Origin of the sequence: Enterococcus sp. AZ095b (assembly GCF_051714725.1) — a bacterium.
Taxonomy (GTDB): Bacteria; Bacillota; Bacilli; order Lactobacillales; family Enterococcaceae; genus Enterococcus_B; species Enterococcus_B pernyi.
In genome coordinates this window covers 2,118,089-2,175,759 of record NZ_JBIOSL010000001.1, presented here as the reverse complement: position 1 = coordinate 2,175,759, position 57,671 = coordinate 2,118,089, and the positions used below count along the sequence as shown (strand labels likewise).

At 39.5% G+C, this 57,671-nt stretch carries 56 protein-coding genes and 1 other annotated feature (2 of these 57 running past the window's edge); of the genes, 42 read left to right on the top strand and 14 right to left on the bottom strand.

The features are described from left to right. Positions 1-429, bottom strand: partial view of a threonine/serine exporter family protein gene (locus IGJ99_RS10375; protein ID WP_010734803.1) — the 5' portion only. 45 nt of this gene lie to the left of the window's left edge; only the first 429 of its 474 coding nucleotides appear in the window; its start codon is at positions 427-429; its stop codon lies beyond the left edge, outside the window. Between the two features lie 15 nt (positions 430-444). Continuing rightward, positions 445-1,197 (bottom strand): threonine/serine exporter family protein, encoded by a 753-nt coding sequence (locus IGJ99_RS10370; protein ID WP_023520080.1) that lies wholly within the window; start codon positions 1,195-1,197, stop codon positions 445-447. 224 nt (positions 1,198-1,421) lie between these two features. Between IGJ99_RS10370 and IGJ99_RS10365 the strand changes: the two genes are divergently transcribed. The 7 genes from IGJ99_RS10365 (at position 1,422) to IGJ99_RS10335 (ending at position 5,069) form a co-directional block, all read left to right on the top strand. Beyond that, entirely contained in the window at positions 1,422-1,811 is a 390-nt protein-coding gene (locus IGJ99_RS10365; protein WP_010734805.1) for a TetR/AcrR family transcriptional regulator, read from the top strand. Between the two features lie 3 nt (positions 1,812-1,814). Further along, positions 1,815-2,195 carry a hypothetical protein gene (locus tag IGJ99_RS10360; protein ID WP_023520079.1) on the top strand — a complete coding sequence of 127 codons (381 nt, stop codon included), beginning with the start codon at positions 1,815-1,817 and terminating at the stop codon, positions 2,193-2,195. Between the two features lie 283 nt (positions 2,196-2,478). After that, positions 2,479-3,198 (top strand): DNA/RNA non-specific endonuclease, encoded by a 720-nt coding sequence (locus IGJ99_RS10355; RefSeq protein ID WP_023520078.1) that lies wholly within the window; start codon positions 2,479-2,481, stop codon positions 3,196-3,198. 258 nt (positions 3,199-3,456) lie between these two features. Continuing rightward, positions 3,457-3,723: an IreB family regulatory phosphoprotein gene (locus tag IGJ99_RS10350; RefSeq protein WP_002290885.1), complete on the top strand. Its 267-nt coding sequence runs from the start codon at positions 3,457-3,459 to the stop codon at positions 3,721-3,723. Beyond that, on the top strand, positions 3,720-4,151 hold the full coding sequence (gene ruvX / locus IGJ99_RS10345; RefSeq protein WP_010734808.1) for a Holliday junction resolvase RuvX: 432 nt from the start codon (positions 3,720-3,722) through the stop codon (positions 4,149-4,151). Before IGJ99_RS10350 ends, ruvX begins: the two co-directional genes overlap by 4 nt. 21 nt (positions 4,152-4,172) lie before the next feature. Then, the gene (locus tag IGJ99_RS10340; RefSeq protein WP_010734809.1) at positions 4,173-4,478 is read left to right on the top strand and encodes a DUF1292 domain-containing protein; all 306 of its coding nucleotides are present in this window, start codon (positions 4,173-4,175) and stop codon (positions 4,476-4,478) included. A gap of 150 nt (positions 4,479-4,628) precedes the next feature. After that, positions 4,629-5,069, top strand: coding sequence for a GNAT family N-acetyltransferase (locus IGJ99_RS10335; protein ID WP_023520077.1), 441 nt, complete (start codon positions 4,629-4,631; stop codon positions 5,067-5,069). A gap of 67 nt (positions 5,070-5,136) precedes the next feature. Here the strand turns inward: IGJ99_RS10335 and IGJ99_RS10330 are convergent, their stop codons facing one another. The 3 genes from IGJ99_RS10330 to IGJ99_RS10320 form a co-directional block, all read right to left on the bottom strand. Continuing rightward, positions 5,137-6,459 carry a 2-hydroxycarboxylate transporter family protein gene (locus IGJ99_RS10330; protein ID WP_010734811.1) on the bottom strand — a complete coding sequence of 441 codons (1,323 nt, stop codon included), beginning with the start codon at positions 6,457-6,459 and terminating at the stop codon, positions 5,137-5,139. 263 nt (positions 6,460-6,722) lie between these two features. Further along, the gene (locus IGJ99_RS10325; protein WP_224434148.1) at positions 6,723-8,363 is read right to left on the bottom strand and encodes a malolactic enzyme; all 1,641 of its coding nucleotides are present in this window, start codon (positions 8,361-8,363) and stop codon (positions 6,723-6,725) included. 205 nt (positions 8,364-8,568) lie between these two features. Continuing rightward, on the bottom strand, positions 8,569-9,963 hold the full coding sequence (locus IGJ99_RS10320) for a PLP-dependent aminotransferase family protein (RefSeq protein WP_438770923.1): 1,395 nt from the start codon (positions 9,961-9,963) through the stop codon (positions 8,569-8,571). A gap of 92 nt (positions 9,964-10,055) precedes the next feature. On the opposite strand from IGJ99_RS10320, the gene IGJ99_RS10315 reads away from it, so the two are divergent. After that, on the top strand, positions 10,056-11,015 hold the full coding sequence (locus IGJ99_RS10315) for an ornithine cyclodeaminase family protein (protein WP_023520072.1): 960 nt from the start codon (positions 10,056-10,058) through the stop codon (positions 11,013-11,015). 7 nt (positions 11,016-11,022) lie between these two features. Continuing rightward, positions 11,023-11,805, top strand: coding sequence for a PhzF family phenazine biosynthesis protein (locus IGJ99_RS10310; RefSeq protein WP_137072640.1), 783 nt, complete (start codon positions 11,023-11,025; stop codon positions 11,803-11,805). A gap of 202 nt (positions 11,806-12,007) precedes the next feature. Here the strand turns inward: IGJ99_RS10310 and IGJ99_RS10305 are convergent, their stop codons facing one another. Further along, a complete protein-coding gene (locus tag IGJ99_RS10305) occupies positions 12,008-13,111 on the bottom strand; it encodes an alpha-hydroxy-acid oxidizing protein (RefSeq protein WP_224434147.1) in 1,104 nt (367 codons plus the stop codon). Between the two features lie 239 nt (positions 13,112-13,350). Next, entirely contained in the window at positions 13,351-14,118 is a 768-nt protein-coding gene (locus IGJ99_RS10300; protein ID WP_023520069.1) for a DeoR/GlpR family DNA-binding transcription regulator, read from the bottom strand. A gap of 171 nt (positions 14,119-14,289) precedes the next feature. On the opposite strand from IGJ99_RS10300, the gene ulaG reads away from it, so the two are divergent. The 11 genes from ulaG to IGJ99_RS10245 all read left to right on the top strand — a co-directional run bounded on the left by ulaG (position 14,290) and on the right by IGJ99_RS10245 (position 27,739). Next, on the top strand, positions 14,290-15,351 hold the full coding sequence (gene ulaG, locus IGJ99_RS10295; protein ID WP_023520068.1) for an L-ascorbate 6-phosphate lactonase: 1,062 nt from the start codon (positions 14,290-14,292) through the stop codon (positions 15,349-15,351). Positions 15,352-15,521: 170 nt separating this feature from the next. Further along, positions 15,522-15,977, top strand: a complete 456-nt coding sequence (locus IGJ99_RS10290) for a PTS sugar transporter subunit IIA (protein ID WP_438770812.1) — start codon at positions 15,522-15,524, stop codon at positions 15,975-15,977. A gap of 183 nt (positions 15,978-16,160) precedes the next feature. Next, positions 16,161-17,651: a PTS ascorbate transporter subunit IIC gene (locus tag IGJ99_RS10285; RefSeq protein ID WP_438770811.1), complete on the top strand. Its 1,491-nt coding sequence runs from the start codon at positions 16,161-16,163 to the stop codon at positions 17,649-17,651. 15 nt (positions 17,652-17,666) lie between these two features. Continuing rightward, entirely contained in the window at positions 17,667-17,978 is a 312-nt protein-coding gene (locus IGJ99_RS10280) for a PTS sugar transporter subunit IIB (protein WP_438770810.1), read from the top strand. Next, positions 17,979-18,620 carry a 3-keto-L-gulonate-6-phosphate decarboxylase UlaD gene (locus IGJ99_RS10275; protein ID WP_010734823.1) on the top strand — a complete coding sequence of 214 codons (642 nt, stop codon included), beginning with the start codon at positions 17,979-17,981 and terminating at the stop codon, positions 18,618-18,620. It abuts the gene before it with no gap. A gap of 1 nt (position 18,621) precedes the next feature. Then, positions 18,622-19,473, top strand: coding sequence for an L-ribulose-5-phosphate 3-epimerase (locus tag IGJ99_RS10270; RefSeq protein WP_409173516.1), 852 nt, complete (start codon positions 18,622-18,624; stop codon positions 19,471-19,473). A gap of 170 nt (positions 19,474-19,643) precedes the next feature. Further along, positions 19,644-20,714: an ABC transporter permease gene (locus IGJ99_RS10265; protein WP_010734825.1), complete on the top strand. Its 1,071-nt coding sequence runs from the start codon at positions 19,644-19,646 to the stop codon at positions 20,712-20,714. A gap of 15 nt (positions 20,715-20,729) precedes the next feature. Continuing rightward, a complete protein-coding gene (locus IGJ99_RS10260; RefSeq protein WP_019722442.1) occupies positions 20,730-21,398 on the top strand; it encodes an ABC transporter ATP-binding protein in 669 nt (222 codons plus the stop codon). 17 nt (positions 21,399-21,415) lie between these two features. Continuing rightward, entirely contained in the window at positions 21,416-21,991 is a 576-nt protein-coding gene (locus tag IGJ99_RS10255; RefSeq protein WP_010734827.1) for a TetR/AcrR family transcriptional regulator, read from the top strand. 531 nt (positions 21,992-22,522) lie between these two features. Next, positions 22,523-25,111 (top strand): glycosyl hydrolase family 18 protein, encoded by a 2,589-nt coding sequence (locus IGJ99_RS10250; RefSeq protein WP_438770809.1) that lies wholly within the window; start codon positions 22,523-22,525, stop codon positions 25,109-25,111. A 345-nt stretch (positions 25,112-25,456) separates the two neighbouring features. After that, positions 25,457-27,739: a glycosyl hydrolase family 18 protein gene (locus IGJ99_RS10245; protein ID WP_438770808.1), complete on the top strand. Its 2,283-nt coding sequence runs from the start codon at positions 25,457-25,459 to the stop codon at positions 27,737-27,739. 127 nt (positions 27,740-27,866) lie between these two features. Here IGJ99_RS10245 and IGJ99_RS10240 read toward each other — a convergent pair whose 3' ends face one another. After that, on the bottom strand, positions 27,867-28,769 hold the full coding sequence (locus IGJ99_RS10240) for an N-acetylmuramoyl-L-alanine amidase family protein (RefSeq protein ID WP_153830255.1): 903 nt from the start codon (positions 28,767-28,769) through the stop codon (positions 27,867-27,869). An 82-nt stretch (positions 28,770-28,851) separates the two neighbouring features. Continuing rightward, the gene (gene rnhC, locus IGJ99_RS10235; protein WP_438748393.1) at positions 28,852-29,766 is read right to left on the bottom strand and encodes a ribonuclease HIII; all 915 of its coding nucleotides are present in this window, start codon (positions 29,764-29,766) and stop codon (positions 28,852-28,854) included. Between the two features lie 205 nt (positions 29,767-29,971). Between rnhC and zapA the strand changes: the two genes are divergently transcribed. From zapA to IGJ99_RS10195, 8 genes are all read left to right on the top strand, one after another. Then, positions 29,972-30,406, top strand: coding sequence for a cell division protein ZapA (gene zapA / locus IGJ99_RS10230; RefSeq protein WP_010734832.1), 435 nt, complete (start codon positions 29,972-29,974; stop codon positions 30,404-30,406). Positions 30,407-30,435: 29 nt separating this feature from the next. After that, entirely contained in the window at positions 30,436-30,984 is a 549-nt protein-coding gene (locus IGJ99_RS10225; protein WP_010734833.1) for a CvpA family protein, read from the top strand. A gap of 109 nt (positions 30,985-31,093) precedes the next feature. Beyond that, positions 31,094-33,454, top strand: a complete 2,361-nt coding sequence (locus tag IGJ99_RS10220; RefSeq protein WP_438725294.1) for an endonuclease MutS2 — start codon at positions 31,094-31,096, stop codon at positions 33,452-33,454. A gap of 85 nt (positions 33,455-33,539) precedes the next feature. Then, complete coding sequence (gene trxA / locus IGJ99_RS10215) at positions 33,540-33,854, top strand: thioredoxin (protein ID WP_010734835.1); 315 nt, start codon at positions 33,540-33,542, stop codon at positions 33,852-33,854. Positions 33,855-34,120: 266 nt separating this feature from the next. Further along, the gene (gene uvrC, locus IGJ99_RS10210) at positions 34,121-35,899 is read left to right on the top strand and encodes an excinuclease ABC subunit UvrC (RefSeq protein WP_023520060.1); all 1,779 of its coding nucleotides are present in this window, start codon (positions 34,121-34,123) and stop codon (positions 35,897-35,899) included. Positions 35,900-36,041: 142 nt separating this feature from the next. Continuing rightward, positions 36,042-36,941, top strand: a complete 900-nt coding sequence (locus tag IGJ99_RS10205; RefSeq protein ID WP_010734837.1) for an ABC transporter ATP-binding protein — start codon at positions 36,042-36,044, stop codon at positions 36,939-36,941. Then, positions 36,934-38,196, top strand: coding sequence for an ABC transporter permease (locus IGJ99_RS10200; protein WP_010734838.1), 1,263 nt, complete (start codon positions 36,934-36,936; stop codon positions 38,194-38,196). The genes IGJ99_RS10205 and IGJ99_RS10200 overlap by 8 nt, the downstream gene beginning before the upstream one ends. Positions 38,197-38,449: 253 nt before the next feature. Next, positions 38,450-40,348, top strand: a complete 1,899-nt coding sequence (locus tag IGJ99_RS10195; protein ID WP_137072632.1) for a fructose-1,6-bisphosphatase — start codon at positions 38,450-38,452, stop codon at positions 40,346-40,348. Positions 40,349-40,444: 96 nt separating this feature from the next. Here IGJ99_RS10195 and IGJ99_RS10190 read toward each other — a convergent pair whose 3' ends face one another. Beyond that, a complete protein-coding gene (locus IGJ99_RS10190) occupies positions 40,445-41,164 on the bottom strand; it encodes a gamma-glutamyl-gamma-aminobutyrate hydrolase family protein (RefSeq protein ID WP_010734840.1) in 720 nt (239 codons plus the stop codon). 215 nt (positions 41,165-41,379) lie between these two features. Then, positions 41,380-41,427, top strand: a sequence feature (sodium ion sensor (DUF1646 type); this cis-regulatory element may regulate processes involved in with the transportation of sodium ions). Positions 41,428-41,526: 99 nt separating this feature from the next. Between IGJ99_RS10190 and IGJ99_RS10185 the strand changes: the two genes are divergently transcribed. The 10 genes from IGJ99_RS10185 to IGJ99_RS10140 all read left to right on the top strand — a co-directional run bounded on the left by IGJ99_RS10185 (position 41,527) and on the right by IGJ99_RS10140 (position 51,771). After that, positions 41,527-41,859 (top strand): hypothetical protein, encoded by a 333-nt coding sequence (locus tag IGJ99_RS10185; protein WP_438748388.1) that lies wholly within the window; start codon positions 41,527-41,529, stop codon positions 41,857-41,859. Beyond that, on the top strand, positions 41,846-43,840 hold the full coding sequence (locus IGJ99_RS10180; RefSeq protein ID WP_438770807.1) for a V-type ATP synthase subunit I: 1,995 nt from the start codon (positions 41,846-41,848) through the stop codon (positions 43,838-43,840). Before IGJ99_RS10185 ends, IGJ99_RS10180 begins: the two co-directional genes overlap by 14 nt. 23 nt (positions 43,841-43,863) lie before the next feature. Then, entirely contained in the window at positions 43,864-44,334 is a 471-nt protein-coding gene (locus IGJ99_RS10175) for a V-type ATP synthase subunit K (RefSeq protein WP_010734843.1), read from the top strand. A 16-nt stretch (positions 44,335-44,350) separates the two neighbouring features. Further along, the gene (locus IGJ99_RS10170) at positions 44,351-44,935 is read left to right on the top strand and encodes a V-type ATP synthase subunit E (protein ID WP_062804878.1); all 585 of its coding nucleotides are present in this window, start codon (positions 44,351-44,353) and stop codon (positions 44,933-44,935) included. Between the two features lie 14 nt (positions 44,936-44,949). Continuing rightward, positions 44,950-45,936, top strand: coding sequence for a V-type ATPase subunit (locus IGJ99_RS10165; RefSeq protein WP_169058175.1), 987 nt, complete (start codon positions 44,950-44,952; stop codon positions 45,934-45,936). Then, a complete protein-coding gene (locus IGJ99_RS10160) occupies positions 45,926-46,237 on the top strand; it encodes a V-type ATP synthase subunit F (RefSeq protein WP_438770806.1) in 312 nt (103 codons plus the stop codon). The genes IGJ99_RS10165 and IGJ99_RS10160 overlap by 11 nt, the downstream gene beginning before the upstream one ends. A gap of 20 nt (positions 46,238-46,257) precedes the next feature. After that, complete coding sequence (locus IGJ99_RS10155) at positions 46,258-48,039, top strand: V-type ATP synthase subunit A (protein ID WP_438770805.1); 1,782 nt, start codon at positions 46,258-46,260, stop codon at positions 48,037-48,039. Beyond that, entirely contained in the window at positions 48,032-49,408 is a 1,377-nt protein-coding gene (locus IGJ99_RS10150; protein ID WP_010734848.1) for a V-type ATP synthase subunit B, read from the top strand. The genes IGJ99_RS10155 and IGJ99_RS10150 overlap by 8 nt, the downstream gene beginning before the upstream one ends. A 7-nt stretch (positions 49,409-49,415) precedes the next feature. Then, entirely contained in the window at positions 49,416-50,051 is a 636-nt protein-coding gene (locus IGJ99_RS10145; RefSeq protein ID WP_438770804.1) for a V-type ATP synthase subunit D, read from the top strand. A gap of 373 nt (positions 50,052-50,424) precedes the next feature. Next, the gene (locus IGJ99_RS10140) at positions 50,425-51,771 is read left to right on the top strand and encodes a TrkH family potassium uptake protein (RefSeq protein WP_019723165.1); all 1,347 of its coding nucleotides are present in this window, start codon (positions 50,425-50,427) and stop codon (positions 51,769-51,771) included. 83 nt (positions 51,772-51,854) lie between these two features. Here the strand turns inward: IGJ99_RS10140 and gloA are convergent, their stop codons facing one another. Continuing rightward, positions 51,855-52,229 (bottom strand): lactoylglutathione lyase, encoded by a 375-nt coding sequence (gene gloA / locus IGJ99_RS10135; protein ID WP_010734851.1) that lies wholly within the window; start codon positions 52,227-52,229, stop codon positions 51,855-51,857. 133 nt (positions 52,230-52,362) lie between these two features. On the opposite strand from gloA, the gene IGJ99_RS10130 reads away from it, so the two are divergent. Further along, on the top strand, positions 52,363-52,806 hold the full coding sequence (locus IGJ99_RS10130; RefSeq protein ID WP_023520053.1) for an NUDIX hydrolase: 444 nt from the start codon (positions 52,363-52,365) through the stop codon (positions 52,804-52,806). 70 nt (positions 52,807-52,876) lie between these two features. Here the strand turns inward: IGJ99_RS10130 and yidA are convergent, their stop codons facing one another. From yidA to IGJ99_RS10115, 3 genes are read right to left on the bottom strand one after another with little or no spacing between them, the layout of a single operon-like run. Then, a complete protein-coding gene (gene yidA / locus IGJ99_RS10125; protein ID WP_010734853.1) occupies positions 52,877-53,686 on the bottom strand; it encodes a sugar-phosphatase in 810 nt (269 codons plus the stop codon). A gap of 14 nt (positions 53,687-53,700) precedes the next feature. Beyond that, positions 53,701-55,071, bottom strand: coding sequence for an HD domain-containing protein (locus tag IGJ99_RS10120; RefSeq protein ID WP_438770803.1), 1,371 nt, complete (start codon positions 55,069-55,071; stop codon positions 53,701-53,703). Further along, complete coding sequence (locus tag IGJ99_RS10115; protein ID WP_023520051.1) at positions 55,055-55,888, bottom strand: lipoate--protein ligase family protein; 834 nt, start codon at positions 55,886-55,888, stop codon at positions 55,055-55,057. The genes IGJ99_RS10120 and IGJ99_RS10115 overlap by 17 nt, the downstream gene beginning before the upstream one ends. Before the next feature lie 207 nt (positions 55,889-56,095). Here IGJ99_RS10115 and IGJ99_RS10110 point away from each other — a divergent pair, with 207 nt between their 5' ends. The 3 genes from IGJ99_RS10110 to IGJ99_RS10100 all read left to right on the top strand — a co-directional run. After that, on the top strand, positions 56,096-56,527 hold the full coding sequence (locus IGJ99_RS10110) for a DUF1934 domain-containing protein (protein WP_010734856.1): 432 nt from the start codon (positions 56,096-56,098) through the stop codon (positions 56,525-56,527). A gap of 75 nt (positions 56,528-56,602) precedes the next feature. Continuing rightward, positions 56,603-57,214: a DNA-directed RNA polymerase subunit delta gene (rpoE, locus tag IGJ99_RS10105; RefSeq protein ID WP_019723160.1), complete on the top strand. Its 612-nt coding sequence runs from the start codon at positions 56,603-56,605 to the stop codon at positions 57,212-57,214. Between the two features lie 281 nt (positions 57,215-57,495). After that, a protein-coding gene (locus IGJ99_RS10100; protein WP_010734858.1) for a hypothetical protein crosses the window boundary here: on the top strand, positions 57,496-57,671 show its 5' end (the start). The gene runs 223 nt beyond the window's last position; 176 of the gene's 399 nt are visible here — the first part of the coding sequence; it begins with the start codon at positions 57,496-57,498; its stop codon lies beyond the right edge, outside the window.

The following is a 57,671-nucleotide window of genomic DNA, read 5'->3' as shown; positions in this document are numbered from 1 at the left end:
TTTAAAACTACGGATATTGTGGTTGAATACTTCTGATATCACTAGACCTAAGGCAATCGCTCCAGCAATCATGATCGCTTGAACAGTGAAAAATGCCGCATCTTGATAAGCACCTGTAACTAAACTGCGAACAGCTTGATAGGCTAAGCCTCCAGGAACCAGTGGTACCATACCGGGGATATTGAAAATCGTGACGGGCATTTTTAGTTGTTTAGAAAAAAGATCACTAGCAAACGCAACGCCTAATGAACCTAGTAATGAACCTAAAGCTGCACCGCCACCCATAGCTAGACACAACCAATAGATCATCCAACCTACGGCACCAGCTAAACCACACCAAACTAAGGCTTTCCTTGGTACATTAGTGATGATTGCAAAGGCAGCGGTCGCTAAAAAGCTAAAAGAAAATTGAATCAATACATGCCACATGGCTAAAGTCCTTTCTTAGTAGAAGATTTGAAAGATAAAGGCGATTGCAAAACCAATCATCGCCGCAGTCATCATCGCTTCTGCTCCACGAGAAACACCAGAAACGTAGTGCCCCGCTAATAGATCACGAATCGCGTTGGTGATTTGAACACCAGGAACCAACGGCATGACACAACCAATGATGATCAAATCCTGATTGAGACCGATTCCTAAACGCACACTTAAAATAGCGGCAATGCCGATAATCAAAGAGGAAAGGAATTCAGCTAAAAACTTGATTCTAAAAAAACGCAAACTGCAAAGATAAACAATGTAGCCCACTCCACCAATCGACAATGTGATCGGTAAATCTTTCAATTCGCCACCAAATAAAATCATGATCGTCCCGCTAATGATAGCAGCGCTGATGATTTGTAGCCATACTGGGAACATCCGACGATCTTTCTCGACTTCTTGTAATGCGCTATATAGTTCTTCCAAAGTCAATTCATTGGCAACATATTTTCTTGAAAGATTATTGACCTTGACTACTCTTTCTAAATTGATCGTTCGATTGGTGATTTGTTCCATGCGGATCGTCGAAGTCCGATCAAATCCGATAAATAGTCCTGTTTGGGTCACGTAGCTAACTAAGCGATAATTTCCAGAAGCAGAAGCGATCCGACTCATCGTATCTTCTACACGGTACATCTCTGCATTACTTTCCGTCATTATTTTTCCCGCCAATAAACAGGTATTAAGCAATAAATCTAAATCTCTTTCTGGCATGGCATTTTCTCCAATAGTTGTTTTCTTGTATTTATTTTACTACAAACAAATTGGAAAACGTATAAAAAGAAAACTTGAATCAAAAAAATAAGCAGTGAAAGGTAAAATAAGATCCAAGTGAGAGCAATGCAGAAGAGATCCAAGTGTTAAGTCAACAGTTAGGCTAAATCAAGCTTTTTGGTTAATTGTTGACCAATCGTTCAATAATGTGGCATAATTAAGTTATGGGAAGAACGAGAGAATTTAATGAAGAGAAAGTTTTACTAGAATCGGCAAAAATATTTGCCAAAAATGGGTATGCAGGGACGTCGATCAGTCAATTGGTAAAAGCGACTGGCTTGCTTCGAGGAAGTTTATACTCTGCTTATTATAGTAAAGCTGGTTTATTTACGACTTGCTTTAACTATATAGCTGAAGATGGAGTGACCGATAATGGGTTATTGATTGATTTATTGATCATCGCATTATTAGAACGTACGGCAGATGACAACGAAGTAAAGAAAGTCGCACAGAAGGTAATCACCGCTTTGGAAGAGAAAAACGAAGGTTCGATTGAAACGATCATTGCTGATCGAGTCATGCGTCGAGCGGATCTTACGGACAGGGGGAAGTAGAAAATGGCTAAAGTTGAAATCCAAAATGATCGATTGATCATCAGTATGGAGGGCGTACGAAAACTGTGGGCATTGAAAAATGAAATATCCACACCATTATCCAATGTATTAGGCGCAACTGTGGATGCCGATGTCTGGGAAGATACACCGAAATTTGGCGAAAAAAGAATGGGAGTTGATGCCTATGGACATTATTTTGCCGGAACATTCGTCCAAGATTCAAACAAGGTATTTTATGACCTCAAAAGAAAAGAAAACGCAGTCGTTATCACACTAAAAGATGAAGAATTCAATCGTCTCATCATTGGAGTAGAAGACCCAGAAGCAACAGTCGCGATGATTGAACAGGCAATGAACAGAGCAAACTTTGTAAAAGAAACTTGAAATAAGAATCGATGTTGAGCGCCTAATTGTCCTATCGGAAAACGTATTTACTTGGTGATAGAATAGATAAGAAGATCAATCGAATCGAGTGATGAAGTTTTAGTAACAACCTAGATTTCCTTTCACGTGGAAATTTAGGTTGTTTATTTTAGGAAATAGACTAAACATGCGTATATAATTTTTGAAGAAGGAATTGTTGAAAGAATTTAAATACTTCTTTATTTTAAAAAAGGGGAACGTATGTTAAGATTTATGAAGTTCGACTGAATAAAGGAGTAGATACATGAGCAAAAAAACAACCAAAACAATCATAGGAGTCGCAGTTGCTCTTTTAGCTGGTGCATTAGGGATTTCAACGACGCAAAAAGACTCTGATCTCGTTCAACAACTGACAGGTTTATTTGATTCAAAACCTCAAGTCTCACAAGTGGCGAATGTTCCAGAATACGACGGCACGCACCAAGAAATCGAAATCAATCAAAATAAGCCAACTTTTACAAAAGAAGAACTGAGCTTAGATAAAGGAACATGGGAAAGTTATTCCGATATCGATCGACTGAATCGTGTAGGTCAAGCCAATGCCATGTTAGGAAAAGAGATGTTCCCTAAAGAAAAACGTGAGTCTCTTTATATCGATCCTACAGGTTGGAAACAAAAAAAATTGAGTGACGGACAATGGCTTTACAATCGAAGCCACTTGATAGGTTTTCAGCTAACTGGTCAAAACAATAACATCAAAAATTTGATGACAGGGACTCGTTCGTTGAATACCCCTCATATGCTGGCACATGAAAATGATATTGCCGCATACATCAAAGAAACCAATCATCACGTTCGCTATCGGGTAACACCACATTTTGAAGGGGAAGAACTAGTAGCACGAGGTGTTCAGTTAGAAGCCCAAAGCATTGAAGATAACCAAATCTCGTTCAATGTGTTTATCTATAATGTGCAAGACGGTTATACGATCAACTATCAAACGGGGCAAGCTAAGAAAACATGATCCATAGGCGTTCGTTATTTGAATATTTTGTGAATTTTTTGAAAAAACAGAGAAAAGACTTATTTTTGATTAAATATCACGTATACTGTAAGAAAGTGTACTCATAAATGTTGGAATCGATACAATCAAATAAGAAATCATTATTATTTTTATATTTCCAGCGAAGTTGGAATATTTATTTGTAGTTTTACCACATTTCGAGTAAAATAAAGGGTGTAGAGGGTAATTTGACTACCCTGCGGAAAGAGGTGTAGAATCATGGGTTTTACAGATGAAACCGTACGTTTTGGTTTTGATGATAGTCGTAAAAAAGAAGTCAGCGAAACATTAGCGATCGTTTATCGGGCTTTGGAAGAAAAAGGCTACAATCCAATCAACCAGATTGTGGGCTACTTGCTTTCTGGAGACCCGGCCTACATTCCTCGTTATCGTGATGCAAGGAATCTGATCCGTCGTCATGAACGCGATGAAATCATGGAAGTGATCGTCAAAGACTATCTCTCAAATCATGGAGTGAATCTATGAGAGTGATGGGCTTGGATGTCGGCTCAAAGACTGTAGGTGTCGCTGTTAGTGATCCTTTTGGCTGGACTGCACAAGGCGTAGAGATCATTCGTATCGATGAAGATAAAGAAGAATTTGGATTTGAACGATTGGCAGAACTGGTCAAACAGTACGAAGTAGATCGTTTTGTTGTAGGCTTGCCGAAAAACATGAATAATTCAATCGGTCCGAGAGCAGAAAGCTCAATGGTTTACGGAGAAAAGATCAAAGAAATGTTTTCTCTACCAGTCGACTATCAAGATGAACGACTGACTACCGTCCAAGCAGAACGCATGTTGGTCGAACAGGCAAATACGTCAAGAGCAAAAAGAAAAAAAGTCATCGATAAGCTTGCTGCGGTGATGATTTTACAAAATTATTTAGATGGTTCGGGAAAACAACTATTTTAAAAAATGAAAAGAGGGGTTCTAATGGCAGAACACAATCATACACATGATCATGAAGGACATGAACATATCACATTGGTCGATGATCAAGGAAATGAAACATTATACGAAATCTTGTTAACAGTCGATGGACAAGAAGAATTTGGTCGTAACTACGTATTGCTTTATCCAGCCGGCGTACCGGAAGATGAAGATGTAGAATTACAAGCCTATGCCTACGTTGAAAACGAAGACGGAACAGAAGGCGAATTAGAACAAATCGAAACAGATGCTGAATGGGATATGATCGAAGAGGTCTTCAATACATTCATGGCTGAAGAAGAAGAATAGTATTAAAATAGTGGAGAAACCTTGAAATGACAAGGTTTCTCTTTTTTTATCATTCTTTTGATCAAGGAATTGACCATGGTTCATTTCGATAGAAAAATCCATACTATCCTTAGCATAGTATATAACCTTAGAGAAGAAAGGAAGACCAAAATGATCAGAACTGCTCGTGTGGAGGATGCAGAAACCATAAACAAGCTAAATAAGGAAGAATTAGGGTATGAGATGCCACTTTCGGAAACAACGAAGCAATTAAAATACATCTTGGCACAGCCAGAGATCTATGTCATTGATGTTTATGAGGAAGAAGGGACGAGGAAAGTATTAGGATATGTCCATGCCCAAAAGTATGCAACATTGTTAAGTCCAACGTTGTTCAATATTTTAGCATTAGCAGTTTCTTCAAAAGCGCAACATCAAGGAATTGGCAGACGATTGATGGAGAGTGTTGAGAAGCAAGGAAAAGAACGTGGCTACTTTGGTGTTCGACTAAACTCTGGCGAATATCGCAACGAGGCACATCGTTTTTATGAACGTATCGGCTATCATTCAACCAAATGGCAAAAGCAATTTCAAAAAAGATTTTCTAAATGAATGATGAAGGTCATCGCAAAAAAACTTCTCGAATAATGATCGAGAAGTTTTTTTACATTTATTCGAATTAAGAAAATAGTTGCATCAAAAATCCTGAAATGATCAAGACGATCGCTCCACCTAAACGATTGCCCATTTGAGCAAAAGCAATCAATTCCATGCGGTTTGATGCGGATAAGACGGCAACATTTCCTGTACCACCCATTGAATTGTTACATAGTCCTGCTGTAATCGTTGATTCGATCGGATAAAGTCCAAATAGACGACCAACAAATGCAGAGACAAGGGAGATGACGATGACACTTGTTAAGCAGAGTACGACGAATTGCCATGTTAAAGCAGAAGCTAAAACATTCAAATTCAATAAAGCAATCCCGATACCTGCTAAAACAGCTGCCGTTAAGTTTTTAACAATCAAGTTATTGAACATGATTGCTGCATCTTCGTAGTATTCAGGAAGAACATTGGTGATTTTACAGATGACCACAATAATGATCATGAAAGCATAAGCATGAACTTTTGGTACAAAGAAATTACAGATTTGGCCAAGAATAAAGAATGTGATCGAGACCATTAAACCAACACCTAATTGAGGGATAGAAGGTTTCACATTGCGTGGTTTGCCGTCACCTAGATCGCCTTTTTCCATCAGTTTCCCATTACCATTCAATTTTGGCATGGATTGTCCAGCACGAGCCACTAAAGCGGCTCCGATAATGGCTAGCACATTTGTCATTGCAGTTGCAGGGATCAAACGTGAAATAATAGCAGAAGCATCTGTTCCTAAGACGTTTGCATAAATAGTTGATAGTGGAACAGCGCCAGCACCTACACCACCAGCCATGGCAGGTAAAGAGATGTATAATACGGAATTAGCGAAGCCATTTCCAATCAACATTCCCACAAGTCCAACTGCAAAAAATGAAACAACCATAGAAATAAGTGCAACAGGGATAAAACGAACGGAAGCCTTCATCAATAATTTGCGGTTCATTCCTAGAATACTTCCGGTAATCAAAGCAGCGATATAAAAGTCTAAAAAGCCCATATTATTGACAAAGTTTTCAGTTGATTTCACGACATAATCAGGTAAAATACCAAAGGTTGCGATAGCTGCGGAAGCGAAGATCGCAAAAACAGAACCACCACCTAAATAACTTTTGACGATTGGGATTTTTGTCCCAATAAAATGGAATAGATTCCCAAAAATGACGAGCACGGCGATAGGACCGATCATATTTGTTGGTAATTTACCTAATGCCATCGCAACGATCAAAACGAGAACCATGATCAAATAGATAGGTAAACTGACCCCACTGATTTTTGTTTCCCAAAAACCTTCTTTGTTTGTCTTAACGACTGTAGAAGTCGTTTGTTCTTGATGTAACATTCTTACAGATCCTTTCCTTGATTAACGTAAGAGGAGTTCCCTATGAGTTGGAAAATAATCTAAAGCTATTCCTCAACTGGCTCCAGTATTTCTTGGCAAAAAACACCCCTTGGATCAATTCGTTGAAAAATAGTTGGTTTTCCTATTTCTCGGTGAACGAATGATCCAAGGCTTCGATGTTTACCATGCGTATTTTTTACTTTAAGTCTCGTTTTGCTCAGAACTGTTTAGTAACGAATTATTGTGAAAGAGACTAGCGTGAATTAAGCTTCTAAATCTTGATATTCAGGCACCCATTTAGCTGCTTCGACAGCTGCTTTGATGTCAGTGATTTCTTCACGGTTCAATTGTTGATTCACGACTGATTGAGCGACTGTTTCAGCAATCGTTTGTGAGAATTCAGTGATTCTTGCAACTGGTGGTAAAATAGCTGCCCCTGGTTTTGTGACATCAACGATACCACCTAATGCACGACTTGCTTGTGAGATGATCTCAGCGTTGACACGAGTAGCTGTTGAAGCAATCAAACCAAGTCCTAAACCTGGATACATCAATGCGTTGTTTGCTTGTCCGATTTGATAAGTCACGCCATTGTATTCCACATCATCCGCAGGGATACCTGTTCCGACTAATGCTTTTCCATCTGTCCATTCAATCAAATCTTTTGCTTTTGCTTCTGCTAATTTTGTTGGGTTAGACAAAGGCATGATGATTGGTCGTGGTGTATGGCTAGCCATTTCTTTGACGATTTCTTCTGTGAATGCCCCTGGTTGAGTAGATGTACCAATCATGATCGTTGGGTGAATTGCTTTGACAACAGCTTCTAAATTAGTCAATTCTTCACTATTGGTAAATTCTGAACGTTTACGTGCAAAAGGAATTTGTCCAGGTGTCAATCCTTCAGTATCTTCGAATAATAGTCCTTGTTTATCCACTTGATAGAAGTGTTTACGTGCTTCTTCTTCTGGTACACCTTGACGGATCATTTCATCTAATAAGATATTCGCAATGCCGACTCCAGCTGTTCCAGCTCCGAATGTTAGGATCGTTTGATCTTTCAAGGATTCACCAGAAATATTCAATCCGCCGAGTACACCAGCTAGTACGACGATCCCTGTTCCTTGGATGTCATCATTGAATGTCGTGATTTTGTCTTCATATTTTTCTAAGATCGTTGCGGCATTGCCACGACCAAAGTCTTCCCAGTGTAACAATAATTCAGGGAATAGTTCTGTAGCAGATGAAACGAATTGGTCGATGAATTCATAGTAAGAATCACCTTCGACACGCGCATGTTTGTTTCCTAGATATAACGGATTATTCAATAACTCTTCATTGTTTGTACCAGCATCGATCGATACAGGTAATACTTGCGCTGGATTGATACCAGCAGCTGCTGTATAAACCATTAGTTTTCCAATTGCGATGTCAACACCATTAACTCCCCAGTCACCCATTCCAAGGATACCTTCTGCATCTGTAACAACGATCAAACGAATATCACGACCAGCTGCGGCATTTTTCAAACTTTCTTTGATCAATTCTGGTTCATCGATCGAAAGAAATGCAGCATCTTGTGGTTTTAAGAAAATTTCATTGTATTGTTCGATTGCATCTGCAACTACTGGATCATATACTACCGGCATAAATTCTACTAAATGTTGTCCCATCAATTTATAGAAAAGTGTGCGGTTTGTATTGAATAAGTTCATTAAGAAAATACGTTTTTCTAAATCAGTTTGTTTGCTTAGGTATTGGCCATATGCTTGCACAGATTGTTGTTCTAATGTTTGGACTGTGCTAGGAAGCATTCCGGCAATCCCGTATTTTTTACGTTCTTCTTTTGTAAAAGCAGTTCCTTTATTTAAAAATGGATTATTTAATAAGTTTAACCCTGTTAGCATGAATGATTCCTCCTAAGTTTTAATACATACGAAGTATAGGATTCGCTCAAGGCTATAGTCAAAATAGGTAGTTATGATAAATTTTATTTATATGACAATAGAAAAAAGAGGAGCCTATGATTAAAAATAGGCTCCTCCTCGATGGGGATTCGAGCAGTTAAAAACAAAAAGAATGAGTTGGATCATTTTGATTTTATATGATAAGTCATCGTTGAAAGTACACGATTTCTTTCTTGACGATTTCAAGTCCTTTCGTTAATACTTCCAAAGGATTAGAGGATAAAGCAATTCGAATAAAAGGATCATGTTGCGGTTGTGTCGTAAAACGATGTGAATGATAGACACGAATCCCTTTATTTAAAAAAGCTTGTTCGATCGTTTTCGGAGACAGATCATTTCGAACAGGGAGATTTCGATAAAAAGGAAGTGGATTGGTCGGTCGAGGCAAGTTGAAAAGTGTATCGAATCGTTCATTTGCTTGTTTTGTATAGCTGGATTTTGTTTCGAGTATGTCCTGTGCGGTTTCTGAACATAGGATTTGCGTGACAATCTCAGCATCTAAACTTGAGGTTTTGACATTGATATTGAAAATCGCCTGTTGGATGTTTTGTTTGTACTTATCGGGAAATACTAGAAAGGCAACACGCATGCCTGCACAGATAAACTTGGTCATTCCGGCAAGATAAATGGTTTGTTCAGGAAGTAACTGCTGGAATGAGGGAATGGGTGTTTTTTGATTATAGGTAGTCAAAAAAGAATGGATGTCGTCTTCGATCACGATCAATTGTTGCTTTGTAATGACTTCTTTTAGCTGTTGCCTCCGTTTTGCAGATAGTTGAAACCCAATAGGATTGTTACATGAAGGCATCAGAAAAATACCGTGGATTGCTTTTTTCCGACATTCTTGTTCAAGTAATTCTGGAAGCATACCCTCCGCATCAAAATCAATCGGCACGATTTCCATATGGTAAAGGTGAGCAAGCTCAATGAAATTCGAATAAGTATAGCGATCGACTGCCAAACGATCTCCTGGAGAAAACAAAGCAGCTAGCGTGATCGCCAAGCCGTTTTGGACACCTGAAACAATAGCAATCTGTTCCCTTGAAGCATAGACACCTTGTGTTCCCAACCATTTTTTGGCAATCGTCAATTGATAGGTTGTCCCTAATGGTTCACGGTAGCTAAGAAGTCCGTTAGTCGCATGATTTTGTGAAACAGCTTGAATACAAGGAGTGATCATTTCGTTGCATTCATCAAATGAACTGACTAACCCAAAATCAATGACATGATCAGGTACTTGATCAGAAGAAATAGTGATGGAGGTAAACGCATTTGGGGAAACAAATGTCCCACTCCCGATACTTGTATAGAGTAACCCTTTTTCTAGACCCAACTTATAAGCTTGACCAACTGTTGTGAAATTGATGTCTAAAAAATCAGCTAGTTCTCTTTGGGAAGGTAACCTTGTATTTTTTTGTAATTTATTTGATAAGATATCAGCTTCTAGCTGCGTGATAAGTGATTGGTAGATTGGGCGATGTAACTTTTTTTTATCTGGACGCCAAGTCAGTGGATAATTCTCATAAGAGTTGATCGACATACTCGTTCCTTCTTTCAAAAATTGTATTCCATACAATTATATCATTGAATGTATTGTTTTCGGGCGCTAGGATAGAAAAAAGGAGGGGAAATATGCAAATCATCGATAGTCATAAAGTAATCACCCATTTTAGTTTTACAGAAGCAATCAACGTAATGGAACAGTGTTTTAAAGATTTTCAAGTCGGAAAGATTTCTCAAGAGAATCGAATGGTCCAACAATTACCAGATGGCGAGAAACAAAATGTATTTGCGATGATGCCCGCTTATTTGGGAAGAAACCGGTACTTTGGTTCAAAAATCATCACGGCTTTTCCAAGCAATCACAAACAAAAGCTACCATCACATTTGGGTGAAATCATGCTCTTCGATTCAAAAAACGGGCAACCCGTCGCAATGATCGATGCGAATGCCGTGACTTGGATACGAACAGCAGCAGTTTCAGCATTAGCCACAGATTATCTAGCAAAGCCATCAGCAGATACACTCACATTGATCGGAACTGGACAACAAGCAGTTTCACATCTAGCCGCAATTACCTGTGTCCGAAAGATTCACCGTGTATATGTCTATGATTTAGATGAAACACGACGAAAACAATTTATCCTAGAACAGCAAACTAATTATCCAAAACTGCGTTTTATTGATTGCTCGACATTGGCTGAAGCGACTATAGAAGCAGATATTGTCTGTACTTTAACACCTAGTAAACATGCTTTTTTATCAAAAAAAGAGGTTAAACCAGGCACGCATATCAATGCAATCGGTACATTTACACCAGAGATTCGTGAATTAACGAGTGATTTGATGGCATCTGGACAATTGTATGTAGATGATTACCAAGCGGTCAAAAGGGAAAGTGGCGACTATTTGATTCCCTTGTCAGAAGGGAAAATTGATCAGACAAACATCCTCGGTTCTCTAGGTGAATTAGTCACCCATCAGAAAACAGGGCGTACAGACGAACAAGCGATCACGATCTTTGATGCGGTTGGCTTAGCAGTGGAAGATTTATGTTGTGCCGAATATATTTATCAAAAAGTAAAGGAGTAGTTTATAAATGAATTTACCCTATTATGTAGTTGACGCCTTCACCAATGAAGTGTTTAAAGGAAATCCTGCTGCGGTCTTTGTGTTAGATGAATGGCTACCTGATGATACCATGCAAAAAATCGCCATCGAAAATAACCTATCCGAAACAGCCTTTACCGTTAGAAAAGAGAAAGGTTATGAATTACGTTGGTTTACCCCTGATCGTGAAATCGACTTATGTGGTCATGCGACCTTGGCAACCGCATTTGTATTGTTCCACTTCTATGGTATCAGTGAATCCATGATTTCATTTTCAACGCAAAGTGGGAACCTAGTTGTCACAAAAAAAGAGCAAAAATATGCGATGGATTTTCCAAGTATTTTACCGCAACCAATTGCTATATTACCAGCATACGAACAAGCAATCGGCACAAGAATAAAAGAGGCTTATCTGGCAAGGGACTTATTTTTTGTATTAGAAGACGAAGAGACAGTGGCAAAGCTGACGCCTGATTATACTGCAATGAGGGAATTAGAAGAAGGCGTCGGCGTGATTGTCACAGCCAAAGGAAAGAAAGAAGATTTTGTTTCTAGGACCTTTTTCCCAAAACTAACGATCAATGAAGATCCAGTGTGTGGCTCGGCTCATGCGAATTTGATTCCTTACTGGGCACAAAAGCTTGGAAAGGACGACTTGGTTGCTCAACAACTTTCTGCCAGAGGTGGGTTCTTGACTTGCAAGTGGTTAAGTGAACGCGTGATGATCAGTGGCGAAGCAACTTTGTTTGCAAAAGGTGAAGCGTACATTTAGAAAATCCATCCAAACAGGTAGGATACAGAGTGCAATAAATAGCATACAGCTCTGAAAAATAAGCAAGAAGACCCGAAATTTATTCAAATTTTTGGGTCTTCTTGCTTATTTTTAAAAGCTTTTTTTGATGTTCGTTTATTTGGATTCAAAAGTGCGAAATAATTATGGAAACTGCGCTTGTTTTATTTGAGATTTTCTCAATTTAGAAGAAACGATTTTCCCGTAATGTCACATTTTTGATATCTTCGATGGTTTGCGTCCCAGCTAATTGCATGACCATTTCTAATTCTTTTTTGAAGAAGTCGAATACTTGTTGGATGCCTGTACTTCCACCGAGAGCTAAACCGTAAATGGCAGGACGACCGATCGCGACTAGATCGGCACCAGAAGCAATGGCTTTAAAGACATGCTGACCACGACGAACACCACTATCAAAGACGATAGGGACACGTTTGTCGACGGCTTCTGCTACATATTTCAAAGAATCAAAGGCTGCTGGCCCACCATCTAATTGACGACCGCCATGATTCGATACCCAGATGCCATTTGCCCCCGCATCTAATGAACGATAAACATCGTCTTCTGATTGCACACCTTTTACATAAACGGGTAAGTCAGAATGAGCGGCAATAAATTCCACATCTTTTGGACTTAACTTTTGTTTGGAGGATTTATAAACTGCGTCCATCGTTTGTCCGACCCCTGATTGATAGGCTTGAACGATCGGCATTGGCAATGGAAAAGTGAAGCCATTGCGAAGGTCTGTTTCTCGATTCCCACCAACGGTTGCATCAGCTGTCAAAACGATTGCTTTTGCGCCATTACGTTTGGCCATCTCTAGAATATCTAAATTGATCCCATTATCTTTACTCATGTAAAACTGGAACCATTGTGGTGCATCTGGACCACCGGCCTCACGGATTTCTTCTAATGTACAGGAAGCGTAAGAACTCGCCGTATAAATCGTATGAAAATCGGCAACTCCTTTAGCTGAAGCTTTTTCTGCATGTGTATGAGCTAAACCATGAGCTGCAATAGGCGCCATGATGATTGGCGCAGTTAATGTTTCTTGGTCAAAGTAAGTCGTTGTATCTGGAATTTCCACGTCTTTTAAAACATGAGGAATAATCAATTGATGATTGAATGATTGCACGTTTTCTTGATACGTAAAGAGATCTCCAGCACCACTACTGATATAGCCGTATCCGCCAGTAGGAATCACTTGAGCTGCCGCCATTTCTAAGTCTTCTGTATTGATAAAATTGATTTGACCTTCTTGTGAGCCAGCTTGATAAATCATTTCCATAAAACAAACCTTCTTTCGTAGTATCGATCAATAAATAATATTGAATTTGTCAGCGTTTACATTTTTATACTACGCCTTGTTTTTAAAACAGGCAAATAATCTGTTTTATTTTATTTAACTGAACGGAGAGTTACCGCTATGCAAGAGTATAGTCACGCTTTGAATACTCGACTAAAAGAAGAAAATCGAATCATAGCTGTTTTTTATCTGTTAGCAACTTTGATGAAATTTACTTTCTTTTATAAACTTACTCGAATAACAGTGACACCTAATTGTTCGATTTTTTTGGCAAGTTTAGGTGAACAATGCTGATCGGTGATCAAATAATCAAAGGCAGAAATATCGGCAATCTTAAACTGTGAAGTCCGGCCAATCTTACGATGGTCTGCAACAAGAATACGACATTTGATACTCTTTTTGATCATCCATTCGTTGATTTTAGATTCGTTTAAAATTTTTGTCGTCACACCATTCTCTAAATCTACTCCGCTACATCCAATAATACAGACATCTGCATTCATATCTGCTAATGTGCGAGCGGCAATATCTCCTACCAAGACTTCTTTCGGTACGCGTAATTCGCCACCAGTGAGTATATACGTATAATTTCCTTGTCTGACACAAGAAACGACCTTTAAATTATTCGTTACGACGGTGACGTGATTCGATTCTAAATAATCGAGTGTAGCTAAGGCAGTGGAACTTGAATTGATAAATACGGTGGCATAGTCTCCAATATATTGACTAGCACAACGAGCAATTTGATGTTTGATCCACGTTGGTCCTGAAAGATCGAAATTTGTTTGATTGTCATAGTTGAAGAGGCAATAGCCATATTCACGAATAATCTCATTTTTTTCTTCTAATAATCTAAGGTCTCGACGAATAGTGCTGAGTGATACGTGAAGCTTTTCAGACAGTTCAATCGTGGTCATTTTTGTGTACCTTTGTAATAGATCAAGAATTTCATTACGTCTTTTTTTAATCGTCAACAGAGAATTTTTCATTGTTATCCTTCCTTTTCAATCAATTTGTTTCTCTATATGACTAATTATAGCTAAACGAGCATAAAAAAATGGAAACGATCACATAAAGTAATAACAGTCATATAAAGCTATTCCAATCACTTTGATAGCGCTTTATCATTTATATATACCTAATAAAGAGGAGGATGGCACATGAATATAACAGAAGTAACAAAGGAAAGTTGGTTACGTTCGACTTTTCCAGAATGGGGAACCTATCTGAACGAAGAAATCGAAATGGAACAAGTAAAAGAAAAAAGCGTATCTATATGGTGGCTAGGATGTACAGGTATATGGCTGAAGTCACATGAAGGTACAAATATCCTTTGTGACTTATGGTGTGGGACAGGAAAACGAACACACGGGAATGGACAGATGAAAAAAGGCCACCAGATGATGCGTATGAGCGGTACAGAAAAGATGCAACCAAATTTACGAACGCAACCTTTTGTGATCGATCCATTTGCGATCAAAAATGTGGATGCATTAGTGGTGACACATATCCATTCCGATCATCTGGATATTCACACTGCCGCAGCTGTTCATCAAAATTGTCCGGAGGCACTATTTATTGGCCCCAAAGCAGTAGTGGAAACATGGCTCTCTTGGGGGATACCAAAAAAAAAGACCCAAGTAGTCAAACCCGGCGATATCGCTTTGATCAATGAAGTAGAGATCGTTGCGCTGGAAGCCTTTGATCGGACGGCATTGATCACACATGATGATCCTAATGTGCAATTAAAAGATCAGTTGCCACAAGAAATGGATACGATCGCTGTCAATTATCTTTTCAAAACATCAGGAGGGAACATCTATCACGCAGGGGATTCGCATTATTCCAACCTTTTTGCCAAACATGGCAATGAACATCAAATCGATGTTTGTCTAGGTGCATATGGTGAAAATCCGCGTGGCATCACTGATAAGATGACCGCCAGTGATTTGTTGAGAATGGCAGAATCGTTAAGAGCTCAAGTCGTGATCCCAGTCCATTATGATATTTGGTCCAATTTTATGGCTGATCCTAGCGAGATCACTCAATTATGGCGCATGAAAAAAGATCGATTGGCTTATCAGTTTTCCCCTTATATTTGGCAAGTGGGTGGGAAGTATACGTACCCAGATAATAGAAAAGACTTGGCATTCAATTTCGATCGTGGCTTCCATGATGTCTTCACCCAAGAAAATGATACGCCGTTTCCATCATTTTTGTAGGAGCCCAAGAGATATATGACAATAAATCAGCTGAGCTGAGAATTTTTTAACAAAAGCAAGAGCGAGGAGGGAGAACGTATCAAAGCAAGTGAACGTAAGACAAAGTCATCTCTTGATAAGAATGCGCTATTGTCAAACAACGGGTTGACTGCTTGATACTGTTTGTAAATATGTTGAGATATTTCTATGAGAATGACTTAGTCAATTATGTAGAAACTACGATAAATGATTGGCGAGTAGCAATCGAGGAGAGCAGTCGTCACTTATTAGAAAAAAGAATCATTGATCATGTATATGTAGAAGAAATGATCCGCAATGTCGAAGAACATGGGGCATATATCCTGATCACCCCGCACGTTGCGATGCCTCATGCCATGCAAGGTGGCTCCCATGTTTTCGATACGACGATTTCATTTACCAAAATGAACGCACCAGTTCCTTTTGAGGAAGGGTCAAAGTCTGCCAGCCTTTTCTTCACCTTAGCAGCTAAAGAGCCAAAGCAACACTTAGAAAATATTCAATCATTATCAGAATTACTGATGCAAGATGGGTTGATCGAAGAATTACTAGCGACAGAAACAATCGAAGATTATCAAATGGTCATGGAGAAATACGAGCCACTATAAGGTAGAGGTAGTCTTTTGCTTGCTAGGTATGGCCAGTGAGGACCATTCGGTACAAAGCAAATAGACATAAAAGATAAATTATCAACTAAAAAATACGAGGCAAGGGAGGGAGTCCGTTTACATGAAAACCATGATATCTCGCATCGTTTGAGGAGTTGTTCTGGTTTTTGGAAACGGAAAAATATGGGAGCTATCTTGATGGAGATATGGACGTATTTTGCGACAAATATTTTAACGCAGCCGGCTTATTTGATCGGTTCGATCGTTTTATTAGGGTATATACTTCTTGGCCGACCATTATACGAATGTATAGCTGGATTTTTGAAAGCCACTGTAGGTTATCTGATTTTAGTTGTTGGTTCAGGTGGATTAGTAAACAATTTCCGACCGATCTTAGTTGGTTTAAAGGATCGTTTTGATCTTGAGGCGATGGTGACTGATCCCTATTTTGGTCAAAATGCTGTAGATGCAGGATTGATGGATACTTTTGGACGAACGTTCAGTGATGTGATGATTTTATTATTGATTGCATTTGTATTGAATATCCTGTTAGTTCGTTTCCAAAAATATACGAAGTTGCGAGCTGTTTTTACGACAGGAAATGTCCAGATCCAGCAAGCAGCTACAGCTTTTTGGATCTTACTTTTCTGTTTTCCTGAATTAGGAAGAGTAGAAGTATTAGTATTTATGGGGATCATTTTAGGGTGTTACTGGGCAGTTGCTTCTAATTTAACTGTTGGTGTGACACAAGAATTGACAGACGGAGCTGGTTTTGCGATTGCGCACCAACAGATGTTTGGGGTGTACCTATTTTCTACCTTAGCGAAGTGGTGGCAAAAGAGTAGTCGAAAAAAAAATGGGAATAGAAAAGCCGATAAAAAGCTTGAAGATATGGAGCTTCCGGGTTTCTTATCCATTTTCAACGAAAACATGGTGGCGACTTCTTTATTGATGCTGTTCTTCTTTGGCATCATCTTATTAGTATTAGGACAGGAGTACTTGATTGAGGCAGAATTTATGGTGGCAGGACAAAGTTTTCTATTCTACGTACTGACCACTTCTTTGAACTTTGCTGTGTATTTAGCCATTTTACAGCTTGGTGTCCGGACCTTTGTGGACGAGTTGACACAATCTTTCCAAGGAATCTCAAATACTATTTTACCAGGAGCTGTGCCAGGGATCGATGTGGCTGCAACTTTTGGCTTTGGATCACCAAATGCAGTCACGATCGGGTTTTTATTTGGTGCATTAGGACAATTCTTGATGATCATCTTATTGATCGTCTTCCGATCACCAACGATCGTGATCGCCGGATTTATCCCACTATTTTTTGATAATGCGGTCATCGCTGTGTTCTCTAATAATCGGGGTGGGTTCAAGGCAGCATGTTTGTTCCCTTTCTTATCTGGGCTGATCCAAGTCGGTGGTTCTGCACTCTTTGCGACATGGAACGGGTTATCTAGTTACGGAGGGTACATTGGTATGTTTGATTGGGCGACTGCTTGGCCAGTCTTTACTGTTTTGATGAAATTTTTTGGTTATGCAGGTGTTGCACTAGTGGTCGTCGGTTTGTTGCTAATTCCGCAACTACAATATCGAAAAAATCCAGAAGGATATTTTTTGATTGTGGAGGATTATCAAAAATATAAAGAAAAGTTTGGAGACAGTAATTAATAGGAGGGAAAGTAAATGAGAATTTTAGTTTCGTGTGCCAATGGTTCTGGTACAAGTTTAATGATGATGCGTAGTGTAGAAAAGGCAATGAGAGAATTAAATATTACAGTGAGTAAAATCCATCATTGCCCGATCTCTGAAGGTAAAAGTTCGGCAAGTCAATATGATGTCGTCTTTACGCCACTCAATTTTATGCCGATGTTCATGCAAGCAATTGAGCGAGGTGTGACGGTCGTGGGGATCAAAAATGTGATGTCACCTACTGAGATCTGTGAGAAATTCAAAGAAACAACAATGTACAAAGAATTGAAATTAAAGGAGAATTAGATGAAACGACCAAAATTACAAATTGCTCTGGATCATAACACGTTAGCGTCTGCATTGGCAGATGTGAAAAAAATTGGAGAAATCGTCGATGTGATTGAAGTAGGCACCATTCTTTGTCTTCAAGAAGGAAGCAAACCAATCGAATGTATGAGAAAAATGTTTCCAGAAAAAACGATCGTTGCGGATACAAAATGTGCCGACGCAGGAGAAACTGTGGCTGGTAATGTAGCGCAGGCTGGGGCAGATTTCATGACAGTGATCTGCTGTGCCTCTCTAGCTACCATGCAAGCCGCACAAAAGAAAGTCAAAGCACTTCAAGTAGAACTATACGGAGAATGGACGATGGAACAAGCAAAAAAATGGCGAGAAATTGGGATTTCTCAGGTCGTCTATCATCAAAGTAGGGATGCCTTGTTAGCTGGAGAAGTTTGGGGAGAAAAGGATCTGAAGCTCGTCCAACAATTGATCGATTTAGGTTTTCAAGTCTCAGTAACTGGTGGGCTGTCAATTTCAACGTTAGCCTTGTTCCAAGGGATGCCGATCTTTCATTTTATTGTCGGTCGAGGATTGACGGCGTGTGCAGATCCTATCATACAAGCCCAAGCATTCCAAAAGGAGATCAAGCGACTGTGGGGAGAATGAGATGACGAGAATCGGACTTTATGAAAAGGCACTGCCTAGCGGATGGTCGTGGCAAGAGCGGTTAGATGCAGTAAAAGAATTGGGGTTTGATTTTCTGGAAATATCGATTGACGAAAGCGAGGAACGATTGGCTCGTTTAGATTGGACGAATGAACAAATCGCTGAGTTAAAAGAAGCGATAGCGGTTTCAGGGATTGCTATCCATTCGCTTTGTTTAAGTGGGCATCGCCGTTTTCCATTCGGCTCAGTAGATGTCAAAAAACAAGAAAAAGCCTTATCTATGATGAAAAAGGCGATACAGCTTGCGTATCGGTTAGGTATCAGGATCATACAAGTGGCGGGATACGATGTATACTATGAAAAAAAATCAATAGAGACAAGAGAAGCGTTTATCATAGGATTGCGTGCCAGTATCAAAGAGGCAGCACAGTTTGGGATAATCTTGTCGATTGAAGTCATGGATGACCCATTTATGAATTCCATTCGTAAATTCATAGAGATAAAAAAACAACTCCCTTCTCCTTATTTACAAGTGTATCCTGACTTAGGAAATCTATCAGCGTGGCCAGAAAATAATGTGGCGATTGAACTTGAACAAGGCATCGAATATATTACTTCGATCCACCTAAAAGATACGCAACCAGTAACAGCTAGTAGTAAGGGTAAGTTCAGAGACGTTCCGTTTGGTCAAGGTTGTGTGGATTTTTCTGGCTTATTTAAAACATTGAAACGTGTAAATTACGAAGGGCCATTCTTGATTGAAATGTGGAGTGGTCAGGATAAGGATTATGAAAGTCAGATCTTACAAGCGAAAGAATATCTATTGCCAAAGTTAAAAGAATCGGGATTTTAACCTCAATTTTTTGATGAAACTTAGAAATAAACGACTGACATATTCCTTATTGAATATGATCAACTCAATTGTTTTTTCTTTTATTGATTATTCTGAGCAGATTATTCCTCTAAAAATTTATCAAGTGATAAGATATATTTATCAGTCGATAAATTTTTAGGGGGAATTTTATGTTTTTAGCATTAAATGAAATCATTCATTCAAAATTACGCTATGCCTTAGTGACAGGCGTCATGTTTCTAATCGCGTACCTTGTCTTTTTTTTGACAGGATTAGCCTATGGGTTGGCACAAGACAATCGAACTGCTGTAGATAAATGGGAGGCAGATACCATTGTTTTATCAAAAGACGCCAATACAAACTTAGGGATGTCGATGATCACGAAAAAGATGGCAGAAGAAGTGAAAGGTGATCAAGTCGCTTATTTAGCTCAAACACCTGGAGTAGTCACGAGTCCAGATCGTCCAGATGCTGATAAAGTCAATGTTAGTTTTTTTGGAATCGATCAAAACCAATTCATCATGCCGAATATCGTGGAAGGAGAAGAATTCCAGTCAAATGATGAAGCAGTCGGTGATATTAGTTTAAAAGAAGAATATGGCTTAGACATTGGAGATACGATCAAATTATCAGGAAGCGACAAGACATTTAAATTGACTGGATTTACTGAGAATGCCAAATTCAATGTCTCTCCTGTCGTCTATACAACGATCAATGCGTACCAAGAGATACGATTTGAGAAACAAGATGCAACTGATAATGCTCGTATCAATGCAGTGGTCGTGCGAGGAGATGTGGATAGCTTACCGGATGATCTAGAGAAAATCAGTATTTCGACATTCATCAATGAACTACCAGGGTACAATGCACAAGTATTGACGTTTGGTTTCATGATCGGATTTTTGATTGTGATTGCAGCAATCGTGATCGGCATTTTCATTTATGTATTGACCATGCAAAAAATCAATATTTTTGGTGTACTTAAAGCCCAAGGCGTTACTGGTGGATTTATTGCACGTTCAGTAGTTGCACAAACGTTCTTACTTTCATTTTTCGGTGTCGCTCTTGGATTGTTTGGAACGTTCGTTACCTCACTTGTTCTACCAGATGCTGTACCATTCCAAAGTAACTGGTTGTTTTTCGGTGTGATTAGTGTAATGATGTTGATCGTTGCTATTTTAGGGGCACTTTTCTCTGTTAGAACGATCGTAAAAATTGATCCATTAAAAGCAATCGGATAGAAAGGAGAATGGGAAATGAAAGCAATTGAATTTATAGATGTTGAAAAAAGTTTTAAAGATGGTGATCAAACCATCCAAGCATTGAAAAAAACAAATGTCAGTGTCGATAAAGGGGAGTTTGTCGCAATCATTGGACCATCTGGTTCTGGAAAGAGTACCTTCTTAACGATTGCAGGCGGTTTACAGACACCAAATAAAGGAACCGTCAAGATCAATGGAGAAGATTTCAGTGAACAACCGGAGAAAAAACGAGTAAAATTACGGTTTAAGGAAATCGGATTTATTCTTCAAGCTTCCAATCTAGTTCCATTTTTGACCGTCAAAAAACAATTAGTACTGGTCGATAAGATCAAGCATGAAAATCGACAAGAAGAGGCAAAAGAACTATTCCAACAACTTGGGGTGGATAAACTCCTTAATAAGTATCCAGAAGATCTTTCGGGTGGTGAACGACAAAGAGTGGCAATTGCTCGAGCGCTATATAACGATCCTTCGATTATTTTGGCAGATGAGCCAACAGCTAGTTTGGATTCAGAAAAAGCAGTAGAAGTTGTAGATATTTTAGCAAAAGAATCCAAGGAAAAAAATAAAGCAATCATAATGGTCACTCATGATACCCGACTTATTGACAGATGTGATAAAGTATTTATGATAGAAGATGGTGTCTTTCGAGAAAAAAAATAAGTCAGAGGGTGTAAAAGTTGGTCCATCGATACAATAAGGATACACAAGAGAAAATTTTAAAAGAAGCCAATCGTTTGTTTATGTCAAAAGGTTATCAAGGAACTTCAACACGTGAGATTGCTAAAAATGCTGGAATCACGCAACCAAATCTTTATCATTACTTTAGCGATAAAGAAAAGTTATATTGTGCAGTCTTAGAAGAGCATTTGAGTACTGTAGGTACAGACTTAAGAGCAATCTTAGAAGAGAACAAACTTGATTTTAAACAATCTTTGACTAAAATGACGAAGTATCTGATCGATACCCATCTTTTAGACCTATTTATGATGCACCATGATTTAAAATCAAACCTTTCTGCCGAGACACGAAATCATCTTTTTACCTTGTGGAAAAAAAGTTATCGTGAACCATTTGAAGTGATTTTTTCGACAAATCAATCTTTGATGCGCGCTCATGTTACGACAGAAATTGCTGCAAAGCACTTTTTTCTTCTGTTAGCACCATATATCACCGAATCTTCTAATTCACTTGAAAACCCATTTAGTGTGGAACGACTGATCGATTTATACCTTCATGGTGTCGTAGCTGATTAAATGCGGTGGGGACAGAAGTGTCCAGCTCCGAGAAATAAGCCGAGAAACCCAAAAATTGTTTTTCAAATTTTGGGTTTCTCGGCTTTTTATGAAGGAGTTACTTCTGGAACTTCGTTTATTTGATTTTTAAGATTAGAAACAAAAATCAATTTAATTTCTTGTCCTCTACGCCTCTTTGTTATTATATTTTCTCGGATTGTTATTTTTTAATTAAAATAATGAGGGATATTTAATTTTTCTAGCAATTGAGAAAAAGAGATGAAAAGCAAGTGATATAAAGATTTTTAATAATAACGATTATAAAATAGATAAATAACTAAGGTGATTTAATTTGTTTTTTAAATAATTTTAGGAGAACGGTTGAAAAAGCCATTTTCAGGTGATAATATTCTGTTAGCAACAAAAGTTTCACTGAGTTTAACTCACTATTTTAGAGAAATAGAGGGGGGATGAATAACATATTTTCGTGTTTATTTTGTTACATAATTGTTTTTTGAAAAGTGAATAGTGTAAAAAGGGGAGAATTTAAAAATGAAAAGTATTAAAAAAATTGGGTTGGCAGCGATGTTATTTTCTTCTGTTGTCTCAACGGCGCTTCCGACAATTGGGGAATTGTCTATCGTCAATGCAGAAGAAATCCAACAAACAGAACAACAAGCAACTTATAGAAACGTAATGTATTATGGTGACTGGTCGATTTGGGGCGGCGAAGGTAACTTTTATCCAAAAGATATCCCAGCAGATCAATTGACTCACTTGAATTTTGCCTTTTTAGATTTTGATAGTAATGGCGAACTAGTCTTTACTGATGCAGACGCAGCGACAGGCGCACCTGTAGGATTACCGGGCGTACAATGGAACTCTGCTAGTTCTGGTATCTTAAATGCGATTCAAGATTTACGTGGAAAAAATCCAAACATGAAAATTGGTGTTTCATTAGGTGGTTGGTCTAAATCAGGAGATTTCTCTGAAGTAGCAGCAAACCCTACGAAACGTAAGAACCTTGTAGATAATGTAGCAAAATTTATTAAATATACAAATATGGACTTTGTCGATGTTGACTGGGAATTCCCGGCAGATGTACGTCAACCAGATCTAGTGGATAACGTAAATGACGAAGGAACACCAAATGCAAAACCTGAAGATAAAGAAAATTACATAAAATTATTAGATGAAATTCGCGAAACAATTGATAAACAAGGCGAAGAATTAGGAAAAACATATGAACTATCTGTTGCATTGCCAGCAGCTCAAGGTAAATTAGATTCAGGTATCGACGTGAAACGACTATTTGATGTTGTCGATTTCGCAAACATCATGACTTATGACTTAACTGGTGCATGGTCAGATACAAGTGGTCACCATTCAGCACTTTACGGGAATCCAGCTGATCCTAATTATGATGAAGGCTTCTCAGTAGATCAAACAGTAGAATACCTACGTGAGAAAGGTGCGGCTTCAGAAAAAATCGTTATTGGAGCAGCATTCTATACTCGTGGATGGAACGAAGTGGCAAAAGGGGATAATGAAGAGGCACCGGGATTATTCCAAAAAGCAGAATTATCAAGTCAAGATGCCGATCAAACACCAAGTTATGGAGCGAAAAACAAAAATCCATTAAAAGTAGGTGACGGTGGACGTGCCAGTGGTGTATGGCCATATCGAGATATTGAAACGTTACTTGGTAATACATCTGGATTGAAAGAGTATTGGGATGACGTAGCGAAAGCATCATTTATGTACAGCGAAACAACTGGTGAATTCTTTACTTACGAAAATGAAAAATCAGTGACTTATAAAGCTGAATATGTAAAAGAAAACCAACTTGGTGGAATCATTTCATGGCAACAATCACAAGACAAAGAAACAACTGGAACAAAACGTGATGAGTTGACCAATGCAATCAAAGAAGGATTGTTAGGTAGTGAGAAACTTCCAGAGTTTGAAATCAAGAGCACACCATTGAATGTGGATGTTGAGATCTCAACTTATACACAATATGGCGTTAGTGGTTACGACGTAAAAATTACCAACAATGAAAAAATGGAAGAAACTTCTTCTGTATTGAAATTAGTTGAATTTTCACAAGAAACAATCAAATTACCTAAATTAGTGATTCCAATGGCGACAAATGAAAAGCTTGGCGCTGGTGATTACAAAGCAGGTACTGTAACAAATGTTGATGGCGCTGCAATCGTTGATTTGTCTTCTGTATATGATGGCAAAGAAATCGCACCAGATGCATCTTATGAGTTCAGATTGAGTTCAAATGCTGCTGAAGCAGATGTCGCTGTTGACAATATCGACTCAATCACATTAAGCCAAAGAATTGGTAACGAAGGTATTGAAATCAATAAACAAGTGATCTTTGGTGAAGGTTCAACGACTGAACCAGGAACACCGGATACAGAAGCACCTTCAGTACCAACAGAACTAACAGCTTCAACAATCGGTGAAACAAACGTTTCTCTATCATGGACAAAATCAACTGACGACAAAGGGGTCGCAGGATACTACGTTTTCCGTGATGGCAAACAAGTGGGTCAATCAGCAACAACTTCATTTACTGACGCTGGTTTAACTGCAGATACAGAATATTCATATACAGTAAAAGCATTTGACCGTGCCGGAAATGTTTCAGAAGACAGTAAAGCATTAGTTGTTAAAACGTTAGAAAAAGCACCAGTAGATACAGAAGCACCTTCAATTCCATTAGACTTGAAAGCTTCAACGATCGGTGAGAAAAATGTATCATTGTCTTGGACTCGTTCAACTGACAATGTTGCAGTAGCAGGATACTATGTTTTCCGTGATGGCAAACAAGTGGGTCAATCAGCAACAACTTCATTTGCTGATGCTGGGTTAACAGCGAATACGGAATACTCATATACAGTAAAAGCGTTTGATGCAGCAGGAAATGTTTCAGAAGAAAGCAAAGCATTAGTTGTCACAACTTTAGAAGAAACAACTCCGCCAGCTGAAGGCGAATGGGATGCGAACAAAGTCTATGATTTAGGTGATGTAGTAACTCATAAAGGAAATACTTATCGTGCGAAATGGTGGACACAAGGTGATGAGCCAGGAACTGAACAATGGGGTCCATGGGAACTAATTGGTTAATTTAAATAAAAAAAGAACAGGGCAGATTGCCTTGTTCTTTTTTTATAATGTTATTCTGTCATTGTTATTTATCTTATTTACTCGAATTCACTGAAAAAAACATGTTAGTTAAAAAATAAACAAAATCATATGGTTTAAAAATAACTTGAAACACGACGATTGTAATCGGTTGCAATTAGTTGCGTTAAAAATAAATAAATGTTAAATTCATATTTGTAATATTTTTACAATTAAAATTTATCTGATTTCTAATTTTTAAGGAGTGATAAAATAACTTTTAACCTGTGATTTGGGCGCGTTTGTTTTTTCGTAAAAAAACTGAGAAAAAAAGGAGATGAGATTGATATGAAAAGAATTAAGAGTATTAGTTTAGTTACTTTGTTATTTTATTCGATTGTTGCAATGACTTTACCAGCATTTAATGAGTCGCCAGAGGTTCATGCTGAAGAGGTGCGAGAAACTCAGGTCGCACCTTATCGCAATGTCATGTACTATGGCGATTGGTCGATTTGGGGTGGAGAAGGAAATTTCTATCCTAAAGATATTCCAGCTGATCAAATCACTCATTTGAATTTTGCCTTTTTAGATTTTGATAGTAATGGCGATTTAGAATTTACAGATACGGATGCTGCTGTTGGTGCGCCTTTAGGACAAACAGGGGTTCAATGGAATTCAGCAAGTTCGGGTATATTGAATGCGATCCAAGATCTACGTGGGAAAAATCCTAATATGAAAATTGGTGTCTCTTTGGGCGGCTGGTCTAAATCAGGTGATTTTTCTGAAGTAGCGGCTGATCCAGTGAAACGACAAAATCTAGTGGAGAACGTTACCCGCTTCATCAAATATACGAATATGGATTTTGTTGATGTCGATTGGGAGTATCCTGCAGATGTTCGACAACCTGACTTGGTAGACAATGTTAACGATGAAGGAACGCCAAATGCAGTACCTGAAGACAAAGAAAATTACATCATTTTACTAAATGAGATTCGTGAATCGATTGATGAACAAGGCGAAGAACTAGGCAAAACTTATGAATTATCAGTTGCGCTGCCTGCATCTCAAAGTAAATTATCTTCAGGGATAGACATTGATGGTTTATTTGAAGTTGTTGATTTTGCAAATATCATGACCTATGATATGAACGGTGGTTGGGGTGACCGCAGTGGACATCATACAGCACTTTATGGGAATCCTGCTGATCCTAATTATGACCAAGGACTTTCGGTAGATCAAACGGTTCAGTTTTTAAGGGATGAAGGTGCGCCAGCTGAAAAAATCGTGATTGGGGCAGCTTTTTATACTCGTGGTTGGCATGAAGTGGCAGAAGGCAATGATCCATTACTGCCGGGATTGTTCCAAACGGCTGAACAGAGTAATCGAAATGCTGACCTAACGGCAACATACGGTGCAAAAAATAAAAGTCCATTAGTCGTTGGGGATGGTGGTAGAGCCGGAGGTGTCTGGCCATATCGAAATATTCCAGATTTGATCAGTGCAACGAGTGGATTGACTGAGTACTGGGATGATGTAGCGAAGGCTCCTTATATGTACAGTACAGAAACAGGCGAGTTTTTCAGTTTCGATAATGAACGTTCAATCGGTTACAAAACCCAGTATGTGCAAGAAGAAGAACTGGGTGGTGTGATTTCTTGGATGCAATCACAAGACAAAGAAACGACAAGTACAAAACGTGATGAATTGACGAATGCGATCAAAGAAGGATTATTTGGGAATACGCCATTACCACAGCACGAGATCGTTAGCACACCGTTAGATATCTCTGTAGATATTACGCCTTATACAGAGAATAATGTAAGCGGGTACGAAATCACTTTGACAAATAATGAAACATTGACAGAAACGTCTACTGTACTAAGCGCTGTGGAAGCTGCCCAGAAAACAGTCAAATTGCCTAAACTTATGCTGGAGTTGAATAGTAATGAAACGTTAACTTCTGGTAACTTCAAGGCAGGGGATGTGACTACCACGAACGGCATGGTAACTGTTGATCTAGCCACCGTTTATGATGGCAGAGAACTTGCTCCAGGAGCTTCTTATGATTTCCGTTTACAATCTGATACGTCACAGGTTTCGGTTGATCATATTGACACGATCACTTTAAGTCAACGAATTGGGACTGACGGTATTGAAATCAATCACCAAGTGATCTTTGGTGTAGAAGCGCCAGACCCATCAGATGTTGAGGCACCGTCAATTCCAACAAATGTGGCAGCAACCACGATCAATGCGACAGAAGTGACGTTGAACTGGACGGCTTCAACCGATAATCAGCGAGTAGCAGGTTACTTTGTTTACCGTGATGGTCAATTAGTAGGGCAACCAAGAACGCCATCATTTACAGATACGGGATTAGCACCTGATACACAGTATACGTATACTGTAAAAGCATTCGATGCCTCAAACAATGTTTCGGCAGCTAGTCAACCAGTGATCGTTCGAACCTTGGAAGACAGTGTGCCTGGATATGCGGCATGGGATGCCTCAACAGTCTATCTTATGGGTGATAGAGTCACTCATTTAGGAAATGCGTATCGGGCGAAATGGTGGACACAAGGCGATGAACCTGGTACTCAACAATGGGGACCATGGGAATTGATCAATTAGATCGTTTTAATATAAACAGATTCAGCGGTGACCATGTACTGACAACTGGTTGCTGATGAAATGGAAGAACCTTGTTGGTCTTGATGAAACATCAATACCTAACGAGGTTCTTGCGTTTAGAAAAAAATTACTGATTGAAATAAGTGAGTAGCGCTTGTGTGATCGATTGCGCCAACTGTTGTTGATAGTTAACAGTAGTCAATGTAGCTAAATCTTCGTCATTGTTCATATAGCCCATTTCGATCAAGAGGGATGGCTGAAGGTTTTCTCTTAACACCTGATAGTTCCCTGTAGCAGTTCCACGAGATGTAATGAGCAGATCCGCCAGTTCATCAGAAACAGTTTCCGCTAGACGTTGCTCACTATTGTAATAATAATAAGTGGTTGTACCAGTTGCTTCATTGGCTGATTCAGTCGAATCAGCATGTAAGCTGATAAAAAGGTCAGCTGATTTTTCTTCGCTAAATGCACAAATGTCATCTAATGAAATGTAGTCATCTGTTTCATGTGTCAAATAAACCGTTGCGCCAGCGGCTTCTAAACTCGTTTGTAACTGTTTTGCAACAGCGAGTGTCACTGTCTTTTCTTCTATATGTCCATCTATGCTAAGCGCGCCTGTATCGTCGCCTCCGTGTCCAGGATCTAGTACGATCACCGCTTCTGATAGGTCACTCGGTAGCTCTTGTGTCGAGCGAGTCAGTGATGAGCCATCCGTAAGTGATAAATAGCCAGTTTCACCATCATTCGTGGTAATTTTGTAGGCGTTGTCTGTAGTTGAAAGAAGCGTGGCCAGTTCACCAGCATTGACGGAAATTAGCGGTTCACTTAATGACGAGTCTGCATACAATGTAGCATCTTCTTTTCCGATTTTTATGAGGGCCTCTGAAGAAGAATCAGTTGATTGTATGATGCTAGAGACACTATTGCTTGTCTGTTGTCTCGCATCTGTTTCTTGATTGCTAAGACCAAATTTGAAAAGAGCAATGATCCCGATCAGACATATAAAAATAATAATTCGCATTTTTTTCATCGTTTTCACCTCTTGAACATGAGGATAAACAACAAAACTTAAATCGAACTTAAAGAAAAGCGGAACAAGCTAAAACGGATAGTTAGTTGACTATTTTTTTGGCTTTTTCTGTGTTCGCAAAATGCAATTTTGCATAGTTTGCTAACAAGGCTTCGCCACCTTTTTTTAAAATCGTTGCAGCGACTTGGTCGGATTTTGTACCTGCACCAGAAGGAAGCGTGAGACCAAGTTCAGCAGATTCTTTGTCCAACTCTTCTAAAAAGCTTGCGCGACTAATGATCGAAGCGGCAGCAACAGCTAAATGATATTGTTCACCTTTTGTCACAAAGTAGAGTTTTTCGGTGAGTTGATTTTTTTCTAAACGAGCGTATTTTTTAAAGTTGGCTTCCGGTGTGAACTGGTCGATCAAAATAGCATCCGGCTTGACTGGTGCTATTTTTTGTAACAATAAATGGATAGCTTGATTGTGTAAAGCGACCTTCATTCTCACTGCATTATACATAGGTTGGATCTCATTGTATTTTTTTGGTGGCAGAACCAGTAATTGATATGGGATCGTTTCCTTTAATACTTTGGCTAATTGAATGATTTGTCCATCTTTTAATTCTTTTGAATCTTTGACGCCTAACGTGCGTAATTCTTTCAATTGTATTTGATCGACATAGGCAGCACAAACAGTCAGTGGGCCAAAGTAACTACCGTTGCCGACTTCGTCACTCCCTAAAACAGATAGTGTTTGTAGATCTTTGGGTAAGGAAGAAGAATTAGTTTGTGTCGATTTTTTTGCTGTAAGTGGGTTTCCCCATTTCGCTGCTTCTTGTTCAGCGCCGGTACCTTGAAACATCACTTTTCCAGAAGTATAGGCAGTGATCGTTGTGCCATTTTTTTTAGCGGAAAAATGCGTATATGGAATCGGCTTTTGTACTAAAAATGGGCGATATGCCTCTTTCATCATGTTCAATTGATTTGTTGTTACCTTTAAGATAATGTTACTCATGTTTTCCTCCTATTGCGATCCAGTCGTAAGAAAAGTTGTATTTGACTAGATCTAGCTGATTTGAAATCAATGCACACATAGCATTTTTGCAAAGTTTATCATATAATAGTAAAGTATTTATAATGAAGTTTTTCGTGTACGGTTAATTGCTTAACTATATGGTACACTAGTTAATATTTTTGGCAATAGGAGGAGACAGATTCATATGGCACATGAAAAAACACGCTATAAAGCGGTGATTGCGGACCAAACGTATACTATTATCGGGCAAGAATCAAAACAGCATATGGATATGGTCACAAAATTAATCAATGAACAATTAGCTGAACTGAAAGAATTGTCCCCTCAATTAGACAATGAACAAGCAGCTATTTTATTAGCAGTCAATGCATTTTCCGATCAATTGAAAAGACAGGAAAAAAATTTGAATTTAATAAAAGAAGTCACAGAACTGAAACAAAAAATGGTGAGATTCACAGAAATGGAAAATCGGATCAAACGAATCGAAGCAATTGAAAATGAAGCACGAGCAGTATTGAAAGAAAATGGAAGTGACCATGAAATCAAGAATCATGTGGAAGCACAACAGATTCTAAATGAAAAACGAAAAGGTCAAATCAAACAAAGATCTTCGAATTGATATTATTATAGAAGAGAAAGGAAGAATGTATGCTTAGTCTTTTGATTTTATTTATTTTGCTGATTGCATTTTTTTCTGGAGCCAGTCGTGGTTTTGCGCTACAGGGAATTTATCTGGTTGGCTATTTTGTCTCATTTCTAGCAGCACAAACCTATTACAAAACATTAGCCAATCATCTGCAATTATATATTCCTTATCCTGCGGTAACCGCCAATTCTAACTTAGTTTTTTTTGATCAAGCTTTTTCATTTAAACTAGATGAAGCATTTTATGCAGGGGTGGCTTTCTTGATCATTTTATTTGTTGGTTGGCTAGTCACACGATTCATTGGGGTATTCGCTCATGGGTTGACATTTATTCCTGTACTAAAGCAATTAGACTGGGTGGCTGGAGGGGTTTTATCCGTGATCATCACCTATATTTCGTTGGTTCTAGTTTTACGTTTACTAACATTTATTCCGGTGGGATTTATCCAAAACCAATTTAGTGGCAATAATCTTGCAACATTTATGGTTGAACGAACACCTATTTTAGCAAATAAAATATATGATCTATGGGTGACACAAGTGATTAACTAAGTAAGAGATGATTTTTTGTCAATGACAGAGGCTATGAAGATGTTGGTTAGTCTTGAAGACTGCTTAGCCATCTATCGGCCTCTTTTTTAGTGAAAGTAAGGTGAAAAAAATGAACAAACGCATTCTAGAAACATTAGAGTTTGAAAAAGTAAAACAACAAGTACGACAGTTTGTGATCACAGCACAAGGGCAAGAAGAATTAGCCCAGCTTGTGCCAGTGAATGAAGCAGAGACAATCAGATATTGGTTGGAAGAAACGGAAGATGGACTAAAAGCCCAACGATTGCGTGGCGGCATCCCAATCCCCAAAATAGAGAATATCCGCCCACATATGAAACGGATCCAAATCGGTGCGGATCTTAATGGGGTCGAGTTAGCACAAGTTTCTCGTGTCTTATCTACTACTAGTGAGTTGCGACGTTTTATTGATGATTTAGCAGATAGCGAGATTGAGTTTGCGCGTCTTTATTTTTGGACAGATCAATTAGTCGCTATCCCATCCTTGAGCCGTCGTTTGAAAGAAGCAATCGATGATGATGGACGAGTGACGGATGATGCCTCTCCAGAGTTGAAGACGATCCGCCATAATATCCGTAGAAGCGAACAAGCAGTCAGAGAACAATTAGATGGGATCGTTCGTGGGAAAAATGCCAAATACCTAAGCGATGCCATCATTACGATGAGAAACGACCGCTATGTTATTCCAGTAAAACAAGAATATCGTGGTGTGTTTGGCGGAGTCGTCCATGATCAAAGTTCTTCGGGACAAACACTATTCGTTGAACCAAAACAAGTCGTGGAGTTGAACAATCGCTTGCGTCAATATCAAATTGCCGAACGCAATGAGATCCAACGTATTCTAAGTGAGTTGTCGGCGGAGTTGGTTCCTCATCGCCAAGAAATCATCCACAATGCGTATGTCATTGGAAAAATGGACTTGATGAATGCGAAAGCACGCTTTGGGAAAGAACTAAAGGCAATCGTACCGACGATCAGTACAGAAAACATTGTTGATTTGAAGCAAGCCAGACACCCATTGATCGATCAAGAAAAAGTCGTACCAAATGATATTTCGATTGGGGAAAACTATCAAGCGATCGTCATTACTGGACCAAATACTGGTGGGAAAACCATCACGTTGAAAACACTGGGCTTATTGCAATTGATGGGGCAAGCAGGGTTACCGATCCCGGTGGATGAAGAAAGTCAGATCGGGATCTTTGAAGATATTTTTGCTGATATCGGAGATGAACAATCGATTGAGCAAAGTTTATCGACCTTCTCCTCACATATGACAAATACCGTGGATATCCTTTCCAAAGTTAATGAAAAAAGCTTAGTTTTATTTGACGAACTAGGTGCAGGGACTGATCCTCAAGAAGGAGCAGCGCTAGCAATTGCTATTTTAGATGATCTAGGAAAGAAATCTGCCTATGTGATGGCAACAACACATTATCCTGAACTGAAAGTCTACGGCTACAATCGTTCGAATACCATCAATGCAAGCATGGAGTTCAACGTTGACACCCTTAGCCCCACATACCGCTTGTTGATCGGCGTGCCAGGTAGAAGTAATGCCTTTGAGATTTCAAGTCGTTTAGGATTAGACAACCAAGTCATTGATGAAGCCAAGCAATTGATGAACGATGAAAGTCAAGACTTGAATGAAATGATCACTGATTTAGAGAATCGTCGAAAAATGGCAGAAACAGAGTATTTAGAGATGCGTCATTATGTCGATGAAGCGCAACGTCTGTACAATGATTTGAAAGAAGCTTATAGCTACTTCTTTGAAGAGCGCGAACAAGAAATGGCGAAAGCCAAACAAAAAGCCAATGCACTTGTTTCTGAAGCAGAAGAAAAGGCAGAAAAAATCATCGCAGATATTCGCAATTTACAAAAACAAGTGGGGCAAGGTACGGTCAAAGAGCATCAATTGATCGATGCCAAATCACAGTTAGCTAACTTGCATCAAGAAGAACAATTAAAGAAAAATAAAGTCTTGAAAAAAGCGAAAGAACAGAAAACATTGAAACCAGGTGACGAAGTACTCGTGACGACTTATGGGCAACGTGGAACATTGTTGCGCAAAAATGGCAACCAATGGCAAGTGGAGATCGGTATCTTGAAGATGAACGTTTCGGAAAGTGAATTGACACCGATCGCTCCCCAAAAAGAACCACAACAACGAGTGATCCATACGGTTCGCTCAGATGCGCATTCGACGGTCTCCAATCAACTTGATCTTCGAGGGAAACGTTATGAAGAAGCATTAAATGAAGTCGATCTATATTTAGATGCGGCAATTTTGGCTGGCTACCCTCAAGTGACGATCGTTCATGGAAAAGGCACAGGCGCACTAAGAACCGGGATCACCGATTATTTAAAAAATCATCGTAGCGTCAAGAGCTTCGATTTTGCTCCTGGAAATCAAGGGGGCAATGGTGCGACAATTGTTAAATTTAAATAAAGCTTACTAAAGGTAAGCAAATAGCTCGAATCTAGGTACCAATAGTGCTATACTTAGAATAGACTAATAAATGGAGGTCTTTGATATGGCTCAAGTAATTACAGATGCAACATTCAACGAAGAAACAGATAAAGGGTTAGTTTTAATCGACTTTTGGGCAACTTGGTGTGGACCTTGTCGAATGCAAGCGCCAATTTTAGACCAGTTAGAAGAAGAATATGACGAAGACGAATTCAGAATCGTGAAGATGGATGTTGATGAAAATCCTGAAACACCACAACAATTTGGGATCATGAGTATTCCAACATTACTTTTGAAAAAAGACGGCGAAGTAGTAGAAAAAGCAATCGGTGTTCAATCAAAAGATCAATTACGTCAAATGATTGCCCAACACTTATAAGATTAAGTAACTAACACATCAGACTGAGACAACAATCATATGGATTGCTGTCTCGGTTTTTTTGCGACTAATCAAGTCATGAAACTGAACAGAGAAGTGGAACAAAAAAGTCATAGATGAAGAGAATAGTATCTATTTTTGGAGACAAGATACTTAAAAATTTATACAATAAACTGCGCAAAATTTTTCTTATGTCTCTTCGCTTGATACTTCTCTCTCAACCTCTGTTATAATAGCGATATCAGAAATATAAAGGAGCAGTCACCATGAATGAACGAATAAAAAATAAACTTGCATTACTTCCTGATCAGCCTGGCTGCTATTTGATGAAAGACAAAAACGGCACGATCATTTATGTGGGAAAAGCCAAAGTCTTGAAAAATCGCGTGCGTTCCTATTTTACTGGAAGTCATAACACGAAAACGGAGCGATTAGTCAGTGAGATCGAGGACTTTGAGTACATTGTGACAGAATCCAACATTGAAGCATTACTGCTAGAAATCAATCTGATCAAAAAGAATGATCCAAAATACAATATCATGTTAAAGGATGATAAAACTTATCCTTTCTTAAAAATCACGAATGAAAAATATCCTCGTTTGGTGATCACTCGTAAAGTATTAAAAGACAAAGCCTTTTATTTTGGCCCTTACCCGGATGTTGGGGCTGCGAATGAAACAAAAAAGATTTTAGATCGTTTATTCCCATTACGGAAGTGTAAACCAAGTCAGACAAAAGAACCTTGTCTTTATTACCATTTAGGTCAATGCTTATGTCCCTACTATTTTGATGTAGATCCAGCGGAATATACAAGTATCGTGAACGAAGTCAAACGCTTTTTGAATGGTGGTCATGAGACGATCGAAGCTGAAATCAAAGAGAAAATGGCTAAGGCTGCAGAAAATATGGAATTTGAAAAAGCAGCAGAGTATCGTGATCAAATCAGAGCTATTGAAACGATCATGACAAGACAAAAAATGACAAACACTGATTTGATTGATCGAGATGTGTTTGGTTATGCCATTGATAAAGGCTGGATGTGTGTCCAAGTATTCTTTGTACGTCAAGGAAAGCTGATTGAACGAGATGTATCGATCATTCCTTTTTATAATGAAGCAGAAGAGGATTTCTTAACATACATCGGGCAGTTTTATCAGGAAAATGAACATTTCATTCCAAAAGAAGTGGTGATCCCTGATACGATCGATCAACCGAGTGTTGAGGCGTTATTATCGACAAAAGTCATCCAGCCCAAACGTGGTGAGAAGAAAAAATTAGTCGAACTAGCCAATAAAAATGCAAGGGTGGCATTGAACGAACGCTTTGATTTGATCGTGAGGAAACAAGAACGAACGATCGGAGCGATCGAGCGCCTTGGTAATGCGATGAACATTCCAGCACCCATTCGGATCGAGTCTTTTGATAACTCTAATATCATGGGAACCGATCCAGTAGCGGCGATGGTGGTATTCATCGATGGAAAACCAGCAAAAAAAGAATACCGTAAATACAAAATCAAAACGGTCGTTGGACCAGACGACTATGCTTCGATGCGAGAAGTCATCTACCGCCGCTACGCACGTGTGATACGAGAAGAACTGCCCTTGCCTGATCTGATTTTAATCGATGGGGGGAAAGGGCAAGTCGATGTAGCGAAGGATGTACTGGAGAATCAATTGGGAATCGATATCCCTGTCGCTGGAATGGCTAAGAATGATAAGCATAAAACCAATGAGTTGTTATTTGGGAATGAATTAGAAGTGGTTCCGCTTGAACGAAATTCACCAGAATTCTTTTTACTGCAACGTATCCAAGACGAAGTCCATCGCTTTGCAATCACGTTTCATCGTCAGTTACGTAGTAAAAATAGTTTTGCGTCGCGCTTAGATGAAATTGAAGGGTTAGGGCCAAAACGAAAAAAAATGTTGTTGAAAGAGTTCAAATCGTTAAAAAACATCACCGCTGCGTCAATTGAGGAGTTACAAGAAATTGGTCTACCAAAAAATGTCGCACAAAATGTTTTCGATAAACTGCATAAAAATTGAACTGAGGGCGCTTTACAAAACCTGTAAAGTGTCCTATCATTTTCATATGTACAATAAAAAACAATAACATAAGTTCTTATGTATAAGTTATTTTATATCGTACAGTAAAGGATAGAGGAATTTAGGATGAAGGAGTGAGAAAATGCTAGAAGTAAAGGATTTGGTTAAGACATTTGGCAGTTATACAGCTGTTGATCATGTTTCTTTTCAAATACCTGATGGGAAAATCATGGGATTGATTGGGCAAAACGGGGCAGGAAAAACAACGACTTTTCGTTTGATTTTAGATTTTTTGACGCAAGATCAAGGAGAAGTACTATGGAACGGCCATCATTTGAGTGAAAAAGATTATGACATCATTGGGTATTTACCTGAAGAACGAGGGCTTTATCCCAAGGTATCGATCCAAGAACAGTTGATCTATTTTGCCGCATTACGGGGAAAAACAAAAAAAGAAATTGAACCTAAGATCGATTTTTGGATGGAGAAATTTCAAGTAAAAGGGAAAAAAACAGATAAAGTTAAGTCCTTATCAAAAGGAAATCAACAAAAGGTACAACTGATTGCAACACTGATCCACGAACCCAAGTTGATTATTTTAGATGAACCTTTTAGTGGGTTGGACCCAGTGAATGCTGAGCTACTTAAAGACGGGATCATCGAATTGAAGAAAAATGGCTCTTGTGTCATTTTTTCTAGTCACAATATGGATAATGTTGAAAAGATTTGTGACCACTTGATCATGCTTCGAAATGGGGAGATGGTACTAGATGGGAAAGTCCACGAGATTCGAGAAGCATTTGGCAGAACAAAGCTATTTTTGGAGTCTGGATTGTCACAACAAGAAGTAGAGGAAATCGCTGGGGTCCAAAAAGTGGTTCTTCGTGAGGATCAATCGTTGGAAATCACGTTGGATCATCCAGATGTAGGGAAAGAAATTTTTACCCGTGCGACACAATTTGGCTATATTCCAATGTTCAATCAACAACCGCCTACTTTAGAAGAAATCTTCAAGATGAAAGCAGGTGAACTACATGGGTAAATTTTGGATCATCACAAAAGATGTCTATTTGAAAAATGTCAAATCGATTTCTTTTATTATTATGATATTAGTCCCGTTTGTTTTGATGGGTGTGATTTACTTAGCAGGTAATTTTGCTCAACAAAACAGTGAAACAGATAAAATCGGTGTGATTGCTGAAGACCAACAAATCACTGATTATTTGAGTCAATCCGATATGGGGGATTTCCACTTTGAAGCTTTTTCATCGGAGGATGAAGCCAAAAGTAAGTTATCTGACGAAAAGATCGATGCGTACATGGTAGTCACGACAGATAATGGAGAAGTATCCGGAGAATTATTTAGTGAAAACTCATTAGGCCAAGCAACACAACTGTTGATCCAACAGCAGTTGACTGGTTTACAGTCAATGATGCGGGCAAGTAGCTTAGGGATCTCTCCTGAAGAAGTGGCTGCATTAAGTCAACCGGCTGGATTTTCACGACAAAAAGTCAGTTTTGACGCCAATGGTGAAATGACGATAGGAGAAGATAACTCAGCTGTTCAATATGCAGTCAGTTATGTCGCAACGATCATTCTATTCATCATCATCTTGACGTATGCACAGATCATCGCGCAAGAGATTGCTTCAGAAAAAGGGACAAGAATCATGGAAGTGATCTTGTCTAGTACCACTGCACAAAAACATTTTTATGGAAAACTAACAGGAGTTCTGCTAGTGGCAGTCACTCAAATGGCTTTATACGGCATCATCTTTGCAGTAGGATTCAACCAGTTCAAAGATATGGAAATCGTTAAAAGTGTACTGGATGGGATTTCTTTGGATAGTATTTTCGGGCCATTCTTATGGTACTCTTTACTATTTATGTTCTTTGGGATCTTGATCTACGCCGTGTTAGCTGCCTTATGTGGCTCACTAGTCAACAAAGCCGAAGATACAGCAAAAGCGATTTTACCAGTGACGTACCTTTCTTTAGGTGGTTATATGCTAGGATTGATCCTTGGTGCATCTGATCCGAATAATATCGTGATCCGCATCACTTCATACATTCCATTCCTATCTTCATATATCATGCCGATCCGCTTGGCAAATGAAACGGTTGAAATAAGTGGCGTATTGATTTCTTTGATCGTTCTAGTGATCATCACATTCGTATTGATGTTCATGTCCGCAAATATGTACAAATCAAATGTGCTTGTTTACAGTGAAGGTGGTATTTGGACGTCATTGAAACAATCGATTTCAATCATGAGAAATGAACGCAAAAAGAAATAAATGTTGAAGTTGTAACAGAAATATTCAATGATGAGAAATAAGCCGAGACGCCCGAAAGGTGAAGAACAATTTTCGGGTGTCTCGGCTTATTTTCGTAAGAGTTGCTTTTAGACGTATACCTAGAGTGCTTTTGTTTGATTTGAAAAATCCACGATTTTATATGTACCTATTTTTTATTTAGTAAAGTAATTTTGTTGTAAATATCTATTGTGTGTCCTATAATTTTAGGTATACCAATTTTGGAGGCGTTTGGATGGATCAATATTTAGAATTATTGTCAGAAAAATTCCCAACAAAAGAAGAAGTCATTACGGAGATCATCAACTTAGAAGCAATCCTACAACTACCAAAAGGAACCGAATTATTTTTAAGTGATATCCATGGAGAGTTTCCAGCATTTGATCATATATTGAGAAATGGTTCAGGGAATCTACGAGAGAAAATCAAAGATTTATTTCAAGATTGTTTAAGTGAAGAAGAGATGAAACGATTAACGATTTTTGTTGCATATCCGGAATACGCATTAGCGACTGACTGGTACAAAAAACAAGACAAAACAACGTTGATCCATCAATTGATCGAGTTACTGCGATTCACTTCTGTTAAGTATACGAGATCAAAAGTAAGAAAAGCCTTGCCTAAAGAATATAGTTATATCATTGAGGAATTATTGTATGTCGATGATCGTGTGCAAGGGAAAAAATCTTATGTGAGTAAAATCGTTGATCAGTTGCTTGAGATGAATGAAGAAGAGCGCTTTTTAAAAAAGTTAGCGCAGACGATTCAACGAATGGTGATCGATCATGTCCACGTGGTCGGAGACATCTTTGATCGGGGGACACAAGCCGCCAAAGTGATGGACCGCTTGATGGAGATCCATTCAATCGATATCCAATGGGGCAACCATGATATTTTATGGCTGGGGGCATATTGTGGCTCGGAAACTTGTTTGTTGACCTTATTGCGTATCGCTGCGCGGTATAATTATTTATTCGAGTTGGAAAAAGAATACGCGTTGAATCTGCGTTCCCTTTGTTCGTTTGCGACAGAAACTTATCAAACAAACCCTTTGTTTACACCTAAGAATAGCCAAGACGCAACGGAACGCGAGAGAGAAGAGATGGAGAAAATCCATCAAGCGCTTGCGATCATGCAATTCAAACTAGAATCGCATTTACTGAAACGACGACCAGAATTTGAGATGGCGGATCGGGATATGTTAGCGAATATCGATTATGAAAAAAATGAGTTGTTTCTGGATGGTCAAAAGTATACGATCCATCACCCATGTTTCCAGACGATTTCTGCGCAGGAACCGGATCGTTTAACGGCAGACGAACGACGAGTGATCGATATGTTGCTGTATTCTTTTCAACATTCACTCCGAATGCAAAAACATATGGATTTCCTTTTAGAAAAAGGTAGGATGTATCTTGTCACGAACCAAAGTATCTTGTTTCATGGCTGTATGCCGGTAGATGAACATGGTGAGTTTCTAAGTTTTAAACTTGGGAGTGAGACGTATCAAGGGAAGCAATTGATGGCATTTTTTGAAGAACAGATTCGTGAAAGTGCTAAATCACTGAAGAAAAAAGAAGACCTAGCGACTGATTTGATTTGGTACGCATGGAGTGGGCCTTACTCGCCGTTGTTTGGTAAAAGTAAGATGGCTACGTTTGAGCGTTATTATTTAGCAGAAAAAGAAACGCATGTGGAAGTCAGCAATGCTTACTATCGATTACGAGACAAAGAATGGTTGAGTCAAAAAGTAAGGCGTGAGTTCGGTGTACCTATCTATGGTTCAGTGATCATCAATGGACATACACCAGTCAAAGTGAAAAAAGGGGAGTCACCAATTAAAGCGGACGGAACAGTTTTCGTGATTGACGGTGGTTTATCAAAGGCCTATCAACGAACAACGGGTATTGCAGGGTATTCGTTGCTATGTAACTCTTATGGCTTTCAAATCGTGACCCACTACCCATTTTTAGGCATCGAGGAACAATTTGAAACAGCCAATGGCTTGGCAGAAGTCAAAAAGGTCATTGATCAACAGTTGCCACGAAAATTAAATCGTGATACGACAAAAGGGAGCGAATTGCAGCGACAAATCGAGCAATTGAAACAGCTGCTTGAGTATCGTAGAAGTTAACTGCAGATCGATGTTCCTTGCATAAAATGAATGAAAGCCCGTCTAGCTGAAACAACATGTTCCTGCTAGACGGGCTTTTCATTTCGTTTATAACGATCATAACGATTGTACAAAATAATCAAATAATTTTTGATCGAGTGGATTTTTTTGGTGAATAAGCTCAGGATGCCATTGAACACCAAGTATTCGTTGGTTGGATCCTTTACTTTCAACAGCTTCCACCAATCCATCAGGAGAATACGCTGTTGCTTTTAGTGTAGGAGCAAGATCCCTGATTGCTTGGTGATGATAAGAATTTACAAAATAAGAAGTAGGTAATACTTCGTGGAGGATACTATCTGGTTCGACTGTGATTTCATGCGTAGCAAATTGTGGGGGAGTTGGTTGTTGTTCATGTTTCACTGACCAATTTGGATATAACGTAAGGTCTTGGTAAAGATTCCCCCCTAACGTTACATTCAATAATTGCATCCCACGACACACAGCTAAGATCGGTTTATTTTGTTTTAATGCTTCATTGATCAACGCCTGTTCAAATAGATCCCGATTCAGGTTTGTTTCTGTCAATTTAGGGTGAGGCGCTTCGTTGTAGAACGAAGGACTGACATCCTGACCGCCAGCTAGGAGTAGCTTATCGACGAGCTGAATGTAGTCACGAGCGCTCTCTGTGGAAGAAATAGGGAGAAGCAAAGGCAAGCCCCCTGCTTGCTGTACCGCATTAACAAAACCTTGCGGGGTGTAAGTGACTTGATTTCCTTGAAATGTTTCTGTAGCCCGCAGTAATTGATTGGCCGCGATACCAATTTTTTGATGCATACGATTTCCTCCATTCATAAACTACTTCTATTTTAGCAATAGTTTAAAAAAATTAAAATATTTGTTTTGGAAAACGTACGTAATTATATAATAGGTAGAATGTTTCTAAAGTTGCTCATTTACTGTCAGTTATGAACTTTCTGAAAGGAAAAAGGGATCTGTTAGTTGAAATTTTACCTGAATTTGTTATACTTGTAAGTAAGAAATATATAAATGGTTGGGCGCAAGCTTCAAGGATCTAGTTCTTCAAGGGGTGAGAAGAACATTTTTTTGAAAGTGCCTAGATTATCTGAAGTTATTTTTAGAGGGACATACTTTCAATGAAAAAAGAAAGGATGTCCCTCTTTTTTTAGAGAAAGGAAGTGGGGAATGTGCTAGAAGCCTTAGAAAAAATCAAACAAGCTGAAAAAGAAAATGAACAAGCGATGAAAAAGCTTCAGCAAGAGTTAAAAGATTATAAAGAAGCAAAAGAGGTCGAATTGGATCAACTTCGTGCAAGTCAAAAACAACATTTGGAACAGTTGCTTGAAGAAAAAAAACGAGCGGAACAGCAAAAAGCGATTGCTGAAAAAAATAAATTGAACGAAGACGCTAGACGATTGCAATCCATCGTACAAGAACAATATGAGAAGCAACGTCAGCAAGCGGTTGACGCGATCATTGAAAGGGTGAAAGAAACCTATGGCCGTCACTAAGATGGAAAAAGTGACTCTTATTTCCGATAAACAAAATCAGGATGCCTTATTACAAGCAATCCAAGGCATCCAAAATGTAGAGATTCGCGATCTTTTTCAAGAAACGACAAATAACCAATGGGTGGATACTTATTTTCCTAAGGCAGCGATTTTTGAAAAAGAACCGATCGTCAATGCGCTTACTAGTCGGATCATGCAAACAAGAGAAGCTGTTCAGTTCATTGATCATCATGGGGACAAGCAACAAAAGAAACAACACCTCAAACGAAGAGAAGTGACCTTGCAGGAACTAGAAGCAAATTATTCGGAAGAAGATTTTACGAAGCGTTTAACTGAAATATTAGGCTTGAAGAAACAATGGGAAACATTAGCAGAACAACGAGAACAACTGTCAGAGCAGGAAGACTGGTTGACACATTGGGCAAATCTGGATGTTATACCGCAAAGCTTTAGTAGTCACCAAACAACAGTTGAGATGGGAACGATCAGTGTTGCTAATGCGACAGAATTTAGAGAAGCATTAGCAAAAGTTCCAGAGGTCTATGTGGAAGAAGTCAGCGAAACAGATCACTTCGTTTACTTGACTTACGTGGTGCTCAAAACTTCAGCATCTATTGTCGATGAGATTGCTACTCGTTATGGTTTTGTCAAAGAAGCATATCCTTATGAGCAAACGCCAAAAGAACAGCTACAGGAAATCAAGCAAGAGTTGCAAGCTTGTTACGAAGCACAAAAACAATTAGCGATCAAAATCGGTCGTTGTAGCAGTTACATCCAAGAATTGGAATGGGCAGAAGAAATCCTCTTGGCAATGGCAGAACGAGAAGCAGTGAAGGATCGATTTGTCATGGCGCCTTACCTGATCGTTGTCCAAGGATGGGTCGGCGAGGACGAAAAGCAAGAATTGATCCAGCAGGTAGAAAATACGTTGTCTGCTGATGAAGTCTTTCTTAGCTTTGAAGCGCCCACCGAAGAAGAGATCGATCAAGAAGTACCAACGAAATTGAAGAACCATCCAATCGTGGCACCTTTTGAAATGCTGACGGAAATGTACAGTTTACCTAAGTATCATGAAATTGATCCGACACCATGGATGACGCCATTTTATCTTGTCTTTTTCGGGATGATGGTGGCTGATATTGGTTATGGTTTACTCATGCTTATAGGCGCAATCATTGCGCAAAAATTGTTGGTATTACCTCGAGGGATGCAGCGATTTGCTAAGTTTTTCGAAATCTTAGCGATTCCGTCGATCATCTGGGGATTTATTTATAGTTCCTTCTTTGGACAAGCGTTACCGACCGAAGTATTAGGTATCCACTTACCCTTCCCGTTGTTGTCTACAACAGATGATGTCAATACGATTTTAGTCTTGTCTGTCATTTTTGGGCTTATCCAAATCTTAGTCGGATTGTTTCTTGCAGCAAAAGAGCATATCAAGCGCAAAGATTACGTGGATGCGATCAATGATGGATTTGCCTGGCAAGGGATTTTAGTGGGAGTCGTCCTTTTATTACTTGGTAGTATGATCGTCAAGAACCCGATTTTTGTTTACCTAGGTGCAGGATTAGCGATTTTATCAGCGCTATGTATTTTGGTCATTCCGATTTTCCAATCTTCATCCAAAGCCAAAGGTGCTGCAAAAGGAGCCTATAATTTGTATGGTTTGACTGGTTATATCGGTGATCTAGTGAGTTACACACGATTGATGGCTTTGGGGATCTCTGGTGGGAGTATCGGCGCTGCCTTCAATATGTTGGTTGCTTTCATGCCGCCAGCCGCGCGCTTTAGTGTCGGGATCTTATTGATCATCGCTTTACATGCGTTGAATATGTTCTTGACCTTGCTTAGTGCCTACGTGCATGGCGCGAGATTGCAATATGTCGAATTTTTCGGCAAGTTTTATACCGGAGGCGGACGGGCCTTCGATCCACTGAAAACAGCGGAAAAATATGTCAATATCAATCATAAGAAAAAGTAAAAAAATTGGAGGAATTTTAAAAAATGATGGATTACTTAATTGCTCAAAATGGTGGAATGGTGTTTGCGGTATTAGCGATGGCAACAGCCACGATCTTTTCAGGGATCGGATCAGCGAAAGGTGTGGGGATGACTGGTGAAGCCGCAGCTGCATTGACGACAAGTCAACCGGAAAAATTCGGACAAGCGTTGATTTTACAATTACTTCCCGGAACACAGGGACTTTATGGCTTCGTAATCGCCTTCTTGATCTTTATCAATTTAAATGCAGATATGTCGGTTGTCCAAGGGCTGAATTTTTTAGGCGCATCTTTACCGATTGCCTTTACAGGATTGTTTTCTGGGATTGCTCAGGGGAAAGTATCTGCTGCAGGTATCCAGATCTTAGCGAAAAAACCAGAACACGCAACTAAAGGAATTATCTTTGCCGCAATGGTTGAAACTTACGCAATCTTAGGCTTCGTTATTTCTTTCTTATTAGTATTGAATGCTTAAACAAGGAGGAAAAACAATGAACGCCATTGATAATATCATTCGTCAAATGAATGAAACAGCTGAAGCAGAACGAGCGGCGTTTGAAAAAGCAGAACGTGAAAAAATCGATCAGCAGTTCAAAATCGAGCGTGCGCGTTTAGAAGCAGACGATGAAAAGCAAAAATCTAAAGAACTTGAAGAAATCGAAAAGAGTTACCGTCAATTAAGAAATCGCCAACAGGTGGAAGTGCGTCAAGCAACACTCAATGAAAAACAAGAATTTTTACATCGTTTGTTTGCTGAAGCACGCCAAGAATTAGAAAGTTGGCCAGCAGCAGATCAACTTTCATTGATGTTCAATATGGTGCAGAATTTATCCTTATCTGGTGAGGTTACTTTATTAGCCGGAGAAAAATCTGCTGCCATTTTAACCAATGAAGTAGTGACAAAGTGGAACCAACAGTTGCCCTTCACCTTGCATCTAAGTGATCGAAGGATTGCCAAAGAAGCAGGATTTTTGATTGATGACCAAGGGGTACAATACAACTTTGTCTATAGTGATCTAGTACAAGAAGTGCAAGAACAAATGCGCTTTGAAATTGCGAAACAACTATTCGAGTAAGGAGGGATCGGTGAATGGATTATCATGAATTAAATCCCTTGATTCGTGGAAGAGAATTAGAACTTTTATCAAAAGAAGATTTTGATCGCATGATCCAGACGAAATCATTGGACGAATTAGGCGAAATGTTAAAAACAACGATTTATCATCCTTATATCTACGAAGGTTTTGAACGGGACTTTGAGGAAAATCTGTTGGCTGAGTCGGGCAAACTATTTACCTGGTTGAAAGAATCGGCGCCAGAACCTGAAGTCGTTTGGGTCTATACGATGCGGTATACGTTCCATAATTTAAAAGTCCTGACAAAAGCCGAGATGACGGGTAAAAATCTGGATCACCTGTACCGTAATGATGGTTTTTATTCATGCGAAGCGTTAAAGCAAGCAATCCATACACAAGCCTCTACAGAATTGCCTTCGCAGTTGATGGATAGTATTCGTGAAGTCCATGAATACTGCGAAGAATCCTCTGTGTTACAAGGAATCGATGTTATCTATGATCGCTATTTCTTGACAGAGCAACGCCGTCTTGGAGAGAAACTTGGGTATCCGGAATTACTGGAAGAAATCATTGCGTTTATTGATTTGACTAATATCACGACCATGGCACGCGGTATCTTGCAACAACGATCCAGCGGTTTTATGACTGCAGTACTTTCAAGTTCTGGCAGTATCCCGAAAGAAACGTTTTTGAGTTTCGTCAAAAGCGAGTTGGATACCTATTTGAACTTTCTGCAAACAACAGATTATCGTCAATTGATCGAACCTGCAATCCATGAAGGAGAACTAGATTTTGTTCGATTAGAACAAATCAAAGACGATTACTTATCTTCGCTGTATGAAGCCGCACAAACGCAGGCTTTTGGCCCGTTGCCTTTACTTGCTTTCTTGAATGCAAAAGAAATTGAGAGTAAAAATCTTCGGCTATTAGTGATCGGTAAGAAAAATCACTTTGATAATGAAACGATCAGAGAAAGGGTGAGACAAGTCTATGACGCGTAAAATCGGTGTCGTTGGCGACAAAGATTCTGTTTTACCATTTAAATTATTTGGGTTTGATGTGCACTATGCGACAGAGCCACAAGAAGTGAGGCGCGCAATCGAACAAATGGCAAAAAGCGCCTATGGAGTGATCTATGTCACAGAACAATCGGCGGCGATGACACCTGAGACGATAGAACGTTACAAAGAATCGATGACGCCAGCAATTGTCCTAATCCCTAGCCATCAAGGAACGATGGGGATCGGCGTAGCAGAGATCCAAAAGAGTGTGGAAAAAGCAGTTGGACAAAATATCTTATAGAATGTAAAGGAGATAGTGCATTGCAAATTGGAAAAATCATAAAAGTCTCCGGCCCTCTCGTGATGGCAAAAAATATGTCAGATGCAAGTATCCAAGATATGTGCTTAGTGGGAGAGCTAGGAGTCATCGGCGAAATCATTGAGATGCGCGGAGATGTCGCATCGATACAAGTATACGAAGAAACTTCAGGGATCGGCCCTGGTGAACCCGTTCGTTCAACAGGTGAAGCGTTGTCTGTTGAGTTGGCGCCTGGGATCATTTCACAAATGTTTGATGGGATCCAACGGCCATTAGATACGTTCATGGAGATCACGCAAAGCAACTTTTTAAGTCGTGGTGTCCAATTATCAGCGTTAGACCATGAAAAAAAATGGTGGTTTGAAGCAACTGCTGAAGTCGGGCAAGAAGTCAGTACCGGAGATGTTCTAGGTGTGGTGGATGAAACAAAGATCATCCAACACAAAATCATGGTACCTCATGGTGTCAAAGGAAAAATCAAAAAAATCGAAGCGGGATCATTTACGATCGATGAAGTGGTTTGTGTCATCGAAACAGAAGACGGTTTGCGAGAATTGACGATGTTGCAAAAATGGCCTGTTAGACGGAGTCGTCCGATCAAAGCAAAATTGAATCCGGACGCGCCAATGATCACGGGGCAACGTGTTATCGATACCTTTTTCCCAGTGACAAAAGGCGGAGCTGCCGCTGTACCTGGCCCATTTGGTGCTGGTAAAACAGTTGTTCAGCACCAAATTGCTAAATGGGCAGATGTTGATATGGTCGTTTATGTTGGTTGTGGTGAACGTGGTAATGAGATGACGGACGTACTGAATGAGTTTCCAGAACTGATTGATCCTAATACAGGTGAATCATTGATGGAACGTACCGTATTGATTGCCAATACATCAAATATGCCAGTAGCTGCACGGGAAGCATCGATCTATACAGGGATCACTATTGCGGAATATTTCCGTGATATGGGATATGATGTGGCGATCATGGCAGATTCCACTTCTCGTTGGGCAGAGGCATTGCGAGAAATGAGTGGACGTTTAGAAGAAATGCCTGGTGATGAAGGCTATCCTGCATATTTAGGTTCTCGTTTAGCTGAATACTATGAACGTTCAGGACGTGTCATTGCTTTAGGTAATGAAGAACGTGAAGGAAGCATTACAGCGATCAGTGCGGTCTCACCATCTGGTGGAGATGTTTCTGAACCAGTGACTCAAAATACGTTGCGTGTCGTGAAAGTTTTCTGGGGATTAGACTCCAGTTTGGCGCAAAAACGTCATTTCCCATCCATCAACTGGATTCAAAGCTATTCTCTTTACTCGTCAGAAGTGGGACGTTACATGGATCAGATCCTACAAGCGGATTGGGCAGAGATGGTGGCAGAAGGAATGCGTATCTTGCAACAAGAAGAGCAATTGAATGAAATCGTGCGTCTTGTTGGTGTCGATTCACTTTCAGATAATGATCGCTTGACGCTTGAAGTAGCAAAGTCCATTCGTGAAGATTACTTACAACAAAATGCGTTTGATGAGGTGGATACATTTACTTCTAGAGAAAAACAATTCAAGATGTTGAAATTGATCCTATCTTTTGGTGAAGAAGCACGTCAGGCGATTTCATTAGGTGCTTATCTCAGTGAGATCATGAAAGGAACTGTGGGATTGAGAGAACGAATCGGTCGTAGTAAATTCGTGCCAGAAACAGAATTAGAGAAATTAGATGAAATCCAAGCGAATATCAAACCAACGATCCAAGCAATCGTTTCAGAAGGAGGAATGACCGATGATTAAAGAATATCGAACAATTGGTGAAGTGGTCGGTCCTTTGATGGCGGTCGAGAAAGTCGCTGGGGTGAAATATGAAGAGTTGATTGAAGTTCGTATGCAAAATGGCGAGATTCGTCGTGGACAAGTACTTGAAGTACAAGAAGACAAAGCGATGGTCCAAATTTTTGAAGGAACTAGTGGAATCAATCTGAGAGATTCAACGGTCCGCTTTTTAGGGCATCCATTAGAGTTGGGAGTTTCTGAAGACATGATCGGTCGTGTATTTGACGGGTTAGGTCGTCCAAAAGACAATGGGCCAGAAATCCTACCAGAAAAATACTTGGACATCAATGGAGAAGTCATCAACCCGGTGGCTCGTGATTATCCTGATGAGTTTATCCAAACAGGTATCTCAGCAATCGATCACCTGAATACTTTGGTCAGAGGACAAAAATTGCCGGTATTTTCTGGCTCTGGTTTGCCACACAAAGAATTAGCTGCTCAAATTGCGAGACAAGCGACGGTGTTAGACTCTTCTGATGATTTTGCAGTTGTTTTTGCTGCCATTGGAATCACCTTTGAAGAAGCAGAATTCTTTATGGAAGACTTCCGCCAGACGGGAGCAATCGATCGTTCGGTGATGTTCATGAACTTAGCGAATGACCCAGCCATCGAACGGATCGCAACGCCTCGTATGGCATTGACTGCGGCTGAATATCTCGCTTATGAAAAAGGGATGCACGTGTTAGTCATCATGACAGATATGACTAACTACGCCGAAGCATTACGAGAAATCTCTGCTGCCCGTCGTGAAGTGCCAGGTCGTCGTGGCTATCCAGGGTATCTTTATACGAATTTAGCAACTTTATATGAACGTGCTGGTCGAATCCGAGGATTAAAGGGGTCTGTGACACAAATCCCGATCTTGACCATGCCAGAAGATGATAAGACACATCCCATCCCTGATTTGACCGGCTATATCACAGAAGGACAAATCATTTTGACGAGGGAATTGTATAAGAGTGGCATCCAACCACCGATCGATGTCCTGCCTTCGCTTTCACGTTTGAAAGATAAAGGGACAGGTGAAGGGAAAACTAGAAAAGATCATGCAGCGACGATGAACCAATTATTTGCGGCGTATGCCCAAGGTAAACAAGCCAAAGAATTAGCTGTTGTCTTAGGGGAGTCGGCGTTGTCAGACGTGGACAAAATCTATGCTAAGTTTGCGGAACGTTTTGAAAAAGAATATGTCAATCAAGGATTTTATACCAACCGCTCAATCACTGAAACGCTGGATCTAGGATGGGAACTTTTAGCCATGCTTCCACGAACGGAATTAAAACGGATCAAAGATGATCTGCTTGACCAGTACCTGCCAGAAGGGGAGTGAGTGTCAGATGGTTCGATTAAATGTTAATCCGACACGAATGGAATTGACACGACTCAAAAAACAATTGACGACTGCAACAAGAGGACACAAATTGTTGAAGGATAAGCAGGATGAATTGATGCGTCAATTCATCCTACTGATCCGTAAGAACAATGAACTGCGCCAAGTAGTAGAAAAAGAAATGACAGCAGCTATGAGCGATTTTGTCCTTGCGAAAGCTTCATTACCTGAAGCCTTCATTGATGAATTGTTTGTACTACCGGCTGAAAATGTCGAGTTAGCTGTTATCGAAAAAAACATTATGAGCGTCAAAGTACCGATCATGAATTTTGAATATGACGAACAGCTAGGCGAAGCACCGGTGGATTATGGCTATTTGAATTCCAATGCAGAATTAGACCGTTCGATCGATCGTTTTACCTCATTTCTGCCTAAGCTCCTTGAGTTGACAGAGATCGAGAAAACCTGTCAACTGATGGCCGGTGAGATCGAAAAAACACGGCGCAGAGTGAATGCGTTAGAGTACATGACGATTCCACAATTAGAAGAAACGATCTATTATATCAAGATGAAGTTAGAAGAAAATGAACGTGCGGAAGTTAATCGCTTGATCAAAGTGAAAAATATGGGGAACGCTGATTAGCTAAGTCATCTGAGCAAATTAGTAACGTTGTTCGTTCATCCGAGCTACAGTTCTAAGCTCCGAAGAATAGGCCGTAAATGTCGAAAAATATCTTTAACTAATTTCGGATGTTTATGGCTTATTATATGGAGTTTTTTTTTTTGTAGAACTCATTTGAGCGTTCCTATTGTTTGTTCGAAAGCATGTGTATCAAACGAACAGGTATAAGGGAGGAAAAAGACTCAAATTCTTTGCTGGAAGAAGAAAAACAGGGTAAGATAAGGGATGAAAAGAAAGCGAGCGTTTGGCGGACTTACTTTTACATCCGTGAGAGCAATAGCTACTTCATTTGTTCGTTGCGAAGGTAGCTAACGGTCTTAGAGGAGTGATTCGAATGAAACAGAGGATAACAAAACAACTGTCACCAGTTCAATTGATTGCTGTTGGCTTTTTTCTTTTGATCTTAGTTGGTGGCAGTTTACTTACTTTGCCTTTCTTTAGTAAAAGTGGCGAACCGACGAATTATATTGATGCATTATTTACTGCAACTTCAGCCGTCTGTGTCACTGGCTTGACTACATTGAACACTGCGGCGCATTGGAATGAAGCCGGTCAGTTTCTGATCATGGTTTTGATCGAGATCGGTGGTTTAGGTTTTATGATGATCCCCATTATTTTCTTTGCAGTAGCGAAGAAAAAAGTCAGCTTTAGTATGCGGATCTTACTAAAAGAAGCATTGAATCTTGAAATCATGTCAGGTGTTATGAGTTTGATGCTCTATATCTTGAAATTCGCAATGGTCATCCAAGGGCTGGGAGCACTTGCCTTGAGTTTTACATTTGTGCCGACTTACGGATGGACAAAAGGGATTTGGTACAGCATCTTCCATGCCGTATCAAGTTTTTGTAATGCTGGGTTTGATTTGTTAGGGGATAGCTTAGCAAATGATCAGCCAAACATCTATCTCTTAATGGTGGTCTCTGCGCTGATCATTGCTGGTGGGTTAGGTTTCATTGTTTGGCGGGATCTACTTAGTTATCATAAAGTAAAGAAAATCACTCTCCACTCAAAAATTGCATTGATTGTCACTGGTGGCTTATTGGTGGGCGGTTTTATCGTCTTTTTCTTTACCGAACAAAATGCGATCCATCTAGTTGAAGGAACTTATCTTGAACGTTTAGCAAATACGTTCTTCATGAGTGTCACACCAAGAACAGCTGGTTACTACTCCATCGACTATTTACAAATGAGTCATGCCGGCTTGATGTTGACAATGATCTTGATGTATATCGGTGGAACATCCGGTTCAACAGCAGGTGGGTTAAAGACCACTACTTTGGGCATCCTATTGATTCAAATGCATGCGACATTTAACGGGAAAACCAGAGCTGAAGCTTTCGGACGAACTATTCGCCCAGCAGCAGTACTTCGCGCACTGACATTGTTTTTCGTTACATTGTCTTTATGTATGTTGGCGATCATGGTCTTGTCTGTGACTGAGACGATCCCAGAAACTTCAGGCATCGAATATATTGCTTTTGAAGTGTTCTCAGCTTTTGGAACAGTTGGGTTGACAATGGGGTTGACGCCAGATCTGACAGAAGTCGGGAAACTGATCATCATGTCATTGATGTATATCGGACGTGTAGGGATTTTAACCGTCTTTTTCTCTATTCTTGTAAAAGGAAATCAAGTAGGGACGAAGTACAAATATCCAGAAGAGAGCGTATTGATCGGTTAACAGTAAGTGGTTTTAAGAACAGAAAAAAACAGAGGAAGTTGACACGCGGTGTTCACATCCTCTGTTTTTTAGTATTGCTCTATTTATTTTGTACGAATGACTTCGATTTTGTAACCATCAGGATCGACAACGAAGTAATAAGACGGAGCTGTTCCTGGCAGTCCTTTCAAGTCAGTCACGTTGAAGCCTGCTGCTTGATGTTTTTCATGAAGTGCTTCTAAGTCTTCAACTGAAATAGCGATATGACCGTAGCCGTTTCCTAAATCATAGCCTTCATGATCATAGTTGTAAGTCAACTCTAATTCGTAATCATCTCCTGGTAAAGTCAAGTAAACCAGCGTGAACTTGTTTTCTGGAAAATCGCGACGACGACTTTCTTCAAAGCCGAATGCTGTTTGATAGAATTTTAAAGAAGCGTCAAGATCTTTAACGCGGACGCAAGTGTGAGCCATTTTCATAAGTATATCTTCCTTTCTTTTTTACCTTTTCCACATTATCATATCAAAAATTTCAAGTACGCTATGGGTTTGTGCTTGTTTATGAGAAAACTCTCATGTAGAATAGAAAGAAAAAGATGAAGGGACAATACCTATGGAAAACCCAATGTTTGGCGAAAAAGACGAGTCTGCAAATTACCAAGACCGTTACGCAGCGTATATCATTGTCGAAACACATGGGAAAATCGCAATGATCGAAGCGCCAAATGGTGCCTTTTTTTTGCCAGGCGGTGAAAAAGAGGGACAGGAAACAAATGAAGAAGCGATTTCTCGTGAATTACTGGAGGAAATGGGGATCAGCGCAGAGATTTCTTGTTATCTAGGGGAAGCAGCGGAATATTTTTACTCAAACCATCGAAAAACTTACTTCCACAATCCTGGCTATTTTTATGTAGCAAAGAGTTGGCAAAAGGTAGGGGAACCAACCGAAAAAGACCAATCGATCTGGTGGGTCACTCCTGAAACTGCCTTAGAAAAATTAAAACGAGGAAGTCATCGTTGGGCAGTGGAAAAATGGTTAGCGATGAAGCAAAATTGAACAAAAAAACAGCTCATAAGAAAGAGCCGATACTTCGGACTTTAAAATGAGCTGTTTTTATTCATTACTTTTACAAGACATATTTTTTGATTGCTTCAGCCACACCGTGTTCATCGTTGGTTGCAGTAACCACATTAGCCGCTTCTTTTATCAACGGAACGGCATTTCCCATCGCCACGCCTAATCCAGCGTATTCGATCATCGACAAATCATTTTCGTTGTCACCGATTGCCATGATCTCCTCTTGTTTGATTCCTAGATGTTGGGCTAAGTTAGCAACAGCAGCGCCTTTACTAGCTTCTTTGTTCAAGATCTCAAAGTAGAAAGGTGAACTCTTGACAGTTGTATATTTTTCGCGGAAAGTTTGTGGTAAACGAGCGATGGCCGCATCTAGGATCGCTGGTTCATCGATCATCATCATCTTCACGATACTCATATCAGGTGTCATTTCATCAGCTGTCCGATATTTCAATGGCATGTTGACTAAAAAAGCTTCATGGACAGTATAGGGACTGATATCACGATTCGTTGTATAGATCGTCTGATCATCGATCGAATGCAAATGACTCCCCACACGTCTGGCCATGACTTCGATCTCCAAGAAATCTTCATAAGTCAAGCCATGACGAGCAATGATCTTGCCGGATTTTGTTTGCTGGACTAACGCACCGTTATAAGTGATCACATAATCGTTGTCTTGGTATAATCCCAATTCATTCAATTGGTTTTTGACTCCTGGAAGCGGACGACCTGTACATAGTACGATTGCCACGTTTTTTTCCACAGCGCTTGCAATTGCTTCTTTTACTTCTTGTGTGATTTCTCTTTTTTCGTTTAACAGGGTGCCATCGATATCGATAGCGACTAATTTGATAGACATAAAATTCTCCTTAGTTAGTTTATTTCTTCAATCAATGCGCCATTATGGATATGACGCGCAAAATCTTGGTAGGTTTCATCAAAAAGATCATAGTGATTACGCAAGGTAGGATCGACCATTTCTTTTGGAAAGAAGAAGCGTTCATCTCCTTGTTCTTGCCCTGCGAGTGCAGCAACTAATTGACTGACCTCTGATAATTCTACCAAAGTTCCGTCATTTCGCAAGATTTCAATTTGTGTGCGATGTCTGCCTTCTTCTGGACGGTAAAAATCATAAGGCAGGTCATAGCTTGAATTGATGGCTGTATAATAGTTTGGATTGTAGCCCACTTTTTCGACCAAAGAGGTCAATTCAGCAATCAGTGGTGAGTGACGATCACCAGAAAACATCGCTGATTTCAATGGTTTACGATTTAAGAAGCGTTTGGCTAAGTCACTAAGGATTGGATCAGATGAATCCGTCCATTGACTGAAACACGTATTCAAGACGCCATCATCCAGCTTTAAGTACTCATCTAAACTAAATGTGCCATCTAAAAATGGCAACAGTAACTGTGAATAACGTGCAAAACTATCATCATCTTGGTGATAAAGTTCATGGGCACGATGCAATAGATGCTCCAAGACGACTTCCATTCCCCGAGAAACTGGATGAAAGTATACTTGAACATACATCTGATAGCGACTGACGATATAATCTTCTACTGCGTGCATCCCATTCATGGAAAAGGCGATTCCACCTTGATAGGGGCGAATCACACGCAAAATCCTTGTCAGATCGAACGTTCCATATTCTGTACCTGTAAAGTAGGCATCACGTAAAAGGTAATCCATACGATCGGCATCGATTTGGCTAGAGATCATTTGGACGACTTGTGGATTTGGATATGTTTTTTGGATCACACTAGCCACTTTCTCAGGAAAACCTTCTTCGACACGATTCAAAATCTGATAGACTTCCGTTTCTGGCGAAGTAATGATCTCTACAGTGATTGCTTCATGATTGGTCTGGAAAATATGTTCAAAGGTATGTGAATAAGGCCCATGGCCAATATCATGGAGTAAGGCGGCACATAAAGTCACGAGACGTTCCCGATCATCCCAACCAGAAGGACCGATTTTTTCAATGGAGAAATTTCTTGAAAAAATGTCACAGATGCGTCGGGAGATTTCGTATACACCGAGTGAATGAGTGAAACGGCTATGCTCTGCGCCATGGAAAGTAAATGACGAAGTACCGAGTTGTTTGATCCGTCGTAATCGCTGGACTTCTTTCGAATTGATCAAGTCTAAAATCACTTGATGTTGCACGTGGATGTAGTTATGCACTGGATCTCTAAAGACTTTTTCCATTGGTAATAGTTTGTATTTATAAGGTGTTGTCATAAGCCAGCTCCTTTAGTGCATTTCGTTGGGTCATACGTTCAATTTGTCCGTGCCATTCATCTGGCGAAACATTCGCTTCTTGCCAAATGTCAGACCCCATAGAAATACTTGTTGGATAAGATGTAGTGAACGCTTGGATAAATGAATCTTTTACTTGAGCAACGGTCAACGGTGTATCGAATAACTTTTCTAGTGTCGCCATGCTTGTAGGTGCCACCGCAGGATAGCCGTTTGTACCGAATTGTTCTTTCAATGCTTGTTGATAAAACTGTCGCATCAGTTCGCCTCGTTTTTCTTGATCCCCATTCACGCTCAGATACATCATCACAGAGATCCCGTTTTTGATCCGCCGTTGTGCGATCCCGGCAAATTTTTTACCATTGATACTGAGATCGTAGGTACCAGGACAATAAGAATCTTTGATTTCATAGGCTTCTATTTTGTCTGCATAAACAGGAAAAGCCTGACGAGTAAGAGCGAGCATCTGTTCATATCCTTCATCGATCGAGATCTTGTTCTCATCTTCTTGTGGGAAAATCAACGAGATATTCAAAATCCCTTGGTCTGAAACGATACCTAGTCCACCAGCATTGCGGATCACCGGTGTAAATCCCGCATCTTGGATGACCTTGATCCCTTCAGATAAAAAAGGGGTTCGGGTATCCTTCATACCGAGGATGATCGTCTGTTCATATTGCCAAAAATGTAGAAAAGTTTGTTGATTTTTTTTGGCATACTCTGTTAAAATATCCGTTAAAGCAAACGGAGAAAAATCATTTGTTTGGTAGACTTCTTGATCCAAAATGATGGACGTCATGTACTCAACTCCTATTTAAATCTGCTTGAGCAGCGATTGTTACAACCTCAACTCATTCTAATATACAGGAGTATCACTCCTTCTTTCTTCATTATACTCCAAAATAAGAAAGAAGAGATGAAAAAAGTTATCTGTTCTCTATACCTGTCGGTTGACAAATCAGTGGAAAGTGGGAACAATGTAGCTATGAGAAAAGGAGAATGTCAAATGGAACGATCTGGATTACCGATTTCGATACAATTACGTACAAAAGTGAAACAACAAGGAGAGCAACAAGATTTTTATTTTGATCTGAAAGGACAAATGGTCAAAATTGGCGATACCTTATACATACGCTATAAAGAGATCCAAGAAGGACAAGAAGAAATTCCTGTCACAATCAAGATCATGCCAGATGGTCACGTGCAATTGATCCGTGCTGGTGAAATGCGTATGCGTCTAAAATTTGCCTATCGGGAGCGTCTAGAAACCCATTACCGCACGCCTTATGGAATGATCCAAGTCGACACATACACAAAAGAACTACATGTCAGTCTAAAAGATCGTCCAACGGCTGGCAAAGTCATGATCGATTACGATTTGTTCATGGGTGTCGAAAAAATAGGCGAATATGAGATGGTCTTAGATTTTACTGCATAAATAGCAAAGAAACGTTTGATTTTTTACCTGTGATTTTGTATGATAAGGAGTAGACTGTGAAAGGACGTGTCCTGATTGGAAATTAGTGTATTTGAAGGTGCAAACAAAAACGAATTATCAATGATCGAAGTCGCACACGCGATCTTAGAGCAGCGTGGTGATGTGATGGACTTTTCTGATTTAGCAAATGAGATTCAAACATATCTTGGCAAATCAGATAGTGACATTCGTGATTCACTCGCACAATTTTATACTGACTTAAATATCGACGGTAGCTTTATTTCATTAGGCGACAATCGTTGGGGCTTGCGTTCATGGTATGCCATCGATTCGATCGATGAAGAAGTCAACCATGGAATCGACGAAGAAGACGAGGATACACCACGTCGTCGTAAACGCAAAAAAGTCAATGCCTTTATCAATGATGACGAAGATGCCATCGATTATAACGATGATGACCCAGAAGATACTGATCTGTCTGACGAAGACGATGATGATCTTTTTGAAGATGAAGATGACGATGATGAAGAAATCGCTGCATACAATTCAGACTTACAAGAAATTGGTGCAGATACTGGAGACGACGAAGAAGAAATCCCAGGAAACATCGAAGAAGATCTAAGCATTATCGAAGACGATGACGAAGAAGACGAAGAATTTGAAGACGAAGATTTCCCAGAAGAATAAGTAAGAGAAATCACAAAAAACTGCAAGTTACTTGTAAAAGTAGCCTTGCAGTTTTTTTGTATTAGAATAAAAGAAAAAGTCCTAGAGAGTAAGGCAGAACGTCAACTAGAAACCAAAAGTGTTTCTCCTTAAGGATGAAGGCATATTTTTGTGGTTTATAGAAATGTTTCAGAGAAAAGCATTAGGTGATGTCAGCGAATCTTTTTTCATTTGTTGTAAAAAAGAGTATGATGAAAGTGAAACTGAGACATGACAATCAAATATAAAAGGAGACGATCGATATGTTAGATGATCAATTAAAATGTCCCAATTGTCAGACCAAATTCTATTATAATGAAGTACGTCACATTGTGAAGCATCGAGAAAAAGAAATGCCGATCCGCTGTCCTGAATGCAATGAAGTAGTCGAACGGAAACTTTCTCATGGCTATTTCGTGACATACAAAGAAACAGATTT

Coding starts and splice junctions, on each gene's coding strand:
- IGJ99_RS10220 (WP_438725294.1), top strand. CDS start 31,094: ATGAACAAACGCATTCTAGAAACATTAGAGTTTGAAAAAGTAAAACAA.
- gloA (WP_010734851.1), bottom strand. CDS start 52,229: ATGAAAATGGCTCACACTTGCGTCCGCGTTAAAGATCTTGACGCTTCT.
- yidA (WP_010734853.1), bottom strand. CDS start 53,686: ATGTCTATCAAATTAGTCGCTATCGATATCGATGGCACCCTGTTAAAC.
- IGJ99_RS10225 (WP_010734833.1), top strand. CDS start 30,436: ATGCTTAGTCTTTTGATTTTATTTATTTTGCTGATTGCATTTTTTTCT.
- IGJ99_RS10200 (WP_010734838.1), top strand. CDS start 36,934: ATGGGTAAATTTTGGATCATCACAAAAGATGTCTATTTGAAAAATGTC.
- IGJ99_RS10300 (WP_023520069.1), bottom strand. CDS start 14,118: ATGAAAAATTCTCTGTTGACGATTAAAAAAAGACGTAATGAAATTCTT.
- IGJ99_RS10145 (WP_438770804.1), top strand. CDS start 49,416: ATGGTTCGATTAAATGTTAATCCGACACGAATGGAATTGACACGACTC.
- IGJ99_RS10205 (WP_010734837.1), top strand. CDS start 36,042: ATGCTAGAAGTAAAGGATTTGGTTAAGACATTTGGCAGTTATACAGCT.
- IGJ99_RS10160 (WP_438770806.1), top strand. CDS start 45,926: ATGACGCGTAAAATCGGTGTCGTTGGCGACAAAGATTCTGTTTTACCA.
- IGJ99_RS10305 (WP_224434147.1), bottom strand. CDS start 13,111: ATGGAAATGATTTATCAAGCTGGCTCACAAGAAGGTCAAATCAATTTT.
- IGJ99_RS10175 (WP_010734843.1), top strand. CDS start 43,864: ATGATGGATTACTTAATTGCTCAAAATGGTGGAATGGTGTTTGCGGTA.
- rnhC (WP_438748393.1), bottom strand. CDS start 29,766: ATGAGTAACATTATCTTAAAGGTAACAACAAATCAATTGAACATGATG.
- IGJ99_RS10365 (WP_010734805.1), top strand. CDS start 1,422: ATGGGAAGAACGAGAGAATTTAATGAAGAGAAAGTTTTACTAGAATCG.
- IGJ99_RS10330 (WP_010734811.1), bottom strand. CDS start 6,459: ATGTTACATCAAGAACAAACGACTTCTACAGTCGTTAAGACAAACAAA.
- IGJ99_RS10315 (WP_023520072.1), top strand. CDS start 10,056: ATGCAAATCATCGATAGTCATAAAGTAATCACCCATTTTAGTTTTACA.
- IGJ99_RS10110 (WP_010734856.1), top strand. CDS start 56,096: ATGGAACGATCTGGATTACCGATTTCGATACAATTACGTACAAAAGTG.
- IGJ99_RS10325 (WP_224434148.1), bottom strand. CDS start 8,363: ATGCTAACAGGGTTAAACTTATTAAATAATCCATTTTTAAATAAAGGA.
- IGJ99_RS10280 (WP_438770810.1), top strand. CDS start 17,667: ATGAGAATTTTAGTTTCGTGTGCCAATGGTTCTGGTACAAGTTTAATG.
- IGJ99_RS10245 (WP_438770808.1), top strand. CDS start 25,457: ATGAAAAGAATTAAGAGTATTAGTTTAGTTACTTTGTTATTTTATTCG.
- IGJ99_RS10250 (WP_438770809.1), top strand. CDS start 22,523: ATGAAAAGTATTAAAAAAATTGGGTTGGCAGCGATGTTATTTTCTTCT.
- IGJ99_RS10265 (WP_010734825.1), top strand. CDS start 19,644: ATGTTTTTAGCATTAAATGAAATCATTCATTCAAAATTACGCTATGCC.
- IGJ99_RS10290 (WP_438770812.1), top strand. CDS start 15,522: ATGTTGAGATATTTCTATGAGAATGACTTAGTCAATTATGTAGAAACT.
- IGJ99_RS10270 (WP_409173516.1), top strand. CDS start 18,622: ATGACGAGAATCGGACTTTATGAAAAGGCACTGCCTAGCGGATGGTCG.
- IGJ99_RS10120 (WP_438770803.1), bottom strand. CDS start 55,071: ATGACAACACCTTATAAATACAAACTATTACCAATGGAAAAAGTCTTT.
- IGJ99_RS10275 (WP_010734823.1), top strand. CDS start 17,979: ATGAAACGACCAAAATTACAAATTGCTCTGGATCATAACACGTTAGCG.
- IGJ99_RS10360 (WP_023520079.1), top strand. CDS start 1,815: ATGGCTAAAGTTGAAATCCAAAATGATCGATTGATCATCAGTATGGAG.
- IGJ99_RS10340 (WP_010734809.1), top strand. CDS start 4,173: ATGGCAGAACACAATCATACACATGATCATGAAGGACATGAACATATC.
- IGJ99_RS10190 (WP_010734840.1), bottom strand. CDS start 41,164: ATGCATCAAAAAATTGGTATCGCGGCCAATCAATTACTGCGGGCTACA.
- IGJ99_RS10115 (WP_023520051.1), bottom strand. CDS start 55,888: ATGACGTCCATCATTTTGGATCAAGAAGTCTACCAAACAAATGATTTT.
- zapA (WP_010734832.1), top strand. CDS start 29,972: ATGGCACATGAAAAAACACGCTATAAAGCGGTGATTGCGGACCAAACG.
- trxA (WP_010734835.1), top strand. CDS start 33,540: ATGGCTCAAGTAATTACAGATGCAACATTCAACGAAGAAACAGATAAA.
- ulaG (WP_023520068.1), top strand. CDS start 14,290: ATGAATATAACAGAAGTAACAAAGGAAAGTTGGTTACGTTCGACTTTT.
- IGJ99_RS10140 (WP_019723165.1), top strand. CDS start 50,425: ATGAAACAGAGGATAACAAAACAACTGTCACCAGTTCAATTGATTGCT.
- IGJ99_RS10180 (WP_438770807.1), top strand. CDS start 41,846: ATGGCCGTCACTAAGATGGAAAAAGTGACTCTTATTTCCGATAAACAA.
- IGJ99_RS10335 (WP_023520077.1), top strand. CDS start 4,629: ATGATCAGAACTGCTCGTGTGGAGGATGCAGAAACCATAAACAAGCTA.
- IGJ99_RS10350 (WP_002290885.1), top strand. CDS start 3,457: ATGGGTTTTACAGATGAAACCGTACGTTTTGGTTTTGATGATAGTCGT.
- IGJ99_RS10285 (WP_438770811.1), top strand. CDS start 16,161: ATGGGAGCTATCTTGATGGAGATATGGACGTATTTTGCGACAAATATT.
- IGJ99_RS10320 (WP_438770923.1), bottom strand. CDS start 9,963: ATGTCGATCAACTCTTATGAGAATTATCCACTGACTTGGCGTCCAGAT.
- IGJ99_RS10150 (WP_010734848.1), top strand. CDS start 48,032: ATGATTAAAGAATATCGAACAATTGGTGAAGTGGTCGGTCCTTTGATG.
- IGJ99_RS10165 (WP_169058175.1), top strand. CDS start 44,950: ATGGATTATCATGAATTAAATCCCTTGATTCGTGGAAGAGAATTAGAA.
- IGJ99_RS10370 (WP_023520080.1), bottom strand. CDS start 1,197: ATGCCAGAAAGAGATTTAGATTTATTGCTTAATACCTGTTTATTGGCG.
- IGJ99_RS10130 (WP_023520053.1), top strand. CDS start 52,363: ATGGAAAACCCAATGTTTGGCGAAAAAGACGAGTCTGCAAATTACCAA.
- uvrC (WP_023520060.1), top strand. CDS start 34,121: ATGAATGAACGAATAAAAAATAAACTTGCATTACTTCCTGATCAGCCT.
- IGJ99_RS10240 (WP_153830255.1), bottom strand. CDS start 28,769: ATGAAAAAAATGCGAATTATTATTTTTATATGTCTGATCGGGATCATT.
- IGJ99_RS10310 (WP_137072640.1), top strand. CDS start 11,023: ATGAATTTACCCTATTATGTAGTTGACGCCTTCACCAATGAAGTGTTT.
- ruvX (WP_010734808.1), top strand. CDS start 3,720: ATGAGAGTGATGGGCTTGGATGTCGGCTCAAAGACTGTAGGTGTCGCT.
- IGJ99_RS10355 (WP_023520078.1), top strand. CDS start 2,479: ATGAGCAAAAAAACAACCAAAACAATCATAGGAGTCGCAGTTGCTCTT.
- IGJ99_RS10260 (WP_019722442.1), top strand. CDS start 20,730: ATGAAAGCAATTGAATTTATAGATGTTGAAAAAAGTTTTAAAGATGGT.
- IGJ99_RS10170 (WP_062804878.1), top strand. CDS start 44,351: ATGAACGCCATTGATAATATCATTCGTCAAATGAATGAAACAGCTGAA.
- IGJ99_RS10195 (WP_137072632.1), top strand. CDS start 38,450: ATGGATCAATATTTAGAATTATTGTCAGAAAAATTCCCAACAAAAGAA.